This is a genomic window from Microbacterium sp., from assembly GCF_026393345.1.
GTDB lineage: Bacteria > Actinomycetota > Actinomycetes > Actinomycetales > Microbacteriaceae > Microbacterium.
Genome location: NZ_JAPLAI010000066.1, coordinates 1 through 57,671 on the forward strand (window position 1 = coordinate 1; position 57,671 = coordinate 57,671).

Here is a 57,671-nt window from a genome sequence, read left to right on the forward strand (position 1 = left end):
GTCGCCCCGGGCGTGGACTCGTACAAGTCCACCGCTCGGCGACGGAACTCGTCCGTGTAGTTCTTCCTGGCCATCCTTGGATTCTCGCTCCCCCCAGCATCGTGCTGGAATCAGCGTGTCCAAGATCAAGGGTCAAGCCCCAAGAACGCGACCCTCTCCGCTGAGCAGTATCACCGCGGGGACACCCTAACCTGTCGCGTGAAATGCGTAGCTGCTCATGCGTTCACATAGTTGCAAGTACCCGTGCGATGGTTCTGCCGTCACAATGGGGTCACGCCTGTCGTTTCCTCCAATGCCGCGGCGAGGTATCTCGCCGAAGCACCGACGCCCTTGTCCGCGACGTGCGCGGGCGTGCCAGCTGCAACCACGGTCCCGCCGGCGTCGCCCGCGCCGGGGCCAAGATCGATCACGTGATCGGCTACTGCGATAACGCGCATGTCCAGCTCCACGGCGACGACCGTGTTGCCCGCATCGACCAGCGTTTGCAGATGCGCGACCAGACGATCCGTGTCGGCGCAGTGGAGCCCGGACGTCGGCTCGTCCAATACGTACAGCGTGTCTCCGCGTTGCGCACGCTGCAACTCGGTCGCGAGCTTGACACGCTGCGCTTCACCCCCGGAGAGCTCGGTTGCCGGTTGACCCAGCCGGAGGTAATCGAGTCCGACATCCGACAAAGCGGTCAGCGACCGCGTGATCTCCTCATCGCCCGCGAAGAAGCGGTTCGCCTCCTCGACGCTCATGGACAACACGTCCGCTATCGTGCGCCCCCTCCACGTGATCTCGAGCGTTGATGCCTTGTATCGGCTGCCGTGGCAGTCGGGGCATTCGGTGTATACGGAAGGCAGGAAGAGGAGCTCGACCATCACCGATCCCTCGCCCTCGCAGGTCGGGCAGCGACCGCCGGCGACGTTGAAGGAGAATCGGCCGGGCTTGTACCCGCGGGAACGAGCTTCCGGGGTGTCTGCAAATCGACGACGTACGTGATCGAACAGCCCGGTATAGGTGGCGACGTTGGACCGCGGGGTCCGACCGATGGGCCGCTGGTCGATGACGACCAGCCGCTGCACACCGGTGACGGGCCCGGCGACGCGCCCATCGAGACGTTCCGGCGCATCCGAGAGGAGTGACTCGTCGCTGACCGGCTCGTCATCGGCTCGGACACCCCGGCCAAGGCGATCGCCAAGCAGCGATGGAAGCGCCTGACTGACCAGACTCGACTTGCCGGACCCGGACACGCCCGTAACGGTGGTGAAGACCCCCAAGGGGATATCGACCGTGAGGTCGTGCAGGTTGTTCCGCGTCACGTTCTCCAGGCGCAGCCAACTGCGTGCCTCACGGGGTGTGCGAAGAGGGAGACCGCGGCCACCGAAGAGGTATCCGCGTGTCACGGACTCCTCAATATCGGCGAGCCCGTCGGGCGGGCCGCTGTAGAGCACGCGGCCGCCGTGTTCACCGGCGCCGGGGCCGATGTCGACCAGCCAGTCCGCATGCCGCATCACAGCCACGGAGTGTTCGACGATGAACAGGCTGTTCCCTCGCCCCTTGAGTCCATCCAGGATCTCGAGGAGCGCCGCCACGTCCTGCGGATGCAGCCCCGCCGATGGTTCGTCGAGGACGTAGACCACCCCGAAAAGATCAGAGCTGAGTTGCGTCGCGAGCCGGAGTCGCTGTAGCTCGCCGCCCGACAGCGTTGGCGTCGTCCGGCTCAATGACAAGTAACCCAGTCCCAGATCGACCAGTGGACGAAGCCGCTGCAGCACCCCTGACGCGAGCTGGACCGCAGCAGCACGCTTCTCTGGCGCTCGGCTTGCGGTGGGTCGCACATCGGGCGAGGGGGCAAGCGGAGCCTTGCCAGCAGCGACCTGCCCTTCCCCCGCGGTACGCGGAGAGGCAGCATCGGAAGAGGCGGCCTCGTGGTCCTCCAAGCGTGCGACGACTCCGGACAGGATCGTGGCAAGTTCCCGGAGCGGCAGTTGGGAGAATTCGGCGATGTCGAATCCTTCGAACGTGACAGACAGCGCCTCGGGCTTCAGCCGCTTGCCATCGCAGACCGGGCAGATCGCAGCGGTGAGGAACTGCGCGACGCGTCGCTTCATAGAGGCGCTCTTCGTGTTCGCGAACGTGTCCAGAATGTACCGGCGAGCCCCGACAAATGTGCCCGAGTAGCTCGGCTCCACGCCTGCTTCGATCGCAGCTTTGGACTCAGAGAGCGTGAGCCGGGAGTGGACCGGAACGAAGGGGGTCTCATCGGTATACAGGATCCAGTCCCGGTCCTTCTTCGGCAGGTCCCGCCACGGCACATCGACGTCGTAACCGAGAGCAACCAGCACGTCGCGCAGCTGATGGCCGTGCCACGCGGTCGGCCAGGAAGCGATGGCGCGTTCGCGGATGGTGAGCGATGGGTCCGGGACCATCTGCTGCTCGTTCACCGCGTATACGCGGCCGATGCCGTGGCATTCTGAGCAGGCCCCTTGGACCGTGTTCGCGGAGAAATCCTCCGCATACAACATCGGCTGCCCCTCCGGGTAGTCCCCGGCCCTCGAGTACAGCATTCGTATCAAGCTCGACAACGTGGTGATGCTGCCCACGGTCGATCGGGCATTCCCTCCACCGCGCTGCTGCTGCAGGGCGACCGCAGGCGGCATCCCCGTGATCGAGTCGACATCGGGCACTCCCGCCTGATCGATCAGGCGGCGGGCGTACGGTGCGACCGATTCCAAATAGCGTCGCTGTGACTCGGCGTACAGCGTCCCGAACGCCAGCGAGGACTTTCCCGATCCGGACACACCGGTGAAGACGACCGTTGCATCGCGCGGCACCGTGAGGTCGACATCCTGCAGATTGTGTTCTCGGGCGCCGAGAACGCGAACGTCGGGCTGCACGGAGAGCTTCGGCGTCACGAACGCAGCGGATTCAACCATGGTCGAACGTTAGCAACGTACGGAAAGGTCGGACGGCCTGCGGAAAGGGTTACACACCAAAAACGGCGCGGTGTGCGGCAGTGGTGGCTCGCAGTGCGACACCGGCATCGAAGCAGATGGGAATGCTGAAGATCTTGGTGACTTTTCACGAACCACGACGCTCCAGAAGTCGGCGTCGTCCGCTCCGTCAACCTCGACTGCAACACGAGACTGCGAGGTGACAGCCATGAACTTCGAGTCCACCGCTGACCGGATATACATGCTCTCGTCGACAGCGAAGTGATTCACCGGTCGAATGTCGGGGAATCCATCCACACCGACAAAGCCGATTCGGCAGAGCTGTGAGGTTCGCAGCAGCTCCCAGCACTCGGCCTCGTCGAGCTCCTCTGGTTGAGAGCCGTGTTCACGGCTTTCAGTTTTTGCAGTCATCACGAACCTTCCTGAGGGGAGCGGCGCCGAGTCGGCGATGCTCTTATCGTGACGGTCCCACCGGCTAAGGTCCACTCAGGATTGCAAGGGGGTCACTGTAGTCCCGTGCTCCGACTGAGGATACGACTTCGCCTGCAGGAGATTGGAGACAGGAAATGTCTAACGGGGACGTGCAGACCTACGAGCGAGTGGGCGCCTGGCATAACAGGCTCGTAGGGTTTGCCGAGGTCGAGGGCAGTCATCCAATGAAGGCGGACGCGGTCGCGGAAGGTCGCGCTCTTGCTCGAGCGTTGCAGGTCGGCCATCACATCGGCGTTCAAGAGGATGGACCGGCGAACTGAGATCGTGCAGATCTCGCACAGGCAGGAATCAGGTATCGCTGCGTAGCGCCGCGTGGCACGCAAACGGCGGTCTTCTGTAAGCGGAGGACAGTTGACGGGAGGGGCTGCCCCAAAAGGTCGTCACAATCAGCAAACGGCAGGGGATTCCGGCGGGCCGCGCGACGGGTGTCTCGTGTCGTAAGGGGTACGTGACGCCTGTTGCGATTCGGCTGGTGCTATGCACCAAGTGACGTCGACGAGACGTCTCGTGTGCCTAGAGGGCGGACATGACGCGGGAATCGACGGCGATACTTGACTCTGACACTGTGGAAGGCGGAGTACCGCGCCGACGCGGCCGCCTACGCAGCGGGGGACTTCGACGTCGACGAGCTGGGACGCCGCACACGGGCCCGCTGGGGCCTTCTGGACGCAGATCGCCGCCGGCGCCGGATTCGACCTCGACTGGAGCCGTGTCACCGGGGCGGAGAACGCCCAGGCGTCACGTACCGCGATGGAACGACAGGACTTCACCGAACTGCGCGGGATCTTTGACCGCATCGTGCAGCCCGCCGCGGGAGGCCGGCTCACCCCGGAACGGATGGAGCAGCTGCGCGTGTTCGCCAATCTGAGCAGCAGCGTCGCGCCGGGACGCTCTGCACCGTCGACGTCGACGGGCCGCCCGCGCCGGCCGACGACACCCGGCCGAGAAGCGGAACAGGGGAGGGACCTATGACCGTCGTCGGATATGCCCGAGTGTCCAAGCGTGAGCAGAACCCGAAGGCCCAGGAGGCCGAGCTGCACGCGGCAGGAGCGGAGCGTGTGTTCGTCGACCACGGCGACTCCAGTCGGGTCAAGGATCGCCCGCAGTGGGTGGCGTGCATGGACTACCTCCGTGCCGGCGATGTGCTGTTGGTGCGTCGCCTCGATCGGCTCGGCGGGACCGAGCGCATCCTGATCGAGACGCTGCACGAGCTGGAGGACAAGGGCGTCGATATCAAGAGCCTCACCGAACCGGTGATCGACACCACGACCCCGATGGGGCGTGCCCTGTTCGGCATCGTGGCCGTGTTCGCGCAGCTGCGCGTCGACACGATCCGGGAGAACACCCGGCTCGGTCTGGAGTACGCACGCGCCCAGGGCCGCGTCGGCGGCCGCCCCACGGTGATGAGTGCCGAGCGCGTCGAGGTCGCGCGGCAGATGCGCGCTCAGACCCCGCCGGCGACGTGGGAGACGATCGCCAAGACCCTGCACGTCAGCTCCGCCTCCGTCCGCCGCGCGCTGGCCCAGACCGAGAAGGTGAGCAGGTAGCCATGTGTGGGCGCTTCGCGATGAACAAGGAACCGAGCATTGTTTGGAGCAGCCGCGACATCCCTCTCGATGTCCCGGTTGAGGTAGCCGGGTGGCTCCTCAATCAATCGACGCACTCCGCCACGAGCAGCTCGTTGACCCCTCGGAGCAGATCGTTAGTGATGGGGAAGATCGTACGAAACGCCTTGCGCGTGACACTAGCCTGGCGGCAGAGGTCATTGATGAACTCATCGGTGATCCGATCCGTGTGAGGAAGCAGCGCGCGCGCCAGACGAAGGATCCGTTCCCTCGCTGCGACGCGCGAGCAGCGATGCTCCGAGCTGCGATCGGGTTACGGCGGGGCGATGCGAGGTCCCGTCGATGCGCCGAGATCGGGGCCGGTCAGCGTCGTTTCTCCGATGTTGACTTCGGACATATCGGCCTCATCTTCCCGGCATAGTCGTACCGGCAGCCGTACCGGCGCGTTCACCCCGGCCCGGACCTCGAGTTCTGCTGCGACGGCCTCCGTCAATCCGCCCGAGCCGGTCACGCACGAGATTCGTCCGCACTCCGGAGGCCCGCAGACGCGTTCCCTGAATCTAACAGCGGATGGTGGACGTCTGGTGCCGGTCAGGCGTCGACAGGACTATGGGGGGCCGGGACGTAGCGCCTCATACTGATCGTGGAGGATGTCGGTGAGGGCTCGCGCGCGTGCGGAGAGTTCGACATCGGCCGCCCACGCGACCACGACCGGCACGAGACGAGGTGGCGGGTCAATGTCTTTCTCGATGACCCGCAGTCCCTCGTAGCTCTGCTTGTTGGCGGGACTTTGAACGAGGATCGCGTAGGCCGAATCGGAGCGCGCCACGATGGAGCGCGTCAATTCGAAGGCGTGAGTGGTGTGGCGGACATTTGGTGTGAGTCCGCGCTCGAGGAACATCGACATGGCGTAGCGCGAGCTCGGCGTCTGATCGAACAAGACGAGAGGCTCTGGCGCGAGCTCCTCGAGTGCCACGGTGTGGCCCGGCCGGACGGCCAGAGGGTGTTTCTGCCCGAACAGTGCGTAACCTCGTGCCTTGTAGAGAACGAAGCTGTTGGTGTCGTCCAAGCCGCCGAGGTCGTACATGAGGGCGACGTCGATCGAGCCGGATCGGAGTGCGTGTTCTAGCTCGTCCTGGGCGCCAACGACGAAATCGATCGTGACGCGCGGATGTCGTTGCTCGTACTCCTCTAAAAGCCGCGGGAGCAGAGATGGCGCAAGCGTCACGAAGCAGCCCACGACCAACGGCCCCACCAGGTCTCGGCCGTCACCGTGCACAGCCCATCCCAGTTCGGACACATCGGAAACAAGACGTTTTGCCCGGGTCAGCACGAGCCGTCCCGCCGACGTCAGCGTGATCCCCTGAGCTCGGCGTCGGATGCAGAGTTCCGCGCCGAGGGCACGCTCGAGTTCCGTGATCGAGGCCGAGATTGCCGATGGCGAGAACTGAAGTCGGTTCGCCGCCCCGGAGATCGTTCCGATTTCCGCTGCGGCGATGAAGTGCAACAGCTGGCGAAAAGTCAACTCACCGCGAGCAACGCCGGCGCCGACCGAATCTCCCGTGGTCACGCCTGTAGTCTTCCACACTCAGATAGTGCTTCTTCATCGAATTGTTCTGTTTGACCGATGTATCGCGGCCACGCATGATGAGGGTGTTCCCCGCGCCGGAGTGCATCACACCCGCAGATGTCCGCCGAGGTGATATCCGGGCTCGTCGCCGCTCAGAGGAGAGCCGGCGGTTAGAACGCATCGCAAAGACCAGGAGAGGCACTTCCCATGAACTTCCTTACTGCTCGACGTCGAGCCACGGTGGCGCTTGCGTCGGTTGGCATCGCCGCTGTCGTCCTTTCCGGCTGCAGCCGCGGCGAAACCCCGGGAGGAGATGGCGAGTCCGAAGCCGCCACCGCCTCGCCAGGCATCACCGATACAACGATCACATTCGGCATAACGTCGCCCCTCACCGGTAACGCGGCAGGAGTGGGTAACTGTGCTGTGGACGGGGCCGTCGCGTACTTCGAAGCCAAGAACGCCGACGGAGGAATCACGTTCGGCGACGGCAAGACGAGAACTGTCGAGCTGAAGACCTACGACGACGGATACGACCCCCAGCGGGCGTTGGCAAACTTCCAGCAGATGGTCGCCGACGATGTCTTCGGCGCTGCGTTCAGCCTCGGAACCCCCACGAATCGCGCCTGGCGGGAAGCGGCCATCGCTGAGGAAGTTCCCCAGGTATTGGTCCAGACCGGCGATCCGATCTTCAGCGACCGTGAGCAAAGCCCCTGGCAACTCGGGCTGCTCCCCAGCTACCAGCTGGAGGGTGAGGCGTTCGGCAAACTTCTCGCGTCATCAGGCGAGGACCACCGCGTGGCGATTCTCTACCAGAACGATGACTTCGGTGAAGGCTACGTGGAAGGTTTCAAGACCGCCGTCGAAGGTGCCGACAACGTGGAAATCGTCAAGGAGGTCGGCTACGAGGCGACCGCTACCGATGTTTCCGCGCAGATTACCGACCTGGCCTCCACTGACGCGGACATCTTCTTCAACGCGATGTCCTCCCTCGCGCCTCTGGTGATCGGGTCTTTGCAGCAGGCGGTTCAAGTGGGTTGGACGCCGAGCTGGTTCCTGCCCTCCACATCGGCCAGTCCCGCCGCGTTCTTGACGCCCTCCGGCGTGGCCGACGCGTTTCCGGCGATCTACTCCACCGCGTCCTCTCAGAACGCTGGCGCTCCGGACTTCCAGGAAAGCGAAGAAGGCAAAGCCTTCCTCGCCGCCCTCGGCGAGTACACCAAGCAGGAGGGAGTGCCGGGCTTCCCCCAGTGCGTCTGGAGCTGGATCGGCGCGTCCGTACTGGAAGAAGCCTTTGTGACGATGGAGGAGCCGACGCGAGACAGCTTCATGGAAGCACTGCGCTCCATCGACGGATTCGAAGCACCGTTCCTCCTTGCCGGCGGAACGATCAACACCACTGAAGACGGGGTGCCGGCCATGAGCGGCCTGGTCGTTCAACAGTTCAACGGCACAGGATTCACCCCCGTCGAATCCCTCGAGTAACCACCGGATCTCGAACCTGCCCGGCGGTCCAGCGAGCCGCCGGGCAAGGCGAGTTCACTCCGCCCTCGACGCCGCAACGGTTCGGCCCAGCCCGGGCTACTGTCACCTTCCGACGACTGGCGCCGGCCGTCATCCCCCTAAGTCCCCTGCTCAGCACCAAAAACAGGAGTCAGTGATGTCTTCCAAAGAAATCGACGACGCTCAGGTGCGACGCGAGAAGTCAGCGTGGTGGCGCGCCGTACTCGGCGAATATCCGACCGGTGTCTGCCTGGTCACCGCACGCGCAAGCGGCGGGGAACCAGCCGGCATCGTGGTCGGCAGCTTCGTCGCCGTCAGCGAAGAGCCACCGCTCATCGGATTCTTCGGCAGCATCCACTCCAGCACCCTCCCAACGATCGTGAGCAGCGGAAAGTTCAGTGTCAGCGTCTTAGCCGTCGAGCACGAGGCCGTATGCCGGGCGTTCGCGCAGAAGATACCGGACCGGTGGAACACGGGATCCTTCATCGACTCGCCGACGGGTTCGCCGCGGCTGGCAGACGCAGCGGTGTGGTTCGACGCCACGATCGAGACCGCCGACACGCACGGGGATCACGTATTCGTAACTGGTCGAGTAACCGAGTTCGGCACTGGCTCAGCCGGAGCTGAGATGCCTCTACTGTTCCGCAGAGCCGGCTACGGCTCATTCGCGGCGCCGAGCGAAACATACGACGCGCGCGCGTTCGTCGAACGGCTGCGGTGGGCTTCGATGGCCGAACGCGAACTTGAGGAACTGGCGAACGAATTGGACGTCGAGGTCACCATCAACACGCAGCTCGGCGATTCCGTCGTCACGCTCGCATCAGTTGCCCCGCACACTCCGTTCGGTTCGTACGACAACGTCGGCGCCTCCCACCCGTGGGCGGCACCGATCGCGTCCGTGTTCGCCGCATGGGCTTCAGCTCCCAGGCAACACGCATGGGAAGAGGCGTCTCGACACCTGACCGGCTCGGTAGACCGTGCACTCATCGAACGCCAACTCAGCGGCGTTCGTGAGCGTGGCTACGCCATCGCCGGCGACCGGGTCATGACCGAACGCTTCATGCGCCTCGTCCGCGGATCACCTACCGACCGCGATTCGTACGCACGGATGTGGGCCGACATCGCCACCATGCGCAGATGGCTGGACTCCGATCAAGGATTCTCCTGGAGAGAGGTCGCTGTCGTCCAGGTTCCAGTGTTCGACACGACTGGCGACGTCGTTTTGGCGCTCTACGCGATCGGCCTGCCCCGCCTCGCAGATCAGATGGCGTACGAGCGCCTCGTTCAACGAATCCGCACGACCGCCGACCGTATGTCCCAACGCATCATCCAGGCGCAACTCGCAAGACGAGGGTCCGCTTCGGACGGCTCACACGAGCCCCAAGCGGCCGGCCCACAGCTCTACGACCGAACGCACCAGTTCTCCCAGTGGGGATGGGGGTCCCTCGAGTGAACGGTCAGGTGGATCCCCAGAAGCGCACTCGGCTGCCGGCAACGGCCTCGCCGCTTTCCGCCAGCCTTCCCTCCACATATCCCGGCCTATTTCGCAAAGTCGGGCACCAAAGCCACGAAGAAAGAAGCAAGAGATGACCGTCATCGACACGACCTTCCACTCCCTCGGCATCGACCGACTGGAAAATCCCGCCTCACCGCCGGACCCGAACTTGACCTCCGAAGACGTTCTGGCAGCAGCGCACGACCTCGTGCCACTCCTGCGGGAACACGCCGCGGACACCGATGCCAACCGCCGTATCCCCGGAGTTGTATACCGCGCAGTGCAGGACGCAGGGCTCCTGCACATTCTCAAACCCAAGAAGTACGGCGGTTTGGAACTCAGTGAGCACGACCACGCGATGGTCACAATGACGCTCGCCCAGGGATGCGCCTCCACCGCCTGGGTCTTCTCCATCCTCAGCTCGGACAATATGGCCATCCTCGCCTACCCCGAGAAGGTGCAAGAAGAGATCTGGGGCACCGACACCTACCGCACGCTCGCGGGCAACACCAACCTCAACATGAAGGCCACAGCAGAGCGAGTCGACGGTGGGTACATCCTCACCGGCGCCTGGGGCTTCTGCAGCGGTTCCGACTTTTCCGAATGGCTCATCTTCAACGCCCCGGTCGGCGAAGAAAAGGAGGGCTACATGTTCCTCGTCCCGCGAGACGAAGCACTCACCGTGGACGACTGGACACCCACCGGACTTCGCGGAACAGGGAGCCGGACCAAATCAGTCGACCGCGTCTTCGTGCCCGAACACCGTGCTCAACCGACCAAAGACACTGTGTTCAAATTGCAAGAGCGACGGAAACTGCATCCGACCTTCGACGCAATGTACGCGCCCTGGCCCTCCCACGGTCGATTTCCGTTCTCCTCGGTCGCAGTCGGAGCCGCGCTCGGCGCAGTTCAACACTTCGCCGATACCGGTGCCTCGAACACGCGAGTCGCAAACGCGCTGGGCGGCGAGGTTCGCCTCATCGACCAGGACTACGTTGCCACAGAATTCACCGACGCAGCCGGTGAAGCCGACATGGCTCGCCTCATCGTGCAATCGCGCAGCCGCCTCTCCGCCGAACGCTCCGCTCGACACGACATTCCCACCGAACACGAGATCGCGTCAGAGCAGCGTGACAACGCCTTGGCCGTCAGGACAGCGCTGCGATCGGTCAACCGCATCCACGCCCTGACGGGCGCTAAGGCTGGCTTCCCCAGCCATCCGGTATCCCGCGCGAAGAGAGATGCGGAAATGGCACACTCACACGTCACCCTCAATTGGCGCCAAGCTGCGGTTCGCTACCTCGCATCCGCGGTAGGCGACTGAAGTGCAATCTTGAGAGAGCGAGACACAACGCCGTATTCGAGGACTCGCCGCTCGCAATCGGGAAGCCAGATGGGCGAATCTATTGCAACGATGATGCGTTAGTTGCAACATAGGGTGATGCAACGCGAATCCGGGAGTCCACCATCACCGATCATCCTTGCGGCGAATGTGGTGGCGCTTGACGAAGAACGGTTCGTGTTCGATGCGATGGTGGCGCGCTGGGGTGACCAGCAGACCAGTCGTGGGCTGCAACCAACGACTATCGAGCGGCGGCAACAATTCATCCGCCGGTTTCAGCTGTTCTGTGAGGACTATCCGTGGCGGTGGGCACCGGGAGACTTGGAAGACTTCACGACCCGCGCGCGGTCTGGTGCCGCTCCATTGACCCGCGCCACACTTCGCAGCTATCAGTTGACGATCCGGCTGTTCTGCGACTTCATCAGCGACATCCGCTACGGCTGGCCGGCAGAGTGCGCGAACAGGTTCGGGGCAGTCCCTCAGCAGATCTGCCATGACTGGAACACCATCGCGCACCTCCTCGACTTCGAAGCGCGTCCCGGCCGGCGGGCGCTGACGACAGATGAGTTGCAACGGTTCTTCGACGCCGCCGACGACCGCGTGGACACCATCGTCCGGACGCGGCGGAAGGGCGCACTCAACGCGCTCAGGGACTCGCAGATCTTCAAGACGATCTATGCGTTCGGGTTGCGTCGCGCGGAGGTAGCCGGGCTCGACATTGCTGACCTACGGTCGAATCCGACGGCACCGCGCTTCGGCAGTTTCGGCGCGCTTTACGTGCGGCACGGGAAGGCAGCCCGGGGGACCGGTCCGAAACGACGCACCGTCCTGACCGTCCCGGAAATCGAGTGGGTCGTCGATGGGCTGAGGCAATGGGTCGACCTCGCTCGTCCTCGGCTTGTCAGCGACTGGCACACCGACGTGCTCTGGCCCACAGAGCGGCACACGAGGGTCAGTACCCGCTACCTCAACATGCGTTTCGCGGACTTGCGCGACCAGGTCGGTCTCCCTCACGAGCTGACACCGCACGCGCTCCGGCACACATACGTGACGAACCTCATCGAATGGGGCTACAGCGAGAAGTTCGTCCAAGATCAAGTCGGCCACGCCTACGCGTCCACCACCGCGATCTACACCTCAGTCGGCGACGACTTCAAGAACCGCGCCCTCGCCCGCGCGCTCTCACAAATCTACGGAGACAAAGATGGCAACTGATCAGAACAGCCCCGTGGTCTGGAACCTCCGCACTCTCATGGCGGACGCCGGCATGTTCCAAACCACCGACCTCATCCAGCCGCTTCGAGACCACGGCGTGCAGCTCTCCCGGGAGCAAGTCTTCCGCTTGGTCACCCGCACCCCAGAGCGGCTGAACATCGCGGTGCTCGCCGCGCTTTGCAAGATCTTCGACTGCGGGCCTAGCGAACTCATCACCGTCAGGCCCCAGCGCGTCACCCCCGCGGCGCACCCGGCCGGGCAGGGACGTGGTGACATCTCCATCGGGGATCTCCGTCCCGTCCGCGCACGCTTACACCGCCCCGACTAGCCGGCAGCTGACCATGCCCGCAACCGTGCACACTTGCGCTCGCTGCGAGAAAGCCGCACCGGGCCGCTACTTCCTCCTCGGCGGACAGATCTGCAACACCTGCTACAGCTCGCTCCGCCGCAACCCCGCGACGTGCCCGTCCTGCTCCGAGACCCGGGTTCTCGCATACATCAACGACCGCGGAGATGTCAGCTGCGCGGAATGCGCCGGCCAAACCCGCCGATTTGCCTGCAGCACCTGCGGAAGCGAACGATTCCTCACCGGCACACATTGCGGGCACTGCCGCCTGAACCAACGCCTCCAGGAACTCCTCGGCAACGACGGTTCCATCCCGCCGCCGCTCGCCAACTTGCGCGGCTACCTCACAACCGCGCCGATGGATCCACGGTCCATCGTCCGCTGGCTACGGCGCGAGGAGATCGACCGAACGCTGCGTCAAATGGGCACGGGGAATCTGCCCATCGCACACGCCACAATCGACCAGCTTCCGCCAGGACCAAGGGCCCGCTACTTCCGCCGTCTACTGATCGAGGCCGAAACGCTCCCGCCGATCCCCGTGCTCCTCCACGAGCTCAACATCTTCGTCGACACCAATGCCGCGCAGCTGCCCCGCGAGCACGCGCCCATCCTTCGCCGATTCCACCGATGGGTGGTTCTCCCGCAGCTCCACCAGCGCTACCGCGACAACGGCAACGACATCACGATAGGCGTCTTCACCAACCAACGCAGCGCCACTCTGGCCAGAGCACGATTCCTCAGCTGGATCAGCGAGCAAGGCACGACCCTGGCGGACCTCGACCAGTCGACTCTCGACTACTACCTGGCGCACGTCAATGCGCGCGTCCCCATCAATCAGCTCGTCGGGTGGGCCACCCGATCACGGCTTGCAGATGAGCTAGACACCCACCCCCAACCAATCGGCCTCGCGCCCTCGACATACAGCGAGAACGAGCTTTGGGAACACACTCATCGACTCCTGGAAGCCTACACCGTCGAACTTGCCGTTCGCATCATCGGACTCTTCGCCCTCATCTACGCGCAACCGCTCGGCCACTCCGTGCGCCTCACGCGAAATGACGTGAACGTCCACGGTCACAGCCTCACGGTTGCTTTCGGATCGACCCCCGTGGAACTCGCCGAGCCCGTCGCCGAGCTACTGCGGCAGCACCTCGGCGCCCCCGCCCGACGCGGATTCGCAACCGGCACCTCGAGATGGCTGTTCGAGGGAATCATGCCTGGCGAACACCTCAGCCCCGCTTACGCGCGACTCCGCCTCTCCCAGAACGGCATCCGAGTTCGTCACGCGCGAACAACGCGACTGGACCTGCTCTCCGCGCAGCAGCAGCGTCGATTGTCGCGGACACGCTCGGCGTCACCCTCCACACCGCGGAACAACGACGGGCTCGCAGCGGAGGAATCTGGTCGAGCTACCCTGCGCTGCGTGACTGACGAATACTTCCCCTGTCGATAATTCCGTCCACCGACAAGACGAACGAACTGATCGAGCAGTTCGTCGCTGAGGGCGGCCGCGCACAGGACCTCCGCCGCGGTGGCCATAGCGGCCCGAGCCGCGGTCATGTTACGGGCGGTCGGCTTATTCGACGTCGTGAGGTTGAAGCTCGCCGCGCGCACGTCAGACTCGACGATCGCGGCCGCCTTCGCCGCGTCGATCGGACGGTACAGCAGCGTGATCCGCTTGCGGGCGACGTCGCGGTGCGGTGCCAGCAGCCGCGACAGGACGCTGGAGGGCACGTTTCCGCGAGGCGCGCCGCTCATCATCCACGTCACCGACAGAGCCGAGTCGTGCCGGTAGGTGTCCCACCCGGCCTGATGCGCGGTTGGACCCACTTCCGGCCAGTACAGCTCCGGCGGCTCGCCGGCGGCATTCGCCTCGTCGATCAGCCGCGCAGCCGCGCAGCCGCGCAGCCGCCGGGTCGTAGGCGATGCGGATGACCTCGCACAGCGGCGGCACACGGTCCGCGGATGCGGCGAGATGCCGCCGCAGTACCCGCGGGATCGCGGGCCCGGTCAGCGGAGCAGTTCCTCCAGTACGCGGATGACGCCATGCTCGGCGTTCGACGGGGCACGGTAGCGGGCGCGCGCCGCGACCTCGGGATGGGCGTTTGCCATCGCGAACGAGTACCCGGCCGCATCCATCATCTCGAGGTCGTTGAGGTAGTCACCGAAGGCGGCGATCTGGTCGGCGGTGACGCCGAGCGTGTTCTGCAACCGCCGGAGGGCGACACCCTTGTTGACGCCGGGGTTCATGATGTCGACCCAGTGCTCGCCGGACACCACGACCTGGTGGGTGCGGGCGAGGTCGTCGAGCGCCGTCCGCACGCCCCGCTCCGCCTGGTCGAAATCGAAGATCGCGACCTTGATGATGTCGTCGTCGACCTCGTCGAGGTCGGCGACTTCCCTTAGTTCGGCGTAGTAGCGATCGGCCTCACGCCGGAACGCCTCATCGGTGCGCTCGATGTAGGCCGAACGCTTGCCGCAGAGGACGATACCGACATCGTGCGGCACCGTCCGCACCGTCGCGACGACCTCACGGACGACGTCGCGGTCCATGCGCTCGGAGCTCAGCTCAACGTCGTGCCGGACGACGAACGTGCCGTTCTCGGCGATGAAGACCATGTCGTCGCCGTGGGAGCCGAACTCACGACGCAGGGTGGCGTACTGGCGCCCGCTCGCCGGGGCGAACGCGATCCCCCGCCGGGTCATCTCCGCCAGCAGCGGCCAGAGGCCTTCCGGGACGCGGCCGCTCTCGTCGAGCAGAGTGCCGTCCATGTCAACGGCGACGAGGCGGATGTCGGGACGGGGATCTGAGAACGGCATCCCTCCATCCTCCCCGATCGCGCGGGGGCGAGTGGGCACTCGTGGCGACCCCGGCGCCTGTGAACCCGCCAGAAGCGCCCGCTCGCGTGTTCCGCGACGCCTCAGGCCGGTGCGGCCTGCACCGCCGGCGGGGGCGCGGCCGACGCATACGAGGCGGTGAGGCGGCGGTACGAGCGGGATGCGAACGCGAGCAGCACGAGCACGAATAGGAGGAAACTCGCCAGCACGAACACGAGCGCGATCCCCCGCGCCTCGCCTTCACCGAGGAGCCAGCCGAAGGCGGCTCGTCCCGCATCCGTTTCCATGTAGGGGATGAGCCAGAACTGGGCGATGGGGCCGATGAGGAAGGCGGAGATCGGGGATGCGGCCGCCTCGATGCTCGCGGCGAACCCGAACACGCGCCCCTGCCGCTCGTACGGCACGACGCGCTGCACGATGGTCTGCTCCGCCGCCTCGGCGATCGGCATGAGCGTCATGAAGATGAGGATGCCGAGGGCGTAGAGCCACCACCATTCCCGCACCGCGAAGCCGAACCCCAGGATCGCGACGCCGACGTTGACCAGGAGCAGGGTGCGGACGGGGCGTGGCCCGAGGCCGAACTTCGCGACGAGACCACCGCCGATGATGAAGCCGATGCTCGTCACGCCGAGCACGATGCCCCACACCTCGACCGAGAACAGGGTCAGACCGTACGGATCCATGAGGGCCATGAACACCCCGCCGATGAGGTTGTTGAAGGTGGTGAAGAGGATGAGCGGCATGAGTCCCGGTACGGAGCGGATCGCCGGGATGATGCCGCGGAACTCGATCCGGCGGGGCCCCGCGGCCGGGTCGTGCACGACACCGCGCTCGGGGATGGGCACGAAGAGCAGGTGCACCAGCGCGATCGCCGTCGCCACGATCGCGATGAGCACGGTCGGACCCATACCGAGCAGACCGATCGACAGACCGGAGAACACGCTCGTCACCATGAACGCGACGCCCTGCACGGTGCCGACGAGGCCGTTGGCGCGGTCCCGACGGTCGGCCGGCACGAGCAGCGTGACAGTGGTCGACAGGGCGATGTTGCGGAGGTTCTCCACCACGCCCCCGACGAGGATCACTCCGGCGAAGACCCAGAACCATGGTCCGCCCCAGTCGATGAGCACCGTCTCCGGGAACGCCAGATAGAGTGCGCCGGCCAGCAGGTACGCGGTGAGGGTGATGACGCTCGAGAGCATCATCACGGCCTTCTTCTTCATGTGGTCGACGATCGCGCCGAACAGGATGCCGAAGACGGCCACCAGCAGCATGTAGCTGCCGCCGATGATCGCGGTCGCCAGCACCGAGCGGGTCTCGAGGTAGGCCCAGAACGTCAGCGCGAACCACAGGTACGACGTCGTGACGTTGGCGACGAGCGTGTTCAGCAGCACCTGGTGGAAGCTGCGCACCGTGGCGGGGCCGGGCGGGTCTTGGCCGGGCGCGCCCGCGGCGACGGCCGGTGGGACGACGGAGGGATCGGTCACGGTGCGCTCCCGGGGGATGGTGGCGATGACATTCATCATGGCTCGCCCGTCCGACATCGTCGAGGCCCTGCCCGCGCGCACGCAGGATTCGGGATATCCCGAACGGAAGCGTCGGGCTGGCTCGGCTGCCCCCGGGACGCCCGCCGCCCTACCGTGGAGGCATGACCACAGCCGCACCCCTGCCCCGCGCGGACAGTCCCGACCGCACCGAGAGCGCCGAGCGCTCCGCCGGCGCCGACACGCCTCGCGCCCGCCGGTTCACCCCCGGCCCGATCTTCGGCGCGATCGCCCAGCTCGCGGCCCTCGGCATCGTGGGCCCGGTCATCGCCACCGTCCTGTTCGGGCTGCTGGGAGCGGGCCTCGGCCTGGTGCCCGCGCTCGGCGTCGGTCTCGTGCTCCTGGTCGCGTTCGTCTACGCCCTGTTCGGACTCGCCTGGCTGGAGTACGCCCGCGTCGACGGTCTCTACGGCCTGGGTCTGCCTCCGCTCGCACCCCGCCGGCGCACCCGTCCGGGCTTCAGCGGCTTCCTCCTCGTCATCTGGCACCAGTTCATCGACGGCACGATGTGGCGGGCCATCGCGAGCGTCGCGATCTCCACCGTGCTGGGGCTCGTCGTGCTGCCGCTCGTGACCGCGGTCGCCTCGGGCGTGGTGCTCGCTTTCGCTCCGCTGTACGCCCACAGCGGCCTCGCCCGGCTCGCCGTCATCGGCGGCGTCGACATCCCTGTCGTCTGGACGCCGCTGGTCGGCGTGCTCGTCGCGGTCCTCGGACTCGCCGCCCTCGGCGGTATCGCCCTTCTCCACGGCATCATCGCCCGGTCGATCCTCGTCCCCTCCCGGGAGGCGATGTTCGCCGCCCGGGTGCAGGTCTCCGACCAGCGGCGGGAGGGCGCGATGCGCGCCTCCGAGGTCGAGCGCACCCGCATCGAGCGCGATCTCCACGATGGGGTCCAGCCGCGCCTCGTGTCGGTCGGGATGACCCTGGGCCTGGCCCAGCAGAAGATCGACGACGATCCCGGGGCCGCGAAGGCGCTGATCGAGGAGGCGCACACCTCCACCAAGGCGGCGATCACGGAGCTGCGTCAGCTCGCCCGCGGCATCCATGCCTCTGTCCTCGACGACCGCGGTCTCGATGCTGCCCTGTCGGCACTGGCGGCGCGTTCGCACGTGCCGGTGCACTTGGATGTGCGCCTCGAGGGACGCTGCGCGAAGACGGCGGAAGCCGCCGTCTACTTCGTGATCGCGGAATCTCTCACGAACGCCGCGAAGCACTCCCGCGCCTCGGAATGCCGCGTGATCGTGCGGGTCAGGGACGGCGGGACGCTGTGGGCCCGCGTCGAGGACAACGGCATCGGCGGTGCGCGGGTGCTCCCCGGCGGCGGCCTCGACGGCATCTCCAACCGGGTGCTCGCCGCCGGCGGCACCGTGCGCCTGGACAGCCCCGTCGGTGGCCCGACCTCGCTGGAGGTGAGCGTCCCGTGCGCATCCTGATCTGTGAGGACTCGGTCCTCCTGCGCGCGGGCCTCGTGCGCCTCCTCGATGACGCCGGCCACGACGTGGTCGCCGCCCTCCCGGATGCCTCGGAGCTCGACGAGACCGTGGCGCGCACCAACCCGGAGCTGTGCATCCTCGATGTGCGCCTCCCCCCGACCTACACGAACGAGGGCATCCTCGCGGCCTTGCGCCTCCGGGCCGCATCCCCCTCCCTCCCCGTGCTCGTGCTCTCGCAGTACGTCGAGGAGCGGTACGCCAGCGACCTCATCACCGGCGGCGGCGGCGCGCTCGGCTACCTGCTCAAGGACCGCGTGGCCGATGTCACCGAGTTCGTCGAGACGGTCGACCGGATCGGCCGGGGCGCCACGATCCTCGACCCCGAGGTGGTGGCGCAGCTGCTGAACCGGCGCACCCGCGACAGCCGGATGCAGCGCCTCACCGATCGCGAAGCCACCGTGCTCGCCCTGATCGCCGAGGGCAAGTCGAATCAGGCGATCGCCGCCACCCTGTTCCTCTCCGAGGCCTCGGTGGAAAAGCACATCACCGCCATCTTCCAGAAGCTCGAGCTCGAGCCGGACGAGTCGGGTAACCGCCGCGTGCTGGCCGCCCTCGCCCATGTCGAGCACGGTGGCCCCACCGCCACCGGTGAGACCCGCATCCATCCCGGAGACCTCTCATGACCACCACGTCCGTCCTCCCGCCCGCCCCGGAGGCCCCGGCGACACCGCCCGCGCCGCGCCACCCCGGTTCCCGCGTCGTCGCGATCCTCACCATCGTCCTCGGTTCGGCGGTCATCCTGGCGACGATCATCGGCGCCGTCTTCGCCACCCTCTCGGTCTCGCTGCGGCATGCCGAGACGCAGAGCATCGATGTCGCCGGGGTGACCGAGATCGACGTCGAGGCATCGGCCACCGACCTGACCGTCGTGTTCGACGACGTCGACGAGGCAACCCTGCGGGTCATCGATGCCGGAGGCGGCGGCTGGGTCTTCGACGTCGACGGCGACACGCTCCGCGTCGAGGCACCGCGTCACGTGTTCGGCTGGTTCCTCGGCGGCAACGGCCGTGCGACCCTCACCCTCCCCGCCTCGCTCGAGGGCACGGATGCGTCGTTCGCGCTCGGCGCGGGAAGCCTCGAGGCAGACGGCCGGTTCGGCGACCTGGACATCGACCTCGCCGCGGGCGAGGTGACGGTGACCGGTGAAGCGCGCTCGCTCGACGTGTCCGTCAACGCCGGCAGCGCCGACCTCGCGCTCGCCGACGTCGGCGAAGCGGAGTTCACGGTCGGCGCCGGCGACACCACCGCCCGCCTCACCGGGACCGCACCGCGGGAGGTGAGCATCGACGTCAGTGCGGGCTCACTCGATCTCACCGTGCCGGACGAGACCTACGCGCTCGCGTCGAATGTCAGCGCGGGCGGCCTGGACACCCACGCGCTCCAGACCGACGGGTCGTCTCCCCGGAGCATCGCCGTCGAGCTGTCCGCCGGCGACGTCACCCTCCGCGGCTCCGACTGACCGAATCCGTCGCGCGAGTGGGCACTCGTGGTCGCCTCCCACCCCGGGAGGGCCGCCACGAGTGCCTCCTCGCGCGTCAGGCCAACGGATGCGGCTCAGGCGGGGCGGAGGGAAGCCACGAAGTCGAGCTTGTCGAGCACCGGCGCGGGGATGACGAAGGGGTACAGGTCGTTCTTGCCCATCGACCGCTCCACCATGTTCAGCGCCGTCGACAACGGCAGCCACACCTGGGTGACGAGGTCACGGAACCGCCGGAACCCGTCGAGGTCCACCGGTTCGTGCAAACCGTACTCCCCGGCCGTCTCGACGGCGTCGCAGATGTGCAGGTAGTGCGCCCAGGTCTCGGCGAAGTCCTCGTACGGGTGCATGGTCGCGTATGTGGAGATGTACGAGTCCTGCCAGCCGGCCGGGGCTCCCTCGGCGTAGTGCCGGTCGATCGCGGCCTGATAGTCGGCGCGTTCGTCGCCGAACAGGGCACGGGCCGGCTCTATCCGGTCGGTGTCCTCGACCAGCCGCCACTCCATGTAGTGCCCGACCTCGTGCCGGAAGTGCCCGAGCATGGTGCGGTACGGCTCGTCGAGCTGCGTCCGCATCCGCTCGCGATACGCGTCGTCGCTCTCGGCGAGGTCGATCGTGATGACACCGGCGTCGTGGCCGATGACGACGTCCTCGGCCACGCTCGACAGCAGATCGAACGCGAGACCGTACTCCGGGTCCTCGCGCTTGTCCACGATGCGGAAGCCGAGCCGGTCGAGTTCCGCGACGAGGTGTCGTTTCGCCCGTTCCGCGACGATGTACTGGGTCAGCCCGGTCGCGTCCGCATCGTTCGGGCGGGTGCGGGTGAGGTCACAGCTGGCGCACTGCCCGCCATCGACGGCGGCGAGCCACGTGCAACCGGACAGGTTGAGATTCCGGCACACCGTCCACGACCGCCCGGTGGCGTCGACGTAGCGTCCGGCGGAATCCACCGGAACGATCGCGGCCTCCTCGCGCGAGTAGCCGAGGAAAGTCCCGCAGGACAGGCAGACGGAGTTCTCGAAGTAGAGCGCGTTCCCGCAGACGCGGCATCGGTAGGCCTTCACGCTCCGTAGCCTGGCACACCCGCCGCGCCCGTGATGCGGGGTTGCACCCGCGAACGCCCCGCGTCAGCGGGCGTAGGACTCCAGCGGCGCGACGTCGACCGAGACGGTCAGCGTCGACCGCTTCGCCTCGGTGAAGATGACGCCCTTGACCGGCGGCACATCACCGTAGTCGCGACCCCAGGCGACCGTGACGTGACGGTCGGCGATCCACTGGTCGTTCGTCGGGTCGAAGGCGAGCCACTGGTCGGATGCGGGAAGCCACACCGCGACCCACGCGTGCGAGGCGTCGGCTCCGACGATGCGCTCCTTGCCGGGCGGCGGCTGCGTCGCGAGGTACCCGCTGATGTAGCGGGCCGCGACGCCGTGACCGCGCAGGCACGCGAGGGCGAGGTGGGCGAAGTCCTGGCAGACGCCGGCGCGGGCCGCGAGCACATCGGGGACCGTGCTCGTCACGGTGGTGGCGGTGCTGTCGTACTGGAAGTCCGTCTTGATGCGGTGCATCAGGTCGGTCACGGCCTCGCCGATGGGGCGGCCGGGCACCAGGGATGCGGCGGCATACGCGGTCGCCTCGGGCACCTGCAGCACCTTGGGCGAGGCGAGGGCGAACTCGGTGGCCGCCCACGCGCCCGGGGTGTCGGGGTGCACGAGCGGTCGGGCGCGTTCCCAGGGTTCGGCGAGCGCGTCCGCGTCGTAGACCGGTGGGGTGACGTCCACCTCGGTCGCGGCGTCGATCGTCAGGCGCTGGTGCGGCTCGGTGACGTGGAAGTACGTGGTGGCGTTGCCGAAGGCGTCGGTGTGGCGGCCGCTGTCGCCGGGCGCCGGATCGATCGTGAGCGTGTGGTCGCTCGCCCGCTGCCACGGCAGCGTCCGCGGCGACAGGTGGGCGATGCCGAAGCTGCTGCCGACCTCGGTGTCGTACGTGTACTCGGTGCGGTGGGTGACGCGGTACCTCACGACGCGGCCTCTTCCTCGAGCAGCGTCAACGACTGCGCGGGTGGGCCGCTCTCGACGTGCACCTGCAGGATGGCGTCCGAGAGGCGCTGACCCTGCTCGATGAGATCGTCGAGGAAGGCGGCGAGCGCGGGCCGCACCCCGTCGGCCTCCACCGTCAGGTCGGCGACGCTGACGTCGCGGAGCATCTCGAGGAGGTCTTCGACGAGCCGCTCCGGCCGGGTCGACCCGGTCGACGACGGCAGGGCGTCGAGGTGAGCAGTCACCCGCTCGAGCGCGAACGCGACGGACCGCGGGTTCGCGGCATCCGTCAGCAGCAGTTCCAGCGCTCCCGCCATGCGCGCGTCCCCGCGGTGGCGGCGGCGATGGGTGACCGAGCTCTCCGCGGCCATGAGGGTCGCCTCGAGGACGGCCCGTTCGGCGTCGGCGCCGCGCGCGGAGGTCACGGTCCCCTGCAGGAGGAGCGCCACCTGCAGGGCCCGCTCGAGATAGCGGCCGAGCTCGATCATGTGCCAGCCGGAGTCCTGGATCATGTTCGCCGTCACCCCCTGCAGCGAGAGCACCCCGGTGAGCATGCGTCCGGCCGCATCCGGGATCCCCTGCGGATGCCGCGCGAGCCGCAGAGCAGCGGCCGACCGCTCCACCGCCCCGAAGACCCGCCAGGTGTCGTTGGACAGCTGGTCGCGAACACCCTCCAGCGCATCGCGGAGCCGCTCGAACGAGTGCGCGGCGGAGCCGGCCCGGTCCGCATCCAGCAGCAGCGACCGCAGCTCGTCCGCCGACCGGGTGTGCCGGCGCCCGCACAGCAGGGTCGTCGCGCGGTGGAGGGCGCCGAGCGCGCGCCCGCCGGAGGTGGTGGAGGCGTCCTCCAACTGCTCGGCGTACGCCTGGGTCGTGATGACGAGGCGCAGCAGGTCTTCGGCGCGCTCCGCGTACCGGCCGGCCCAGAACATGTCCTCGAGCGCGCGGGGGCCGATGGCCGGAGTGCTGCGGGAGAGGGCGGGGGTGGCGAGGTCCGCTAGCCCCTGGTCCCGATCGTCCGGGGCACCCTTGAGCACCCACACGTCCTTCGTGACCGGCGCGAGGCCGCCGGCGTCGGCGAGGGTCGCGAGCCCTCCGATGAGCGGACGGTAGACCGAGCCGTCGTAAACCGTGAACGTGCGCAGGGTGACCTGGCGCGGGACCGTCCCCTTTCCGCCCGCCCAGGCCGGTGCCTGCGACAGCGGCAGCAGTTCGCGACCGACGTAGCGGTAGGGCTCCGCGAGGATGCGGCCGCGCACCTCATCGGCCGGGAGGGCGGCGAGCGCGGCGGTCCGGCCGTCGATCCGACGGATGCTGAGGTCGTCGCCGCCGATCGCGTCGAGGATGCGCTCCAGACCTTCGGGCTCACCACCCCACCAGGTGGGCACCGACGGCAGCCGCAGCTGTTCACCGAGGAGTCGTTCGCAGAGCGCGGGAAGGAAGGGCAGGAGCGCGGGGTTCTCCAGCACGCCGGCGCCGAGTCCGTTGACGACGGTGACGGTACCGCGGCGCACTGCCTCGACCAGGCCAGGGAGCCCGAGCTGCGAACCGGCGCGGAGTTCGAGCGGGTCGCACCACTCCGCGTCGACGCGGCGGAGGATCACATCGACCCGCTCCACCGGCGCGCGACGCGGGAACCCGGACGGCTTCATCCACACCGTGCCCTCGCGCAGCACGAGGTCGCCGCCCTGCACGAGCGGGAAGCCGAGGACGTTCGCGAGGAAGGCCTGGTCGTACGCGGTCTCGGAATGGGTGCCCGGGGAGAGCACGACGACCCGCGGGTCGCTCACCCCGGCGGGCGCCGCCTGCAGCAGCGAAGCACGCACGGCCGCGAAGTACGGCTCCATCCGGTGCAGGCCCGCCTCCTGGTACAGGTCGGGCAGCACCCGCGAGATGACCCGCCGGTTCTCCATCGCGAAGCCGAGCCCGGACGGCGCCTGCACCCGGTCGGCGAGCACCCGCCACTCGCCCGCGGCGTCCCGGCCGAGGTCGGCGCCGGAGAGCACGAGCTTGTGCGTGGCGGCGGAGCCGGCGCGCACCAGCGGACGCACGAACCCGCTGTGCCCGAACACGGCAGCCGCCGGCACGATGCCGTCGGCGAGCACCCGCTGCTGGTCGTAGAGGTCCTCGAGCAGGGCGCTCAGCAGTTCGGCGCGCTGCGCGAGACCGACATCGAGCCGCGACCAGGTGGCGGCATCGAGCACCAGCGGCACCGGGTCGAGCCCCCACGGCACGCTGCCCGCATCCGGATGCTCGTACGTGACGCCGTCGTCGGAAAGCAGCGTCGCGATCTCGACGTCGATCCGGCGCAGTTCGTCGGTGGTGAGGTCGTAGGCGGAGGCTGCCATCGACTTCCACGATGGGCGGAGGGCACCGTCGGCGTCGACGACCTCGTCGTACCGCGGCGCGGCGATACCGGGCAGCGGCAGGGTCGGGGACGCCAGCGATGCGGCGTACTCTCGCAGCACTCTCACGCGGACACGACTCCCTCGTCGTCACCGGGGCACGTGGTCGATGTCAGCGGCACGGAACCACTCTGTCACGGTGACGGCACCGCGAAGGGATCCGCACTGTCGATCCGACCCCAGCCATGCGACGATCGACGGATGACCGTCGACGCCGCACGCCTGCGCGACCTGGCGCTGCTGCGTCGGGTGCGCGACCGGATCGACCGCGATCACGCCCAGCCGCTGAACGTGGAAGACCTCGCCGCCGGGGTGCACATGTCGGCCGGCCACCTGAGCCGCCGGTTCAAGCTGGTGTTCGGGGAATCGCCGTACTCGTACCTCATGACCCGTCGGGTGGAGCGGGCAATGACGCTGCTGCGCGCGACCGACGCCAGCGTCACCGACATCTGCCACGCGGTCGGATGCGGGTCGCTCGGCACCTTCTCCACCCGGTTCACCGAGCTGGTCGGCGTGCCCCCGAGCGTGTACCGCGAGCGCGGCGCGCACCCCTCCACCGACATGCTGCCGTGCATCGTGCGACAGGTGTCGAGACCGGTCAGGAATCGAGAAGCGGCCGCCGCCGGGCGTGACTAGCGTGAGCGGCATGGACATCACCATTCACTCGAGCCTTCTTCCGCAGACAGATCCCGACGCATCGCTGGCGTTCTACCGCGACGTCCTCGGCTTCGAGGTGCGTCTGGACGTCGGCTACGGCGATCTGCGCTGGATCACCGTCGGCCCCGCCGGCCAGAACACCGCCATCGTGCTGTACCCGCCGAGCGCGTCTCCCGGGCTGACGGATGCGGAGAAGGACACCGTGGCGGAGATCATCGCGAAGGGGAGCCTATTCGGGGTGAACCTCGCGGTCGACGACCTCGACGCCCTGTTCGCGACGCTCGTCGACGCCGGCGCCGAGATCGTGCAGGAACCGATCGACCAGGACTACGGCCTGCGGGACTGCGCGATCCGCGACCCCGCCGGCAACCTCATTCGCATCCAGCAGCGCTGACAGGAAGGAACGGACATGACCGCCACCACGGATTCCGGCGCATTCACCGCCGAAGAGAAAGCCGCCATGAAGGAGGCCGCCGCCGAGGCCCGGAAGGCGAAGGCCCGCGCGGGCAAGGCCGACAAGGCAGCGGCCGACGCCGCCGACGTCGCGGAGAAGATTGCCGCGATGCCCGAACCCGACCGCTCCCTCGCTCAGCACGTGCACGACACGGTGATGGCGGCCGACCCGAGCCTCGCCCCGCGTACCTGGTACGGCATGCCCGCGTACGCAAAGGACGGCAAGACGCTGGTGTTCTTCCAGGATGCGGCGAAGTTCAAGGCGCGCTACGCCACGCTCGGGTTCCAGGACGTGGCGACGCTCGACGACGGCGCGATGTGGCCCACCTCGTTCGCACTGACAGAATGGAACGACACCGTCGCACAGACCATCACCGACCTCGTCCGCAAGGCCGTCGGCTAGCGCGCTCCGCGACGCGTGGCACCATCGTTCCGGGGGCCTGTCGGCTGCACCACAGCAGACGACGCATCCGGAACATGAGAAAGAAATAACAAACACATAACGCGCGGATCTATCCCTTCGTTACCCCGCCGTTATACAGTTCAGGAACGGTAGTTGTTTTGCTGTGGCAGCTACCGACATGTGATTGCAGGACACTCTTGGTGCAGGGTAAAGGGCCGGTCGGAAGCCTCTCCGACCGGCCCTCACTGCGTCCGGTCCTCGCCGCCTCTGTGTGCGCCGGGCATGTCCCCCTATCCGCAGAACATGTCCCACTTTGTGTCGTTATGGGGGCGCCAGAGCGGCAGAAATGGGGACATGGTGCGGGGTGACAGCGGATGCGGTGGTCGTCGCCGCCGCGGTCAGCGGGCGTAGACCGGCTCCCCGTCGACCCACACCGCACGGATGTCGTCGGCCCGCGATTGCAGCACGATCGCCGTCGCCGGATCCCGACGCGGTTCCCAGTGCGACCCGGCGGTGTCAAGGAGCACCAGGTCGGCGCGCTTCCCCAGCTCGATCGATCCGATCCGCCCGGCCATGCCCAGTGCACGCGCACCCTCGATCGTGGCGTGGGCGAACAAGTCGGCGGCCGTCGCCCGCACCGGACCGGAACCGGCGGCACGGTCGAACATCACCGCGTGCCGCATCTCGCCCACCATGTCCGCGGTCGTGTTCAGGGTGGCGTTGTCGAGACCCAGCCCCACCGCCACACCCGCCGCGACGAGTTCCCCGAGCGGGCTCCGTCCTCCCCCGCCGAACATGGTCGAGCTCGCACAGTGCCCCGCGCCCACCCCGGAGGCGGCCAGGATGCGGCGGTCGGCCGCATCCGTGTGCGTGAGGTGGGCGGCGACCGTTCCCGCTCGCAGCATTCCGAGCCGCGCAAGGCGCGCCACGGCGCGCTCGCCCGTGACATCCACCGCTCCCGGCTCGGAGGCGCAGAGGTGCGTGGTGATCCCGGTGCCGGCGCGGTCAGCGAGCTCCGCAAGCCCGCGCAGCAGGGCATCGGTCGCCATCTCCGGCAGCTCCGTGCTCGTCCAGACCTCGACCCGTCCGCGAGCCAGGGTCAGCGACTGGGCCGCGAAGGCGAGTGCCGCAGCCGTCGGAGCGATGAGAGCGTCGGCGCGGAACGGGGCGGGCGCCGCGGCGAGCATCGGCTCCCACGCGTCCGGCAGCCGGTCCGACACCATCGGTGCGACGATCCACCGCAGCCCGCTCGCCACGGCGACGTCCACGGTCGCGGCGAGGCAGGCCCGGGCGCGCGGGCTACCGGCATCGCCGACGCCCCAGCAGTCGAGCACGGTGGTCACGCCGGCCCGCGCGAGATCGGCGGCGGTCAGCGACGCCGCGCGCGCCGCATCCCCCGCCTGATACCCGAGGACCCCGCCGTAGTACGTGCCGAAAAGCCAGCCGAAGAACTCCTGTGCGTCGCCGTGACCGGCGCGCCCGAGGGCGTCCATGGAGTGCTGGTGCACGCTGACGTATCCGGGATGCAGAATGCCGCCGTGTGCGTCGACGCGCTCCGCCGCATCCGGTGCAAGCCCCTCGCCGATGCCGGTGATCACCCCGGCAGTGACGGCCACCCACCCGTGGATGACCGCACGACCGGCATCCATCGTCATGATGACCGCGTCATCGATGACGAGGTCGGGGGTCATGTGGTGGGGAAGAGGGGGATGCGGCCGAGCGCGACGAGCCGGTCCTGGTAGGGCTCCAGTACGTCTGGCCATCCCTCGCCCTCGGCAAGGAACGTGCCGACGCCGACGATCTCGGCGCCGGCGGATTCGAGCAGGGCGAGCGCCGCGGCGACGGAGGACCCGGTGGAGATGACGTCGTCGACGAAGAGCACGCGCTTGCCTGACACGGCAGGAAGCCGCGCGCGGTCGAGGAGGAGCGCCGAGCCCTGGGTGCTCGTGATGGCGTGCACGGGCGCCTCGAGCGCGTCGCCCAGGTGCACCTTCCGTGACTTCTGCAGGATGAGGTAGTCGTCCAGCCCGAGGGCTCGACTGACCGCGATTGCGATCGGGATGCCGAGCGTCGCGGGCGCCACGACGACATCGATCTCCGCGTCGGCGAAGTGCGCGGCGAGCTCCGCGCCGGCCGTGTCGACGAAACGGATCCCGTGGTCGATGACGATCATGAGGGCGATCGACAGGTCGTCCGAGACGGCGACGATCGGCAGGGTGATCTGCTGACTGCCGACCTGGGCGACGTAGACGGCTTCGGTGCTCATGTCCGCGACCTTACGGTTCCCGCATGACGCGCGGGTTACTGTTCGATGCCACGCACTTTGTCGCGGTGTCGGAGTTCGTTCGGCCGCAATTCGGCGGTTCCCGGAACGAGGCGCAACTGCTCGCTTGCCACGCAACGTGTCAGCAGTAGACCGACCCGCAGCCCTCCGGACTACCTCACTATGCGATCGGAGCGTGAACAAGGATGAGATCACCGAAGCTGTCGTGGCACTCGACGCCCCTAGCGTCCGGGAGATCGACTGGGTTTTCAGTGACCCTGACGAAGAGGAGTACGCGGACGAATTCGACGACGACGAAGAGGTAGACCCCTCGTGCGGAAGCGTGTGGAGGGTTCTTCCAGTTCCATTCCACGAGCCTCGCGACCCTCGGCATCCTGCTCACCGAGGGCGCCCGCGGCGACGGCGCGATCCTGCGCAACGTGTGGGGTGAGCGCTTCATGGAGCGCTACGCCCTCACCATCAGAGACCTGGCGACGCGCGACATCGTCAGCCGGTGCATGCAGCAAGAAGTCGCAGAGGGTCGCGGAGCTGGCCCGCACCGCGACTACGTTCTGCTGGCCTGCACGCACCTCGGCGCGGAGGTGCTCGAGACGAAGCTTCCCGACATCACCGAGTTCGCCCGCACCTATCTCGGCGTGGATCCTGTCGTCGAGCCGGTGCCGGTCATGCCGACAGCGCACTAAGGGATGGTGTCAGTCGTAGACAGCGCGGCCCTACAGTACGGTTACAAGGCGATCAAGGCCTGCGTTCACTCTGGCGGCAACTTGCAGGGCTCGCGTCCGTCGCATTTAACCGCGAATTGCACGTCAGGCTTTTATCTACTGATCCCGCATGTGCTCGGACCGATTAGCGCGGTGTGCCTTCGTCACTGCGATGAGGAGCGCGCCAGCAATGGTGATTGCTAGTGCGACACCGCCGAGGTCCGAAAACCCCGCGAATCCTGTGGAAGCGAGTTGATCGCAGTTAGGTGGGCATGTGGACTCGGTGATGAGCACGTTGATCTGAATCTGGTTGTCCGGCGCATGATCAGAACCATCGGTGTCACCGGTTATGAGGTCCGCATCGGATGAGTCCAGCGTCAGGGGAAGGCTCTGGGCCCAGTCGTTGGTGAACGAGATCATGCGCCCCCTTCGTCGTGAAGCGCAGCTCGTCGGCCTTCTTCGCGTGCGAGCGATACCAGCTTTGCCGTCTTACGGCGGGACTGGGTTCGACCCCAGACCAGTCCGAGAATAAGGAGAAGCACACCGCCGCACACCATTAGTTGGGGCCAAGGAATCGCCCAGATCAGGATCGGTTCGACGGTGGGGTCCATGCTTAGCGCTGACCCGTCGAGTGCGACGACCGCCGGGGTCAGTTCGATCTCACCGGTAATCAGAAACAACGGCCACGCCTGCTCGACCGTGACCGTCAGCGTCCGTGATTCACCAGGGAGTAACTCTTGCTCCGGTTCTGATTCCCCAGGAAAAGACGTGCTTCGGGCAGCAGCGTCGACGGTACCGTGCAAGAGCAGGCGGGCGTTGCCGGAATTGCGTGCCTCGAAGGTAACGCTGGCTTGGCCCGGGCTAAAGGGATTCCAGGACAACGAATACTGGGCATCGAGAACAGCTAGCTCCACCGCAGGGTCGATCATGCCGGTGACTCGGGTCATCACACGAAAGCCGACTCTGCTTTCCATCCCTATCCGGGCGCCGTCCTCGTCCAGGATCTCGCTACGAATAGAAACAGCGACACCAGCCGCATGGTCGCCAGGTTCTGCATTTTCGGGAACGCGGACCACGAACGGGACTATTGCGGTCGCCGCCGGTTCGACCGTGACGGTGTCCTGGACGGTGATCCATGTTCCAGCCCCCGTGGAGGGCTCCCCTGGGGGCAACATGTCGAAGCGGCCGGCATCGGTGAAGTACCCGTCAGCCGCATCGATCTTGAAAGCCACCGCCTCGTCGCTGAAGTTCTTCACCGCAATGTAGTCGGTGGTTTGATCCCCTGGGTCGAGGGCGAGCTCGACCCAGGATCGTCCGTCTGGCCCGGACTGGTTTGCAGGTCGCACTGACCACGTAATGTCGGACGTATCCTCGGCGAACGCCGCGGGTGCCGGCTGCAGCACTAGTACGACGAGCAGAACAAGCACACCGATTGCTGCGCTGATCGTGGACGTTCGTCCGTTCAGGGCCTGTGAAGACAATGGAACTACTCCAACGAGGGACCTGGAGCCGGCGTCGGCCGGCCCCAGGTCCGATCGTTTACTCAAACAGCGACAGGGTCAAGGTCGAGGCGTAACCACCGGGTGCCACGGTCGACGGGACCTTCAGCAGCAGATCCGCCGTCGCGTTCCACGACCCGATCGCCTCCTCCGAGGTCGATGCCATCGCGAGCAGCTCCTGCCCGACCAGGCCAACATTGTTCGGCGGGGAATCCAGCACCGTATCCACAGTGTCACCCGGAGCGACCACACCGGTGCCTTCCGGATCCTCCACCTCAGGGCTCCAACCCAAATGCCCCGCACTGATGGGGTCCTGACCGGAGTCGCCGACGAAATCAGTCGCCGTCCCGATCACATACCAGTACGCCCCGTCAGGAATCTCCTCCGCCGTCCGAGTATCCGTCACCGTCACCGTGGGCAGTTCACCGTGGAACTCCCGCACCCCAGGGTCCGCGGACGCGCTCTCCGCGAGGGACACAGAGTCCCCGCCGACCGTCATCGCCAGCACCCCGGGCTCAGTGATCTCCTCGATCGTCACATTCACATCAACATCATCCGGATCACCCACGATGTCTTCTGCGAACGCGGCGCCGGCCACGCCCGTCAGCAGAATCCCGCCAAGCACTGACGGCAGCCGTTGACGGCGAGTCTGTCTAGAGGGAGTTAGCGGGAGGGTGCGGCGGTGCTGCGTCGAACGATTAGCTCCGTGGGAACAAGATCACCGCGTTCCCGGGGCTGGTCCTCGATCGCGGCGACAAGCGCCTGCAGCGCCGCCACACCGACCTGGTCGAAATGCTGACGGATGGTTGTGAGGGCCGGCCAAAAGCTCGCGGACTCGGGCGTGTCGTCGAACCCAACCACGCTAATGTCCTCGGGGATACGCAGGCCCGCTTCGTGAATGGCGTGCATCACGCCCAGCGCCATCTGATCGTTCGCCGCAAAGACGGCCGTCACTTCTTCACGCAGCGCGAGCTCGCGGCCCGCCGCCCTGCCGGAGTTCGCGGACCAATCGCCGACCAGCGCCTCGGGCGCCGCAGCGCCGCGGCTGTGCAGCGTCGCTTTCCAGGACTCACGTCGCCGCTGTGCAGAAAAGGACTCGTCAGGGCCGGCGACGTGCCACACCGTTCGGTGTCCCATGTCAAGTAAATGCTCCGTGGCCAGACGAGCACCTTGCGCCTGGTCGGTGTCCACGACCGGCTGATCGTACTGGGCGTTGGAGTCGACGACGACGACCGGCAGCCCCTGCGGAAGCTCGATGTCTGACTCGTTCAACTGGTGCGCTTCGATCAGAATCACGATTCCGTCGACAGCCTGCTCGCTCAATCGCGCAAACGCCCCGGAGACTCTCGACTGGCTGGCCGCGCCGAGCGGGATCAATGTCAGCGCGTATCCAACCCGAGCCGCCTCCCCCGCGATCGCCTCCAGAGTGCGCATGTTGCCGTACGAGGACAACGAGAACATGATCACGCCGATATTTCGATACCGGCCAGACTTCAGAGCGCGAGCAGCGCCGTTCGGACGATACCCCAGACGGTGCATCGCCTCGACGACTTTCTCGCGAGTCTGCGGCCGGACAACGTTCTTGCCCGTGGCCACTCGGGAAACTGTCTGCGCAGACACGCCAGCCTCGCGGGCCACGTCCATGATGGACGGCTCACGCCGTGGGGCGACCTCTACAGTTTGGTTCAGCATCATCGCTCCACATTCTTGGATGTTTGCGTTGACATCATACGCGAGACCCTGCGTTTTTCACCGTTTCACCCGCGGTTTTGGCTCGTTGCCCCCCCCCCCCCGATCCCACGTCGCCCGTTGCCCGCCAAGTCTTTGGTGATCGTCATCACCTTGATTGCGGGGCGGGATTGCCACAGAATGTTTGCGTTGACATCGTTTGACGTCCGTCATATGTTTGCGTAAACAGCCCCGGGGTTTCTGACCCGGGAACACGAAAAGGTACCCCGTCAATGACGACCACAATCGCACCCGTGCCGCCCTTGGCGACCCGCGCCCGGCCGCGCCGAGAACGGCGAGACTGGCGAGGATGGACCTTCGTAGGCCCCTTCCTCGTGGTCTTCGCCCTGGTTTTCATCGCACCCGTTCTTTACGCGCTCTACTTGAGCCTGTTCCGCAACCAGCTGGTAGGCGGTAACGCGTTCGTTGGGCTCGAGAATTACCTTCGCGTTTTCGGTGACGCACAGTTCTGGGAGGGGTTCTGGCACGTCTCGCTGTTCCTCGTCATCCAGGTGCCGATCATGCTGGGCCTGGCTCTGCTGGCGGCACTGGCGATCGACAGCGCTCGCCTGCATGGCTCGGGCTTCTTTCGCATCGTCATCTTCTTGCCCTACGCCGTACCCGGCGTTGTCGCGGTACTGATGTGGGGGTTCATTTACGGCGGCAACTTCGGGCTTGCGGGCAACATCAACGATGCCGTGGGATTCGAGCTGATCACCCCGTTCGCCCGCGACTGGATCCTCGCCTCCATCGGAAACATCGTGACTTGGGAGTTCGTCGGCTACAACATGCTGATCTTCTACTCCGCCCTGCGCACGATTCCCGTCGACCTATATGAGGCGGCGGAGATCGACGGCGCTGGCCAATTCCGGATCATCACCGCGATCAAGATCCCCTCCCTACGCGGCGCGATCGTGATCGCGACGATCTTCTCCATCATCGGCAGCTTCCAGCTGTTCAACGAACCAAACATCCTCAAGCCGCTCGCTCCGAATGTGATCACCACCTTCTTCACCCCCAATATGTATGCCTACAACTTGTCCTTCGCCGGGCAGCAGTACAACTATTCAGCGACCGTGGCCATTGTGATGGGTGTGATCACTGCGGTGATCGCCTACGTGGTGCAGCTGCGCGGATCGCGGGCGGAGACACGATGACCGCCCCCACCCTCGTTCGCAACAAGCCCACCCGCCCGCGGCGGTCAGTCACCCTCACGGTGGTCATGACCCTGTTTCTCATCTACACCCTCGTGCCACTGTGGTGGCTTGTCGTCAACTCGACCAAGACACAGGCCGGGCTGTTCGACAGTTTTGGACTGTGGTTCGCCGACGACTTCGTCTTCTTCCAGAACCTTGCCGAAACCGTGACCTACCGCGACGGCATCTTTGTCCGCTGGCTCGGCAACACCCTGCTGTATGTGGTCATCGGCGCCGGCGGCGCGACAGCCCTCGCAACTCTCGCCGGATATGGAATGGCGAAATATAAGTTCCCCGGCCGTCGCGCTGTCTTCGCGATCGTTCTGGGCGCGATCGCCATCCCCGGAACGGCACTGGCGGTGCCGACGTTCCTGATGTTCAGCGAGCTCGGCCTGACCAACACGCCCTGGGCGATCATCATCCCGTCGCTGATCAGTCCGTTCGGGATGTATCTCGTGTGGATTTACGCGATCGATGCCGTCCCGACAGAGTTGCTGGAAGCCGCCCGGATGGATGGCGCCGGCGAGATCCGCACCTTCTTCACCATTTCCCTGCGCCTGCTCACACCCGGCATCGTCACCGTCGCACTCTTCGCCGTGGTCGCGACCTGGAACAACTACTTCCTGCCTCTGATCATGCTGAGCAATCCCGAGTGGTATCCGCTCACCGTTGGCCTGAACCAATGGAACGCACAAGCGACCGGGGTTTCCGCGCAGCCGATCTACAACCTGGTGATCATGGGCTCGCTGCTCACGATCGTCCCCATTGTCGTCGCCTTCCTCTTCCTGCAGCGGTACTGGCAGTCGGGGCTGAGCGCCGGAAGCGTCAAGCAGTGACGAGAGGAACCGCATGACGCGCACCGAACCCTCTCAACCGGCACTCGTCCGGACATTCCGAGTACAACGAAGTGAAAGGAAACACAGCATGAACTACCCGACTAGCCGCGCCGCATTCACCAGGCGCGCACTCACGGTCCTCGCGACCGGGGCAGTCATCGGCGTAACACTGGCCGCCTGCTCCGGCGGTGGGGGCGGCGGCGACACCGCAGCCCCGGGGTCAGACACCGATGTCGAGGCCGCGCTCGAGGCTGGTGGCTCGCTCACCTACTGGTCCTGGACCCCGCAGGCTACGAACTGGTCAACGCCGGCACCGGCAACGACCAGTACACCAAACTGCAGAACGCCATCACCGCAGGCTCCGGCGCCCCGGATGTCGTGCAAATCGAGTACGGCGCACTCCCGCAGTACGCACTCTCGGAGTCGCTGCTGGATCTCACCCCGTACGGGTTCGCGGACCTCGAGGACGACTACACCGCCTCCACCTGGGGTCAGGTCGTCTTCGACGACAAGATCTACGGCCTCCCGCAGGATTCCGGACCCACCGCCCTGTTCTACAACGCGACTATCTTCGACCAGTACGGCATCGAGGTCCCCACCACGTGGGACGAATACCTTGCCGCGGCGCAGAAGCTGCACGCCGCCGACCCGACGAAATACATCACCAGCGACACCGGTGATGCCGGCTTCACGATGACCTCGATCTGGCAGGCCGGTGGCCTACCGTTCAAGACCGAAGGCACCAACGTGACCGTAAACCTGCAGGACGAGGGCACGAAGCGCTGGGCGGACTTCTGGAGTCAGCTGACCCAGAACGACCTCGTCTCCCCCGTTCCCGGGTGGAGCGATGACTGGTACCGCGGACTGGCCGACGGTGGAGTTGCATCGCTGGTCATCGGCGCGTGGATGCCCGGAGTGCTGGAAGGCTCCGTGCCTGACGCCGCCGGTGACTGGCGCGTCGCCCCCGTCCCCACCTGGGATGGTACGCCTGCCTCCTCGGAAAACGGTGGCGGCGGGCAGTCGGTGACCGCTCAGACTGAGAACCCTGCACTGGCGGCAGGATTCCTGAAGTGGCTGAACAACAGCGACGAAAGCCTGAAGATCTTCACGGACGAGGGCGGGTTCCCGTCCACGAACGCGCAGCTGACTGACCCGGAGTTCCTCTCCTACGAGTCGGACTACTTCGGTGGCCAGAAGATCAACGAGGTGCTCGGCGCGGCTGCTGCGGATGTCGTCCCAGGCTGGTCGTACCTGCCCTTCCAGGTGTATGCCAACAGCATCTTCGGTGACACCGCCGGGCAGGCATGGGCGAACAAGACCAACCTGAACGAGGGTCTGATCGCCTGGCAGGACGCCATCATCGAATACGGCAACCAGCAGGGCTTCACGGTTAGCCAATAGTCCCCCGGAAGACAGCGGCGTGGCCAGCCATACCCGGCGGCTGGCCACGCCGCCTCACCATCCCTATGACCATGAATTCCCACACCCTGTCCGCCATTCGCACCCGCCGAAGGGGACGGGCCGTCGCGGGGCGGCGCGGCGAATCTGGAAGGGATACCGTGCGACTGAACGACTTCCGCATCCGCGATCCCTACGTCTTGGCTGACGCGACCTCGGGTTCTTATTTCCTCTACGGCACCACCGACCCCGACCCCTGGTCCGGCCAGGGGGTCGGCTTTGACGCCTACCGCAGCACCAACCTCGAGGACTGGTCCGGACCCATAGCCGTGTTCCGGCCCCCCGCGGACTTCTGGGGCACAACCCAGTTCTGGGCACCGGAAGTGCACGCCCACTCCGGTCGCTACTTCATGTTCGCTACCTTCGCAGGAGAAGAGCGATCACGCGGCACACAAGTACTCGTAGCTGAGCGGCCTGAAGGCCCATTTCTGCCGTGGAGCGATGGCCCAGTCACACCCGAGGATTGGGAGAGCTTAGACGGCACGCTGCACATTGACCCGCACGGAAGACCGTGGCTGGTGTTCTGTCACGAGTGGGTACAGATCGGTGATGGGTCGATCGCGGCGCTGCGACTGACCAGCGACTTAAGGAAGGCCGCGACCACACCCGTCGTTCTGTTCCACGCCTCGGAAGCGCCGTGGACGCGCCCCGTGCCCGGCACCGGAAGTTACGTTACCGATGGGCCATTCTTGACCCGCGACCGCATCACCGGCGAACTTGTGATGCTGTGGTCAAGCCTCAGCGATACTGGCTACACCCTTGGCGCAGCACGCTCCAGCACCGGCATCCTCGGCCCCTGGCAGCATCACGACCAGCCGGTCTGGTCGCAGGACGGCGGCCACGGCATGCTCTTCACCACATTCGATGGCCGGCAGATGCTGGCCCTGCACCAACCCAACGACTCCCCCTGGGAACGCGCCACGCTACTTCGGCCACGCGGACGCGGCACGACGCTGAGCCCAGCCGCCCCAGTTCTCGCCGAGACGTGATTTCGCCCACCGGCAACCCCTACCCCCACCTCACCCCACCTTGACAACGATGGAGCCGCACACCTTGCCCACCTTCCAGATCGGCGACCAGGATTTCCTGCTCGACGGCCAGCCGCACCGCATCCTCTCCGGCGCGTTGCATTACTTCCGTGTACACCCAGAGCAGTGGGCAGACCGGATTCACAAGGCACGCCTGATGGGACTGAACACGATCGAAACCTACGTGGCCTGGAACGCGCACGCGCCCAGCCAGGGCGAGTGGAATATCACGGGTGGTCTCGATCTCGGCCGCTTCCTGGACTTAGTTGCTGCGGAGGGAATGCACGCCATCGTGCGACCCGGACCCTACATCTGCGCGGAATGGGACAACGGCGGGCTCCCCGCCTGGCTTTTCCGAGACGAGCAGGTCGGTGTGCGGCGCCTCGAACCGCTCTATGTAGCCGCTGTCACCGACTACCTTCAGCGGGTCTATGAGATTATCGCTCCGCGTCAGATTGAGGACGGCGGCCCGGTGATCCTGGTCCAGATCGAGAACGAGTACGGCGCCTACGGCGCCGACAAGCAATACCTCAGCGAACTGGTCCGCGTCACCCGTGAAGCCGGCATCACTGTGCCGCTCACCACCGTCGACCAGCCCGTCGATCAGATGCTGATCGACGGCAGTATTCCCGGTGTGCACAAGACCGCCTCGTTCGGTTCCCGCGCCACTGAACGGCTGGCTACCCTTCGTAAGCATCAGCCCACGGGGCCTCTGATGTGCATGGAGTTCTGGAACGGCTGGTTCGATGACTGGGGCACCCACCACCACACCACCGACCCCGAACTGACCGCCCGCGACCTGGACGCCATCCTCTCTGTCGGCGGATCGGTGAACTTTTACATGTTCCACGGCGGCACCAACTTCGGGCTCACCAACGGCGCCAATGACAAAGGCCGCTATGCCGCCATCACGACCTCCTACGACTACGACGCTCCGCTGGATGAAGCGGGAAACCCCACTGAGAAGTACTTCGCCTTCCGGGATGTCATCGCTCGCTACGCCCCCATCCCCGACGAGGTTCCCTCCGCTCCGCGCCGAGTCGGCGGGTTCAGCACCCCGCTCTCGCACCGTTCGAATCTTCTGCCGCTCGCCAGCTCCCTGGGCGTCGCGAGCCGTCACGATGCTCTCCCCACCTTCGACGACCTGGCGCACGACCGTGGCATCGCCATTTTCACCACAACTCTGCACGGAAATGGCCCAGGAGTGCTCAGCTTCGACGAGGTGCGCGACCGTGCGTGGATCTTCCTCGATGGGGCACCGGTCGGTGTGCTCGCCCGCGACGCGCATGAGCAGGCCATCGTCCTGCCACGCAGCACCGGCGAGCTCGTGATTATCGTAGAAGACCAGGGACGGGTGAACTACGGCCCCCGGATCGGCGAACACAAAGGTCTCATCGGCGGAGGCCGGCTCGACAACGAACTGATCATCGGATGGGCTGCCATCCCCCTCGACCTCGACCGTGTCCCGGCCATCGAAGTCGACCATGATGACCTGGCCGTCGGCCCGGTCATCGCCCGCGGAACGTTCGAGTTGATCAGGCCGTGCGACCTGTTCTTGGACACCCGTGACTGGGGGAAGGGCTTTGCCTGGATCAACGGTTTCGCCCTCGGCCGGTACTGGCGACGCGGCCCGCAACGCACCCTATATGTCCCCGAACCCGTTCTACGCTCCGGACAGAACGAGCTTGTCATCCTCGAACTTGAAGTGCTCACCCAGCAGGAAGCCGTCTTCGCGGCGACACCGCTACTCGGACACGAGGATTTCTAGTGACCTGGCTGGTCACCGGAGGTGCCGGTTACATCGGCGCTCATGTCGTACGGGCATTGATCAACGCCGGCATGAGCGCTGTCATCGTTGACGATCTGTCCAGCGGGCTACTGCCTTTCGTCCCCGACGGAGTGCCGCTCGTCCGCACAACGATCCTCCACACCGACACCTTGACCCAAGTGATGAAGGATCATCACATCACCGGTGTCATCCACGTCGCCGGTTTCAAATATGCCGGAGTCTCCGTGCGGCGGCCGCTGCACACGTACCAGCAAAACGTGGCCGGGACAATAAGCGTCCTCGAGGCCATGCTCCGCTGCGGGATCGACCAGGTCGTGTTCTCCTCCAGCGCCGCCGTCTACGGAACACCGGACATCGAGCAAGTCACCGAGAACACCCCGAAGGACCCGCAATCCCCTTATGGCGAGTCCAAGCTGATCGGCGAGTGGCTGCTTCACGACCAAGGCATCGCCACCGGCTTGCGGCACACCTCCCTGCGCTACTTCAACGTGGTCGGTTCCGGCGACCCGGCGGTGCACGACACCAGCCCGCACAACCTCTTCCCACTCGTCTTCGATGCTCTCGTCTCCGGCCGAACCCCGCAGATCAACGGCGACAACTACCCGACCCCCGACGGCACGAACGTCCGCGACTATGTTCACGTGTCGGACATCGCGGCCGCGCATGTCGCCGCCGCCCGCCGTCTCGAGGCGGCAGAGTCGATCGAACCGGCCTACAACCTCGGTAGTGGCGACGGGCTCTCCGTCGCCGAGATCATGACCGCCATCGCGACGGTCACCGGCATCCCGTTCACACCAATGATCGGACCCCGACGCCCCGGCGACCCGCCCCGCATCGTTGCGAGCGGCGAGTTGGCCGCCCGCGACCTCGACTGGCGGATGCGACACTCTGTGGAGGAGATGGTACGGAGCGCATGGGAGGCGCGGATTCGCGCAGAGAAGGAGACACCGCAATGACCACCGGCGGGATCGCCAAGCGAGTCACAGCCCTGGCCGACGGGCGAGAGCTGATCTACTTCGACGACGCCGACACCACCCTCGGCCCCGAGCGGACGCACGACGCCAGAACACTCGACCCTCGACCGCCGGCGGCGACCATGCGGCAAGACGTGCTCACAGGCGACTGGGTCTCGATCGCCGCAGCCCGGCAGAATCGGGTCTTCCTTCCTCCGGTCGACCAGGACCCGCTCGCACCGCAGACACCCGGCAACCCATCCGAGATCCCGGCACGATACGACGTGGCCGTGTTCGAGAACCGCTCCCCGTCCTTCGGACCCGACCTCGCGGGCGTGCCGAACAGCCCGCGCGGTCTCGACGACCTGGCCGAGCTGGGCCTGGGGCGCACCCGCACCTCCATCGGCCGCTGCGAGGTGGTCTGCTTCAGCCCCGAGCACGAGGGATCGTTCGGCACCCAGACCCCCAGCCGGGCACGCACCGTGATCGAGGCATGGGCCGACCGGACCGAAGCGCTCTCCGCACTTCCGGGGGTGCAGCAGGTGATCCCGTTCGAAAACCGCGGCGAGGCGATCGGGGTCACCCTCCATCACCCGCACGGCCAGATCTACGCCTACCCCTACATCACTCCCAAGACACAGCAGACCCTCGAGACCATCCATCGGACCACCCCCGACCTGTTCCAGCGCATCCTCGACTTCGAGCGCACCGGGGACCGGGTCGTTCTCAGCGGGGAACATTGGACCGCGTTCGTGCCATTCGCGGCACGCTGGCCGATCGAGGTACACCTGCTGCCACACCGCCAGACTCCCGACTTCGCGGGAACCACCACCGCCGAACGAGACGAGCTCGCCGGCCTCTACCTGCGGCTGCTGCGCGGCATCGACGCCCTCTACGACTCGCATACCCCCTACATCGCCGCGTGGCACCAAGCCCCGGTGCACCGGGGCCGCGACACCTTCCGGCTCCACCTCCAACTCACCTCACCGCGCCGCGCGGCGGACAAGCTCAAGTATCTCGCCGGCTCCGAATCGGCGATGGGTGCCTGGATCGCCGACGTCACCCCCGAGAGCACCGCGAAGAACATCAGGAAGGCCATGGAACGCGCATGACCGATGCCACTCGTGAGCTTCGCGGACGCTTCACCCACGTCACCGGAAGGGAGCCAGACGGTGTGTGGTCGGCACCCGGACGGGTCAATCTGATCGGCGAACACACGGACTACAACCAGGGCTTCGTGCTGCCCTTCGCGATCGACCGACGGACCACGGTCGCTGCCGGGCTGCGCACCGACGGAGTCATCCGGGTTGCCAGCACGTTCGACGACACCCCCGCCGAGTGGCGCCTGACCGAGATCGATGCGGCCCGCATCGACGGGCAACTCACCGGCTGGAGCGCCTATCCGCTCGGCGTCGCCTGGGCCCTCGGCCGCAACGGCGCCGAGCTCGCCAGTGTGCCCGGCGTCGACCTCGTCATCGACTCGACCGTGCCGGTCGGCGCAGGCCTGTCGTCATCGGCGGCGATCGAGAGCGCCGTCGCCGTAGCCCTCAACGAGCTCTGGGGCCTGAACCTGCCACGACCGACCCTCGCCCAAGTGGGGCAGCTGGCGGAGAACGACGTCGTCGGCGCCCCCACCGGAATCATGGACCAGTCCGCGTCCCTCCTCGGAGAAGCAGACTCTGCCGTCTTCCTAGACTGCCGGTCCCTTGAAACGGCAGTGGTCCCACTCGGGCTCGCCGGGGCCGGACTCAGCATCCTCGTCATCGACGCCCGGGTCTCCCACTCGCACGCCACCGGCGGATACGCCGACCGTCGCGCATCCTGCGAGGCCGGCGCGGTCGCGATGGGTGTGACGTCCTTGCGCGACCTGGACGTCACAGACCTGGACCGCGCTCACGACATGCTCGACGACGTCACCTTCCGTCGCGTGCGCCACGTAATCACCGAGAACCAGCGCGTCCTCGACACGGTCCGAGTGCTCCGCAAGGACGGGCCCACCGCCATCGGACCGCTGCTCGACGCCTCCCACCGATCCATGCGCGACGACTTCGAGATTTCCACTCCCGAGCTCGATCTCGCCGTCGACACTGCACGAGCGCACGGAGCCATCGGCGCGCGCATGACCGGCGGAGGATTCGGCGGAGCCGCAATCGCGCTCATTCCCAACGCACTCCTGCTAGAGGTCGAACTGGCGGTTCAGGATGCCTTCGCAAAACGGAGATTCAGCGGTCCGATGGCATTCACAGTGACGCCATCGCGCGCAGCCACTCGTGACGATATCGACCCGATTGAACATGCTGCAGCAACCGCATAAGCACGACGCGATAGTCACTCGCGGAGCCCACCTGGATCCTCCCCTGTTCGTTGTCGATTTCGCAGGTAACTAGTTCGCGGGAGCCGGACAGAAGGAAGGGAACACACAACACAACACATGGCGCTACTGACAGTCAGGTAGCACTACTGACAAGATGCGAGTCCGAGGACGCCGGTCTCCCAGGTGATGCCGGTCAGTCCCCCACCTCCGAGCACCAACGCGCGCGAGGCGTTATCCGTCATGAATCCGCCTGCGCCTGCGCCCGCGCCTGCATTCGCACCCGCAGGATCGCTCGCATCCCTTGAGCCAGGGCGCGGAGGTCATCGGTGTCGAGGAGCATGAGGGGGGCGGTTCCCACCTGGCTCTGTGCGCCGAGCAGGTCGCGAATGGTCTTGCGACCCGCCGTCGTGGCGTGCAACCGGCGAACGCGCTGGTCGCGAGGATCGACGGCGCGCTCCACCATGCCGTGGGTCTCGAGGCGATCGACGATGCCCGAGACGGTAGCGAGGGACACACCCAACGATTTCGCGACCGCCTGGCCGGTTCCGCCCTCGTCTTCTGCGACAAGGATCATTAGCACGCGCAGTTGTTGGATCGTCAGATCCATGTTCATGAGGGGCTCTAGAAAACCGCGCATCGACTGCGTCTCGAGCGCTTCCTGCATTTCGGCGATCTCACGCGTCAGTGCGGCGCGCTTGTCCAGGTCTTCTGACATCAATGCCAACCGTACTCGTCTCCAGGAAGCGTTTAGGCAGAAAGTTAGCTGAATGCTAAGCTTCACCTCGAGCTAAGTAATAGCGGAGACGATCTCGAGGAGTGGTCCACAGCATGTTCCGACTGGCGAAGTTCAGCCTGGCCAATCGATCGCTGGTCGCGCTGATGACGCTGATCATCGCCGCGTTCGGCCTCTTCTCGATGACGCAGCTCAAGCAGGAGCTCATCCCGTCGATCGAAGTGCCGCAGTCGCAGATCGTGACTGTGATCCCGGGCGCGAGTCCCGAAGTCGTCGACGAGCAGGTGAGCGTGCCGATCTCGAGGGCGCTGAACGATCTCCCGAATGTCGAGTCGGTCATCGCCACCAGCTCCAGCAGCGTCTCGACGATCTCGGTGTCGTACGCATACGGCACCGACCCCACGGAGTTCCGTCGGTCCCTGGATGACGCGATCTCCGGGGTCTCGCTGCCCGAGAATGCGGACCCCACAGTGCTGAGCCTGTCGACCTCGGCGCTGCCCATCATGTTCCTGACGGCCGGCTCCGAGACACTCGAACCGTCGGAGCTGACACGGCAGGTCGAGGATGTCGTGGTTCCCGCGCTCGATGGAATCGAGGGCGTCGGATCTGCGACCGTATCGGGCGCGGAGACCCAGCGCATCGTCATCTCGCCTGACCCGGCTGAGCTCGCAGCGCACGGAATCTCGCCCGCTGCGATCGGCCAAGCTCTCGAGGCGAACGGAATGACCCTGCCGCTGGGCAGCATCCGCGAGGACGGCACCCTCCTTCCGGTCCAGGGTGGCGAATCGGTGACTTCACTCGCCACGCTCGGTGAGATCCCGCTCGCCTCCACGACGCAACCCGGCACAGTCGTGACGATCGATGACGTCGCGGACGTTGAGCTCGTCGCTGAAGAGCAGACCTCCATCACGCGTGCCAACGGCGCAGAAGCGCTTTCGATTCTCATCACGGGCGCGCAGGACGCCGACGTCGTGTCGGTGTCGCACGCGGTCGAAGACGCTCTGACCGACCTGCGCGAGGAACTGCCTGCCATCGACCTGACGGTGATGTTCAACCAGGCTCCGTTCATCGAGGAATCCATCCAGCACCTCGCGATCGAGGGCCTTCTCGGGCTGCTCTTCGCGATCGTCGTGATACTGATCTTCCTGCTCTCGCTGCGTTCGACCTTGGTCACGGCGATCTCGATCCCGCTCTCGGTGCTCGTGACCTTCATCGGTTTGAATCTTGGCGGCTATTCGCTGAACATGCTCACGCTCGGAGCGCTGACGATCGCGATCGGACGCGTTGTGGACGACTCGATCGTCGTGATCGAGAACATCAAACGGCATCTCTCCTACGGTGAGTCCAAGGTGAACGCCATCCTCGACGGCGTACGAGAGGTCGCCGGCGCCATCACGTCATCGACCCTCACGACCGTCGCGGTGTTCCTCCCGATCGCCCTCGTGGGTGGGTTGGTCGGCGAGCTTTTCGCCCCGTTCGCCCTCACAGTGACGATCGCGATGCTCTCGTCTCTTCTCGTCGCGCTGACGATCGTTCCCGTGTTGTCGTACTGGTTCCTGCGCCAGCCCGAGGTTGTCGCGGCACCCGAGGTCGTGCGTGTGGCTGCCGAGGAGAAGGAGCGCAAGGGCTGGCTGCAGCGTGTCTACGCACCGGTGCTGCGGAGCACGCAGAACCATCCGGTGATCACTCTGATAGCGTCGGTACTGCTGCTCGTGATCACCCTGGGTATGGTCCCGCTGCTCAAGGTCGACTTCCTCGGGTCGACTGGACAGAGCACGCTGTCGATGACACAGACGTTCCCCGACGGCACCGATCTGGAGACGATCGTCGCGGGTGCGCGTGAGGTCGAAGACGCCCTCGACGAAATCGACGGAGTCGAAGACGTCATGGTGACCGCCGGCTCCGGAGGCGGCCTCGCCGGGCTCGGTGGAGGCGGAGCCACAGCGAATTACATCATCAACACCCTTGACGGCGCCGATCAGGCCGCCATCAAGGCCGATGTACAGGACGCCGTCGAAGGCGTCGGCGGCGACAGCGAGATCGCCTTCGCAGACCCGGCGGCCGCAGGCGGCCTCGGCGGCACCGTCGACGTTCGTGTCACCGCGGCCGACGAGGAAGAACTCGCCGCGGCGGCGGATGATGTTCTGCGAGCGCTCGCCGACACGCCGAACACGACCGAGGTCACGAGCGACGCGGCGCCGGCCCAGCCCATCGTGCAGGTGACGGTTGACCGTGTCACCGCGCTCGAGCAGGGCCTCACCGAGGTGCAGGTGCTCGGGATCGTCGCAGCGACACTCTCCCCGCAGGCGATCGGCGCCGTCACACTCGACGGCGAGGACGTCAGCATCTACGTCGACAACGGCGTGGCGCCGGCGACCGTCGACGAATTGAGCGCGATGCTGCTGCCGACTGCGACGGGATTCATCCCGCTGGAATCGGTGGCGACCGTCGAAGAGGTCGACGTCGCATCGCAGATCCGCCGCGACGCCGGCGAGCGCGTCGCCACGGTGTCGCTGACTCCAGCCGAGGGCGAGCTCGGCGCCGTGACGACATCCGTGGAGGCGACCCTGACGGATCTGGATCTGCCTGACGGCGTCACCGCGGAGATCGGCGGGCTCGCCGAGACCCAGACCGAGACATTCATGCAATTGGGCATTGCGATGCTCGTCGCGATCGCCATCGTCTTCCTTCTGCTCGTGGCGACATTCCGCTCACTGCTCCAGCCTCTCTTGCTGCTCGTATCGATCCCGTTCGCCGCGACAGGCGCGATCGGCCTTCTTCTGATCACGGGCCGCCCGCTGGGCATCTCGGCGCTCATCGGCATGCTCATGCTGATCGGCATCGTCGTGACCAACGCGATCGTGCTCATCGATCTCGTGAATCAATACCGCAAGCGCGGCCAGTCCGTGGAAGACGCGGTCTTCAATGGGTCGAGGCAGCGTTTGCGTCCGATCCTCATGACGGCGCTCGCCACGATCTTCGCGCTCACCCCTATGGCCTTCGGTGTCACCGGGTCAAGCGGATTCATCTCGCAGGACCTCGCGATTGTTGTGATCGGCGGGCTCATCTCGTCGACGCTGCTCACGCTGATCCTGGTGCCCGTGCTCTACAAGCTCTTCGAGGGCCGGCGCGCGAAGCGGCTATCTGGCGCCGAGGCGATCGGAGGGCCAGCATTGACACGCGCGAATCCATCCGTGCAAGAAACCACGACAGAGGAACCCACATGACCACTGCATCCTCACCGGCCGCGCAGGACTCGAGCGGGCCCTCCACGCGAAGCGTGTTGCTCGTCTTCGCGGGGCTGATGGTCGCGATGCTGCTCGCATCGCTGGATCAGACGATCTTCAGCACGGCGCTGCCGACGATCGTCGGCGAGCTCGACGGCGTGGAGCACATGCTGTGGGTGACCACGGCATACATCCTCGCCTCGACCATCGTCATGCCCGTGTACGGCAAGCTCGGCGACCTCGTCGGGCGCAAGTGGCTGTTCGTCGCCGCGATCTCGATCTTCCTCGTCGGCAGCGTCATGGGCGGGCTGGCCGACTCCATGACCACCCTGATCGCCGGGCGCGCCGTGCAGGGTCTCGGCGGCGGCGGCCTGATGATCCTCGCGATGGCGATCATCGCCGACGTCGTGCCCGCTCGTCAGCGCGGCCGCTACAACGGCATCATGGGCGCGGTCTTCGCCGTCTCGAGCGTTGCCGGGCCCCTGCTGGGCGGGTACTTCACCGATGGACCGGGCTGGCGCTGGGCGTTCTGGATGAACATCCCGCTCGGCGTCCTCGCCATCGTCTCGGCGATCTTCTTCCTCAAGCTTCCCAAGCGCGAGTATGCCAAGCCGCGGATCGACTTCGCCGGCATGATCGTGTTGGCCCTCGCGGCCACCAGCCTGGTGCTGTTCACCACCTGGGGCGGTAGCACCTACGACTGGAACTCCCCGATCATCATCGGACTGGTCGTCGGCACGGCCGTGTTCGCCACCCTCTTCGTGTTCATCGAGAGCCGTGCGGTCGAGCCGGTCATCCCGCTCGGCCTATTCAGGAACCGCAACTTCAATCTCACGACCGGCGCTGGCCTCATCACCGGTGTCGCCATGTTCGGTGCGCTGGCATACATGCCCACGTACCTGCAGATGGTCACCGGAGTGGGCGCCGCCCAGGCCGGCCTTCTGATGATCCCGATGATGGGCGCGCTGCTCATCTCATCGATCGGCTCGGGACAGATCGTCTCCCACACCGGAAAGTACAAGCTGATCCCGATCATCGGCATGTTCGTCACAGCGCTGGGACTATTCCTTCTGTCGACCCTGACCGCATCGACCGCGATCTGGATAATGTGCGCTTACCTCGCCGTGATGGGTCTCGGGCTCGGCATGTCGATGCAGATCCTCGTCCTGGTCGTGCAGAACTCGTTCCCTCAGTCGATCGTCGGCACCGCAACGAGTTCGAACAACTTCTTCCGACAGATCGGCTCATCGCTCGGCGCGGCGATCGTCGGCAGCCTGTTCGTCGCGCGACTGACCGACATCCTGGCGGCCGAGTTGCCCGCGGGTGGCACCGGCGACACGGGCCTCAACTCGCTCACGCCGGCGATCGTAGCAGCCCTTCCCGACGAGATCCGCACCGTCATCATCAACGCGTACAACGACGCCCTCACGCCGGTCTTCCTGCTCATGGTGCCCCTCGTACTCGTGGCTGCGGTGCTGCTCATGTTCGTCGTCGAGAAGCCCCTCGCGACGCACCTCGAGGGTGTCGAGGGGGAGCCGTCGCTCAACGAGCAGATCCTCGACGAGTCGCTCGCGACCGGAGCCAACCCGACCGCGGAGCCGGTGCTCGCCGTTCGGACAGGAACGGTCCAGGTCGTCGACAATCGGAGCGCGCAGGGGGTCGGTAATCCGTAGACCGCCGCCGGACTGTAAGTCCATGTCACTCACCGCAGCAATCACGCTAGACGCTATGGGTATTGAGCTGAGGCCTCCTGTCGCATAGACCGTGGATTACGGGCTGGGTGTGCCGGCTCGTAGTGCCACATATGTGAAGGAGGCCTCAGTGTCTATTGAGCGTACGAGTGTTGGGCTGGGTGTGCACGCGCGCACCACAGTTGGAGCGGCGATCGACGAGCAGACGGGAGAGCTCGTGCAGCGTCGCATGGGCGCCGGCAACGCCAAGCAGATCGTCCTCCTCGGCAGCGCTAACGCTAAAAAGAAGGGGTCCGACGGCACCTCGTTCCTTGCCCACGAGGTGAAGGTGATGGCGGAGTTCGACCTGCCCATCGTGGTCGCCAACCTCGACGGCGACCGCACCATCGACCGCAACTTCATTCCGGACCCGCTGCTGGCGGCGGACTACTACACCCTGTCAGTGTCGTTCCAGCCCTCGATCATCAAGTATGCGCTCGACAACTAGGCGCCCGGGTTTGCGTCCAGCGACGCCAAGGGCCCGCACTACTACAAAGAGCACGTGTACACCCAGCTCGGCCTGTGATGGAGTCCGTACGTCGCGACATCCGTACCCGGCGTTTCTGGAAGATCCTCGCCACTCAGGCGTTCGCGCTCTTCGGCGCCCTCGCCGGTGTGGTGCTCACTCCGGAACGTAGAACTCTGATCCGCCGGCCCGGGGCGGCGCGCCGGTCTACTGACAAACTTTTGGCACCGGGGACAAGGTTTTGGCGCTACTGACAAAGTTCTTGGCAGCACTGACAAAGTTTCTGGCAATCGGACAGTTACGGCGACGACGCGTCGGAGCCTCTGCGCCCGCGCCACGGCGGAACCGATGCATCTGCTATGAATCACGAAAAGATAACGGCGAAGCCTTCCGCCCGTTACCTTTCCGTTATAGAGTGCTCAGCACGGTAGTTGTTTTGCTGTGGCAGCTACCGGCATGTGATTGCAGGAAATCTCTGGTGCAAGGGACAAGAGCCGGTCGGAAGCCTCCCCGCCCGGCTCTTCTTGGTTTCCGCACCCGAGACCCCTTGTATGGCGAAGTATCGCGGCGGAGTGGCGGGCGAGCGGGCCCGCGCTCTAGCGTCATGCTGTGCCACCCGAGCCGATCCCTGCCGCCGCGCCCGACCGCATCCCGCCGACGACCGTGCGGTGGCGCGCGTCGCTCCCCCCGCTGCCCGCCGCGCTGGGTGAGCATGCGGGCCTCGACATCGCGTTCCACCCGGATGCGGCCGACCCGCTCGCGGTGCCCGCCTTCGCGGACCTCGTCGCGCACCTCCGCGCCCAACAGATCGTGCGCGCCCTATCCGCACGCACGAACCGGGTCCTGGCCGGCACCCGCGTGTCGGTTCTCGGCGACGGCGTGCTCGCCGACGCGATCGCCGACGCCCTCACCCGGCTCGGCGCGCGCGTGACCCTCGCCACCGACTCTCCCGCCGCCGCACTCCGCGCCCGCATCCGCGGACGCGCCGTCGTCGGAAGGGATGCGGTCGCCGCTGCCCCCGCGGAACACCTGGTGGCCACGGGCGAGGGTCACACCCCCTTCGACCCCGCCGGCATCGCCGCGACCGCGATCGACGCGTCCTTCCTCGGCGGCGCCCTGGTCACCTCGGCCGCGGGAGAGCCGATACGCGCCGGGGTCGTACGGCATGGCGCGGGCTGGATCGTCGCGTCGCCGAGCCTGTGGCCGGAGGCCGACGCGACCGACCTCGAGCGCCGCGCGGCCGACGCGTTCCTCCTCCTCAGCCGGCTGTCAGCCGATACGGCTCCATCCCGTGACGCAGCCGATCCAGCCAGTGACGCAGCCGATCTCGACGCCCGCTTCGCCCGGGAGGTGCAGGTATGAGCCGGATCGCCGACCCGAGCCGCTGGCGGGAGGGCCACGACCGCATCGAGTGGGCACGCGGATTCATGCCTGCAACCGCGGCGCTGGCCGCAGAACTCACCGCATCCGGGATCGTCCGGGGCGTGCGCATCGCCCTGTCCGACGTCCTCGAGCCGAAGACCGCGAACGTCGCCCTCGCCCTCGCCGCGGCCGGGGCGGAGGTCGCCGTCTCGTGCGTGGGCCGGGACACCGACGACGCCGTGGCCGCCGCCCTCGTGCACGCCGGCATCCCGGTGTACGCGTTCGCCGCCGCGACCGATGCGGAGGACCGCGACAACGTGCTGGCGCTTCTCGACCACCGCCCCGAGGTGATCATCGACGATGGCTCGTACACGATCCGCCTCGCCCACACCGCACGCCCCGATGTCCTCACCGCCATGGCCGGCGCGACCGAGCAGACCACCAGCGGCGTCCGGCCGCTGCGCGAGATGGAGCGGCAGGGGGCGCTCCGCATCCCCGTCGTCGCAGCGAACGACGCCCGCACCAAATCACTGTTCGACAACACGCACGGCACCGGGCAGGCTGTCGTGTTCGCGATCGCCGATCTGCTGGGTGAGCCGCTCCTCGGCCGCCACGTCGTGGTGGCCGGGTTCGGTCGGGTGGGCACCGGCATCGCCCGTCATGCCGCGGCGCTCGGTGCCCGGGTGACCGTCACCGACGTCGATCCGGTGGCGGCGCTCCAGGCGGTCTTCGCCGGGTATGCGGTGGCACCGCTGTCGGATGCCGTCCGCACCGCGGATCTGCTCATCTCCGCCACCGGCATCGCCGGCACGGTCACGGTGGAGCATCTCGCCCTGCTCCCCGAAGGAGCGGCGGTCGCTGTCGGCGGCGGCGTCGACCAGGAGATCGCGCTGACGGATGCGGTGGCCGCCGGGGCGACGGAGGTCTCCCGCGTCGGGAAGGTCTCGACCTGGCGGACCCCGACGGGCGGCACCGTCCGCATCCTCGACGACGGGTACTGCATCAACGTGAGCGCAGCCGAGGGGAACCCGATCGAGATCATGGACCTGTCCTTCGGTGTGCAGCTCGCGGCCGTCGACCACCTGCTGACGCATCGCGACACCCTGGAACCGCGGGTTCACCTGCTCCCGCGCGAGGCGGACGACCGGGTCGCGGCCCACGCGCTCGCCTCGTTCGGCGGCGCGACAGACGTACTGTCGGCGCAGCAGCTGTCGTTCCTCGGCTCGTGGCAGCCGCGCGACGGGGAGGACCACGCGTGACCGTGGAGCTGCACCGCGCACCGATCGTCCTCCCGGTCGATGCGCCCGCGATCGTCGACGGCGCGGTTGCGGTGCGCGCCGGCCGCATCCTCGCCGTCGGGCCGCACGACGAACTCGCGGCGGCGCACCCGGATGCCGCGCGGCACGAATGGGACGGTGCGCTCGTCCCTGGGCTCGTCAACGCCCACACCCACCTGCAGTACACCTCGATGGCCGAGGTGGGCCAGGCCGAGCACAGCGGCTTCGAGACGTGGATGCACGCGTTCCAGGAGCTATACGAGCAGGAGCACGATTGGCTGGGGTCGGCCTCCACCGGAGCGGCGCTGTCGCTTCGCGGCGGCGCGACCGCGGTGGCCGAGATCGTCACCGACCCGGACGCCGCCTCCGCCGTGCACGAGGCCGGGCTCCACGGCGTCGTCTACTGGGAGGTCATGGGCTGGACGGATGCGGCCTGGGCGCACGGTGGCCGCGACACCGTGCTCGAGCAGCTCCGCCGCATCCCCTCACCACCCGCCGCGGGACTCTCCCCGCACGCGGTCTACTCGCTGGACACCGGCGTGCTCCGCGATCTCGCCGGACTCGCCGCGGAACTCGGGGTTCGGCAGCACATCCATGCCGCCGAATCCGCGTGGGAGGACGCCTACGTCCGCACCGGCACGGGCGAACTGGCGGACACCTGGCGGCAGCTCGAGCGCACCGACTTCGCCCTGCTCCGGGGGAACGGCTCCGGACGGAGCGTCATCGGCTATCTCGACGACCTGGGATCGCTCTCCCCCGCCACCCATCTCGCGCACGGGATCTACGTGGATGCGGACGACCGCCGCATCCTGCGCGAGCGCGGCGTGGTGGTGGCGCTGTGCCCCCGCTCCAACGCGGTCATCGGGCTCGACCCGCCGCCGGTCGCCGACTATCTGCGCGAGGGCAACGTCATCGCGGTCGGCACCGACTCGCTGTCCTCGTCGCCGTCCCTGAGCCTGCTGGCGGACGTGGCCGAGCTGCACCGGCTCTCCCGCGCCCAGGGGTACCGGGCCGCCGATCTGCACGAGCGGCTCTTCGCCGCCGCGACCCGGGGCGGCGCTGTCGCCCTCGGGCTCGACGACGCGGGCACCCTCACCGCCGGGCGCCGCGCCGATCTCGCGGTGTTCCCGATCGCCGCGCGGACGCCCGTGGATGCGGTCGCCGAACTCGTGGAGTCGGGTCCCGCGGTCGCCACCGCGACGATCGTGGCCGGGCGCGTCCGCTGGCGCGCCTGATTCTCAGGCGCCCGCGGCGCGTCCGTTCGCCCAGCCCGTCGGGGCCACCCGGGTGGGGGCGTCGAGGGGGCGCCGGGCGTCGCCGTGCGCGAGCGCGTTCACGAAGCGGCGGCGGAACTCGGTGAGGTCGAACGACGTGACCGCACGGGTGATGGGCCCCGCCGGGGTGCCGAAGACGAGCGGCAGCCCGTCCGAGGTCAGTGCCACGCGGGTCGCGAGAGAGCCGGCCGTGGGCGTGAAGTCCACCGGTCCCTCGAGCCAGCCGGTGACGATCTCCGGGCGGTGGAGGATCACCGAGGCCAGCCCATCGTGGGCGGCCGAGATCCGGCGCCCCCACTTGTACTGGTAGAACTCGTTGTACGCATCCAGCACGTCGGCGGCGAACTGCGCCCACGGCGTCCCGATGCCGTCGAGCACGGTGTGCACCTGCTCGTCGAGCAGCGCGTGCGAGGTCACGTTGACCCCCACCATGACGACGTTGCCGTTGTTCCGGGCACCGAACACGCGCTCCGCCGCGACCCGGTCGTTGTCGGTGTTCGCGTCGGTGACCGCCGGATACCCCGCTTCCGGGTAGGGTCCGCCGCCGCCCATGATCACGACCGAGCGGAACTTCAGGAACAGGTCGGGGTCGAGCTCCAGCGCACGGGCGATGTTCGTCAGCGGACCGAGCGGATGCAGGTCCACCTGCCCCGGGTACGCATTCGCGATACGGACGAGGTAGTCCGCGGCGGGCTCGTCCTGCAGCGTGGGTTCGGGGCGGGTGAACCGGTCGCCGAGACCGTCGGTGCCGTGCACGAAGTCGGCGATGTGCGCCTCGCCCACGAGCGGCGCCGCCTCGCCGGGATACACCGGGATGTCCTCGCGTCCGGCCACCTGCAGCACGGTCGCGACGTTCCGCGCGGCCTGATCCACCGGGGTGTTGCCGTAGATGGTCGTGATCCCGAGGATCTCCACATCCGGCTGCGCCAGCAGGTAGAGCAGCGAATGGGCGTCGTCGAGGCCCGTGTCGGTGTCGACGACGACCCACTGCGCGGCGGGGTCGGGGACGGATGCGGGCGAGACCATGTGGTGCTCCTTCTCGGCGGATGTGCACTACCCACCCTGGCGGTGCGGCGCCAGCCTGACCGCCCCGTGTTACGGAAGGTTTCCATCTGTTTCCGGCCTTGTCACATTCGTTGCCTCTCGGGTAAGGGACCCGACACACTCGGAGCGATGGCTGCTGCCGTCCCTGCACCCGGCGCCCGGGCCTCCCGACCCGGCGAAGAAATGGACCCTCACATGGCAACTCCCGCGAAGCGCACCCTGCGCGTCGTCGTCCCCGCCCTCGGCGCCGTCGCGGCGCTGGCCCTCACCGCCTGTTCCGGCGGCGGCTCCGGTTCGTCCACCGCGGGCGGCTTCGAGGGGGTCGAGCTGACGGTGTGGAACAACATCGACTTCGACCCGTACCAGACGCTGCAGAAGGAGTACTTCGAGGAGTGCGCCGACGAGCTCGGTATCACCGTCGACGTGCAGACGATCACCGGTGAGTACACCTCGAGGCTGCTGCAGGCCTCGAGCTCGAAGTCCCTCCCCGACATCTCGCTGCTGAGCACCGACACCCAGGTGTCGCTTCTCGCCGAGCAGGGTGTGCTCGGCGATCTCGACGCCCTCGGGGTGAGCACAGACGGCATCGCGGAGAACGTCGCCGACCTCGGCCGCTTCGACGGCACGCTGTACGCCCTGCCGACACAGGTCGAGAACTACGTGCTGTTCTACGACACCGCCGCCTTCGCCGCCGCCGGCATCGACGCTCCCCCGACCACTTTCGACGAGCTCGTCGCGGATGCGGCCGCGATCGCCGCCACCGGCGAGTACGGCATTGCGCTACCGGGCGTCTCCGGCGACGGCTCGACCGCCGCGTACTTCCTGCCGTTCCTCCTCAGCGCGGGCGGCGACCCGGCCGACCCCACCAGCGACGGCGCCGTGGCGGCCGTGGAGCTGTACCAGCAGCTGGTCGCCGAGGGTGGCCTCTCCAAGGAGTTCGTGAACTGGGGCTGGGACGTCACCGACCAGTGGCTCGGCCAGAAGGCTGCGATTCAGGTCTCCGGCCCGTGGAACCTCGTCGACACCAGCATCCCGTTCGAATACGGCACCGCACCCATCCCGACGCTGACCGCCGACGAGGAGAGCAAGGTCGGCCTGCTCGGCTACGGCTACGGCGTCTCGGCCGCGGCAGACACCGCCCACCAGCAGGCGGCCGCCGCACTGATCGAGTGCCGCGCCTCCGAAGAGAACCAGCTCGACACCGCGGTGCAGGGCGGCTACATCCCCGCACTGACCAGCGCACAGGAGGCGTTCGTCGCCGAGGTCCCCGCGGCCGCATCCTTCGTCGACGCGGTGCCGAACGGCTACAACGCCGCGGAGCTCGGCACCGAGTGGAACTCGCTGCAGCAGGTCTACATCGACGCGATCCAGGACGCGGCGGTCAACGGCACCAGCGCTGCCGATGCCCTCGAGAAGGCCGCACAGGCCCAGTAATGACCTCGCCCACCGTGGCGACCGACCGGCCGGGGGGAACCACCCCCGGCCGGTTTCGGCTGTCGCTGGCCCGGCGCCGGAACGCGGAACTCTGGCTGTTCCTGATCCCGGCGATCGCGTTCTTCGCCCTGTTCTTCCTCTTCCCGCTCGGCTACGGCGTGTTCATGAGCACGACCGACTTCACCACCGGAACGTTCTTCACCGGTGAGGCGCCGTTCGTCGGGGTCGACAACTTCGTCACGATCTTCCAGTCCCCGCTGCTCGGCACCGCGATCGTCAACACCCTTGTCATCACGGTGATCTCCGTGTCCGCCGAACTCGTGCTGGGCCTCGCGCTCGCGCTGCTGTTCACCCGCATCTTCCCCGGCAGTCGCTGGCTGCCGCTGCTGATCCTCATCCCGTGGCTGTTGCCCTCCGTCGTCGTCGCCACCATCTGGAAGTGGGTGCTCTCCGGCGACGGTGCGTTCAATGCGGTGCTCGCCACCCTCGGGCTTCCCACCAACGCGTGGCTTGCCGACCCCCACACCGCCCTCGCCTTCGTCATCGTCGTCGCGGTGTGGGGCAGCCTGCCCTACTGGTCGACGATCCTCGGCGCCGCCCTCAAGCAGGTTCCGGAGGAGCAGCTCGAGGCCGCACAGCTGGACGGCGCCGGACCCTGGCAACGCCTCATCCACATCGTCATCCCGAACATCTGGCCGGTCATCTCCGTGCTCGTCGTCATGAGCGTCGTGTACTCGCTGCTCATCGTCGACCTCGTCCTCGTCCTCACCTCGGGCGGCCCGGCCAACTCCACGGTCACCCTCGGGCTGCTGTCGTACCGGGCCGCGTTCGACGTGTTCGAGTTCGGTCAGGCAGGGGCGTACGGGATGCTGCTGCTCGTGCTGAGCCTCGCCTTCGCGGCGCTGTACACCTGGCTGTCCACCCGTCGAGAGAAGGCGGAGCGATGAGTGCCGGGCGACGCCCCCGCGGCTGGGGCTGGACGCTGCTGACGGTGGCGATCCTGGTGGTCTACCTCTTCCCCATCTACCTCATGCTGTCGGCGTCGTTCCAGCCGGACGCATCGTCGGCGACCGTGCAGTGGGTGCCCACATCCCCGAGCCTCGACGGGTATGACGACGTGTTCGCCAGCGGCGGGCTCGAGCGGCTCCGGGTGAGCCTCATCGTCTCGCTCGGTTCGGTGCTGCTGACGCTCGTCGTCGCGACGCCCGCCGCATACGCGCTGAGCCGGCTGCGGTCGAAGGCGGTGTCGCTGTCGCTCGTACTGCTGCTGCTCGCGCAGATGATCCCGAGCATCGTGCTGGCGAACTCGTTCTACGCCATGTTCAACACCTGGGGGATCCTCAACACGTACCTCGGGCTGATCCTCGCGAACGCGACCGCCGGCATCCCGTTCGCCGTGATCCTCATGCGCTCGTTCATGCTGCGGCTGGACCACGAGGTGGTGGAGGCGTCCACGATCGACGGGCTCGGTCCGCTCGGGAGCTTCCTGCGGATCGTGGTGCCGCTGTCCCGGAACGCGATCATCACCTCGGCGGTGTTCACGTTCCTGTTCGCGTGGGGCGACCTGCTGTTCGGCCTGACGCTCGTCACCCAGGGCGACATGTACCCGGTGACGGTGTTCATCTACTCGCTGACCAACTCGCAGTTCAACACGTGGGCCTCGGTGATGGCTGCATCCCTCATCGCCAGCGTCCCCGCGCTGATCGTGATCTTCGCCGCGCAGCGGTATGTGAAAGCCGGGATCGCCGCGGGCGGCTCTCGCTGACCCTCTCGCGCGGGGGGACAGTCGCGGCGGGTGCACGAGGCACCGACGTCGCCATGAGCGCCCCCTCGGGCGGACGGGTCAACGGCGGAGCAGCGACAGCCGGCTCACAGCGCGGGCGACGTCGCGGGGCGGGTGCGCCGCCTCCCGCATCCGCTCGGGGGACCCGGATGCGGTCACGTGAAGCGTCGCGCCGCGGTCGTGCAGAATGTCGACGAGCACGGCGAACCGGGCGAGCGGTTCCCGCCGGACGAGCGCCGGGTCGGGCATCCCGAGGATGGTGATTCGGCGGAACCGGTCGGCGAGCCAGAGGTACTGCTGCGCCGCGAGCGGGCGCTCGCAGAGCTCTACGAAGCTGAACTCGGCGGCGTCCCCGTCGACGGCGGCGGCGCGGAGCGCCACCCCGTCGGGGTCGAGCGCGACACCCGCCGTCTCCGGTATCGCGTCGGCGTCAGCGGTCACCGTCCAGGTGCCCGCGGCGAACCCGGTCGCCGCGGCCACCTCCCGCCGGTAGTCGACGCCCTCGGCGAGGGGCACCACGGTCAGCTCGGATTCGATCAGCGCGATCGCGGGCAGGAACCGATGGTGGTGCAGCGGGTCGGGCAGGAGTTCCCCCGGCGCGTAATTCGAGGTGGCGATGAGCAGCACGTCGTGCTCGCGCAGCCAGCGCAGCACCGCCGTGAGGTAGACCGCGTCCGCGACGTCGTGCACGTGGAACTCATCGAACAGGACCACCCGCGCCGACCCGACGGCGGCGGCGATCGCCGCGGTCAGCGAGGCCCCGGTGCCGAAGATCTGCCGTTGCAGCTCGCGGAAGAAGCCGTGGAAGTGGACGCGGAACGTCGGCACGTCCGCGAGCGCCGCCAGGTAGTGCTCGGCCAGCACGGTCTTACCCCGGCCGACCGGCCCCCAGACGTAGTAGCCGCGCGCCGCAGGTGCCGCGAGCCGGGCGACGGCGGCCTGTTGCGCCGCATCCAGCACGAGACCGCTCCCTCGGATGCGGCGGAGGAACGCGGGCCCGGCCGCCACGCTGAGCGGGTGCCACGGTGACGGCACCGCATCCGTCTCCGGGTCGAGGGCAGGCGCGGAACTCACCCGTCGACCCTACGTCTGCCACTGGCCCCCGCGCCGCCGTCACGAAGTTCGCAGAATCGCACGAAGTTCGCAGGATTCCGGCCGAATCCTGCGAGGTTTGCGCGATTCTGCGAGGTACGCGCGACCGGCGCGGCAGCGCCACGCGTGTGCGGCGACCTCACGCGGCCCGCCGCAGACGCCACGACTCCACGCCGATGCCGATGAGGCCGACGGCCCACAGCAGGTAGAGCGACGCGAACGCCCACCGCAGTTCGTCGAGGCGGTACGCGGCGGGGACCGCGCCCTGCAGGTCGAGCACCAAGCCCACGAGGTACACCGCGATGAGCGCGGCGATGAAGCCGCCCATGTTGACGATCCCGGTGGCGGTCGAGAGCCGTCGCACCGGGTTGTGCCGGCGAGTGATGTCGAACGCGATCATGGATGCGGCGCCGCCGCTGGAGAGCGACACCATCCACACGATGAGCAGCCACAGCGGTGCCGGACCCGGGGTGAGCAGCACCGCACCGAGCACGACGGCCTGCGCGATCACCGACCCGACGGCGACGGTCACCCGGCGCTGCGGGTACGACCCCGACAGCACGCCCATGAGCGGGGCGAAGACGACGCCGCCGAGGACGAAGACGGTGAACATGACGCTGGCCTCGTCGCTCGACATACCCTCGCCGTGGGTGAGGAACGGCACACCCCACAGCAGCGCGAACGTCGTGCCGG

Annotated in this window: 49 protein-coding genes and 2 pseudogenes (1 of these 51 running past the window's edge); 31 read left to right on the top strand and 20 right to left on the bottom strand. The window is 67.0% G+C overall.

Annotated features, from left to right (window positions below):
- Positions 1 to 260 precede the first annotated feature (260 nt).
- Complete coding sequence (locus tag NT132_RS12720; protein WP_297789571.1) at positions 261 to 2,921, bottom strand: excinuclease ABC subunit UvrA; 2,661 nt, start codon at positions 2,919 to 2,921, stop codon at positions 261 to 263.
- 9 nt (positions 2,922 to 2,930) lie between these two features.
- Positions 2,931 to 3,350 (bottom strand): pyridoxamine 5'-phosphate oxidase family protein, encoded by a 420-nt coding sequence (locus tag NT132_RS12725; protein WP_297789804.1) that lies wholly within the window; start codon positions 3,348 to 3,350, stop codon positions 2,931 to 2,933.
- Between the two features lie 1,049 nt (positions 3,351 to 4,399).
- Between NT132_RS12725 and NT132_RS12730 the strand changes: the two genes are divergently transcribed.
- Positions 4,400 to 4,978 (top strand): recombinase family protein, encoded by a 579-nt coding sequence (locus tag NT132_RS12730; protein ID WP_182490323.1) that lies wholly within the window; start codon positions 4,400 to 4,402, stop codon positions 4,976 to 4,978.
- A 331-nt stretch (positions 4,979 to 5,309) separates the two neighbouring features.
- On the opposite strand, the gene NT132_RS12735 is transcribed toward NT132_RS12730, so the two are convergent.
- Positions 5,310 to 5,507 carry a hypothetical protein gene (locus NT132_RS12735; protein WP_297789582.1) on the bottom strand — a complete coding sequence of 66 codons (198 nt, stop codon included), beginning with the start codon at positions 5,505 to 5,507 and terminating at the stop codon, positions 5,310 to 5,312.
- A gap of 96 nt (positions 5,508 to 5,603) precedes the next feature.
- Positions 5,604 to 6,566 carry a LysR family transcriptional regulator gene (locus NT132_RS12740; RefSeq protein ID WP_297789585.1) on the bottom strand — a complete coding sequence of 321 codons (963 nt, stop codon included), beginning with the start codon at positions 6,564 to 6,566 and terminating at the stop codon, positions 5,604 to 5,606.
- Positions 6,567 to 6,773: 207 nt separating this feature from the next.
- On the opposite strand from NT132_RS12740, the gene NT132_RS12745 reads away from it, so the two are divergent.
- The 6 genes from NT132_RS12745 (at position 6,774) to NT132_RS12770 (ending at position 13,917) form a co-directional block, all read left to right on the top strand.
- Complete coding sequence (locus tag NT132_RS12745; RefSeq protein WP_297789587.1) at positions 6,774 to 8,048, top strand: ABC transporter substrate-binding protein; 1,275 nt, start codon at positions 6,774 to 6,776, stop codon at positions 8,046 to 8,048.
- A gap of 205 nt (positions 8,049 to 8,253) precedes the next feature.
- Positions 8,254 to 9,519 carry a flavin reductase gene (locus tag NT132_RS12750; RefSeq protein ID WP_297789590.1) on the top strand — a complete coding sequence of 422 codons (1,266 nt, stop codon included), beginning with the start codon at positions 8,254 to 8,256 and terminating at the stop codon, positions 9,517 to 9,519.
- A gap of 133 nt (positions 9,520 to 9,652) precedes the next feature.
- Positions 9,653 to 10,885, top strand: coding sequence for an acyl-CoA dehydrogenase family protein (locus tag NT132_RS12755; RefSeq protein WP_297789593.1), 1,233 nt, complete (start codon positions 9,653 to 9,655; stop codon positions 10,883 to 10,885).
- A gap of 117 nt (positions 10,886 to 11,002) precedes the next feature.
- Entirely contained in the window at positions 11,003 to 12,118 is a 1,116-nt protein-coding gene (locus tag NT132_RS12760) for a tyrosine-type recombinase/integrase (protein ID WP_297789596.1), read from the top strand.
- Positions 12,108 to 12,446, top strand: a complete 339-nt coding sequence (locus NT132_RS12765) for a helix-turn-helix transcriptional regulator (protein WP_297789598.1) — start codon at positions 12,108 to 12,110, stop codon at positions 12,444 to 12,446. The genes NT132_RS12760 and NT132_RS12765 overlap by 11 nt, the downstream gene beginning before the upstream one ends.
- Before the next feature lie 13 nt (positions 12,447 to 12,459).
- Positions 12,460 to 13,917 (top strand): hypothetical protein, encoded by a 1,458-nt coding sequence (locus NT132_RS12770; protein WP_297789806.1) that lies wholly within the window; start codon positions 12,460 to 12,462, stop codon positions 13,915 to 13,917.
- A 125-nt stretch (positions 13,918 to 14,042) separates the two neighbouring features.
- Here NT132_RS12770 and NT132_RS12775 read toward each other — a convergent pair.
- The 3 genes and pseudogenes from NT132_RS12775 to NT132_RS12785 all read right to left on the bottom strand — a co-directional run.
- A pseudogene (locus NT132_RS12775) lies at positions 14,043 to 14,420 on the bottom strand (SCO6880 family protein); the annotation flags it as partial.
- A 54-nt stretch (positions 14,421 to 14,474) separates the two neighbouring features.
- Positions 14,475 to 15,284 carry a Cof-type HAD-IIB family hydrolase gene (locus NT132_RS12780; protein WP_297789601.1) on the bottom strand — a complete coding sequence of 270 codons (810 nt, stop codon included), beginning with the start codon at positions 15,282 to 15,284 and terminating at the stop codon, positions 14,475 to 14,477.
- Between the two features lie 101 nt (positions 15,285 to 15,385).
- Positions 15,386 to 16,828, bottom strand: coding sequence for an MFS transporter (locus NT132_RS12785; RefSeq protein ID WP_297789605.1), 1,443 nt, complete (start codon positions 16,826 to 16,828; stop codon positions 15,386 to 15,388).
- Positions 16,829 to 16,950: 122 nt separating this feature from the next.
- Here NT132_RS12785 and NT132_RS12790 point away from each other — a divergent pair, with 122 nt between their 5' ends.
- From NT132_RS12790 to NT132_RS12800, 3 genes are read left to right on the top strand one after another with little or no spacing between them, the layout of a single operon-like run.
- Positions 16,951 to 18,279 (top strand): histidine kinase, encoded by a 1,329-nt coding sequence (locus tag NT132_RS12790; protein ID WP_297789608.1) that lies wholly within the window; start codon positions 16,951 to 16,953, stop codon positions 18,277 to 18,279.
- On the top strand, positions 18,267 to 18,962 hold the full coding sequence (locus NT132_RS12795; RefSeq protein WP_297789610.1) for a response regulator transcription factor: 696 nt from the start codon (positions 18,267 to 18,269) through the stop codon (positions 18,960 to 18,962). The genes NT132_RS12790 and NT132_RS12795 overlap by 13 nt, the downstream gene beginning before the upstream one ends.
- Positions 18,959 to 19,798, top strand: a complete 840-nt coding sequence (locus tag NT132_RS12800) for a DUF4097 family beta strand repeat-containing protein (protein WP_297789613.1) — start codon at positions 18,959 to 18,961, stop codon at positions 19,796 to 19,798. Before NT132_RS12795 ends, NT132_RS12800 begins: the two co-directional genes overlap by 4 nt.
- A 95-nt stretch (positions 19,799 to 19,893) precedes the next feature.
- Here NT132_RS12800 and NT132_RS12805 read toward each other — a convergent pair whose 3' ends face one another.
- From NT132_RS12805 to NT132_RS12815, 3 genes are all read right to left on the bottom strand, one after another.
- Positions 19,894 to 20,880, bottom strand: a complete 987-nt coding sequence (locus NT132_RS12805; protein WP_297789615.1) for a putative zinc-binding metallopeptidase — start codon at positions 20,878 to 20,880, stop codon at positions 19,894 to 19,896.
- 63 nt (positions 20,881 to 20,943) lie between these two features.
- Entirely contained in the window at positions 20,944 to 21,834 is an 891-nt protein-coding gene (locus NT132_RS12810) for a transglutaminase family protein (protein ID WP_297789617.1), read from the bottom strand.
- Positions 21,831 to 24,326: a circularly permuted type 2 ATP-grasp protein gene (locus tag NT132_RS12815; protein WP_297789619.1), complete on the bottom strand. Its 2,496-nt coding sequence runs from the start codon at positions 24,324 to 24,326 to the stop codon at positions 21,831 to 21,833. The genes NT132_RS12810 and NT132_RS12815 overlap by 4 nt, the downstream gene beginning before the upstream one ends.
- Before the next feature lie 132 nt (positions 24,327 to 24,458).
- On the opposite strand from NT132_RS12815, the gene NT132_RS12820 reads away from it, so the two are divergent.
- Genes NT132_RS12820 through NT132_RS12830 form a run of 3 tightly spaced genes read left to right on the top strand, consistent with a single transcriptional unit; the run spans position 24,459 to position 25,770 of the window.
- Complete coding sequence (locus tag NT132_RS12820; RefSeq protein WP_297789621.1) at positions 24,459 to 24,893, top strand: helix-turn-helix transcriptional regulator; 435 nt, start codon at positions 24,459 to 24,461, stop codon at positions 24,891 to 24,893.
- A 10-nt stretch (positions 24,894 to 24,903) separates the two neighbouring features.
- Positions 24,904 to 25,308 carry a VOC family protein gene (locus NT132_RS12825; protein ID WP_297789623.1) on the top strand — a complete coding sequence of 135 codons (405 nt, stop codon included), beginning with the start codon at positions 24,904 to 24,906 and terminating at the stop codon, positions 25,306 to 25,308.
- 15 nt (positions 25,309 to 25,323) lie between these two features.
- Entirely contained in the window at positions 25,324 to 25,770 is a 447-nt protein-coding gene (locus tag NT132_RS12830) for a hypothetical protein (protein WP_297789625.1), read from the top strand.
- A 398-nt stretch (positions 25,771 to 26,168) separates the two neighbouring features.
- Here the strand turns inward: NT132_RS12830 and NT132_RS12835 are convergent, their stop codons facing one another.
- A complete protein-coding gene (locus NT132_RS12835; protein WP_297789627.1) occupies positions 26,169 to 27,461 on the bottom strand; it encodes an amidohydrolase family protein in 1,293 nt (430 codons plus the stop codon).
- On the bottom strand, positions 27,458 to 28,036 hold the full coding sequence (locus NT132_RS12840; protein WP_297789630.1) for a phosphoribosyltransferase family protein: 579 nt from the start codon (positions 28,034 to 28,036) through the stop codon (positions 27,458 to 27,460). Before NT132_RS12840 ends, NT132_RS12835 begins: the two co-directional genes overlap by 4 nt.
- 350 nt (positions 28,037 to 28,386) lie before the next feature.
- Here NT132_RS12840 and NT132_RS12845 point away from each other — a divergent pair.
- A pseudogene (locus tag NT132_RS12845) lies at positions 28,387 to 28,734 on the top strand (FAD-binding protein); the annotation flags it as partial.
- A gap of 138 nt (positions 28,735 to 28,872) precedes the next feature.
- Here the strand turns inward: NT132_RS12845 and NT132_RS12850 are convergent.
- The 4 genes from NT132_RS12850 to NT132_RS12865 form a co-directional block, all read right to left on the bottom strand.
- Positions 28,873 to 29,175, bottom strand: coding sequence for a hypothetical protein (locus NT132_RS12850; protein ID WP_297789633.1), 303 nt, complete (start codon positions 29,173 to 29,175; stop codon positions 28,873 to 28,875).
- Positions 29,172 to 30,182 (bottom strand): DUF916 domain-containing protein, encoded by a 1,011-nt coding sequence (locus NT132_RS12855; protein ID WP_297789636.1) that lies wholly within the window; start codon positions 30,180 to 30,182, stop codon positions 29,172 to 29,174. The genes NT132_RS12850 and NT132_RS12855 overlap by 4 nt, the downstream gene beginning before the upstream one ends.
- Positions 30,183 to 30,294: 112 nt before the next feature.
- Positions 30,295 to 30,852, bottom strand: a complete 558-nt coding sequence (locus NT132_RS12860; protein ID WP_297789639.1) for a hypothetical protein — start codon at positions 30,850 to 30,852, stop codon at positions 30,295 to 30,297.
- Between the two features lie 65 nt (positions 30,853 to 30,917).
- Positions 30,918 to 31,949 (bottom strand): LacI family DNA-binding transcriptional regulator, encoded by a 1,032-nt coding sequence (locus NT132_RS12865; RefSeq protein ID WP_297789642.1) that lies wholly within the window; start codon positions 31,947 to 31,949, stop codon positions 30,918 to 30,920.
- 266 nt (positions 31,950 to 32,215) lie between these two features.
- Between NT132_RS12865 and NT132_RS12870 the strand changes: the two genes are divergently transcribed.
- From NT132_RS12870 to galK, 8 genes are all read left to right on the top strand, one after another.
- Positions 32,216 to 33,139, top strand: a complete 924-nt coding sequence (locus NT132_RS12870) for a carbohydrate ABC transporter permease (RefSeq protein WP_297789645.1) — start codon at positions 32,216 to 32,218, stop codon at positions 33,137 to 33,139.
- The gene (locus NT132_RS12875) at positions 33,136 to 34,014 is read left to right on the top strand and encodes a carbohydrate ABC transporter permease (RefSeq protein ID WP_297789648.1); all 879 of its coding nucleotides are present in this window, start codon (positions 33,136 to 33,138) and stop codon (positions 34,012 to 34,014) included. Before NT132_RS12870 ends, NT132_RS12875 begins: the two co-directional genes overlap by 4 nt.
- A gap of 348 nt (positions 34,015 to 34,362) precedes the next feature.
- Positions 34,363 to 35,415, top strand: coding sequence for an extracellular solute-binding protein (locus NT132_RS12880; protein WP_366940413.1), 1,053 nt, complete (start codon positions 34,363 to 34,365; stop codon positions 35,413 to 35,415).
- 71 nt (positions 35,416 to 35,486) lie between these two features.
- Entirely contained in the window at positions 35,487 to 36,461 is a 975-nt protein-coding gene (locus tag NT132_RS12885; protein WP_297789650.1) for a glycoside hydrolase family 43 protein, read from the top strand.
- A gap of 49 nt (positions 36,462 to 36,510) precedes the next feature.
- Positions 36,511 to 38,268, top strand: a complete 1,758-nt coding sequence (locus tag NT132_RS12890) for a beta-galactosidase family protein (RefSeq protein WP_297789653.1) — start codon at positions 36,511 to 36,513, stop codon at positions 38,266 to 38,268.
- Positions 38,268 to 39,245 carry a UDP-glucose 4-epimerase GalE gene (gene galE, locus NT132_RS12895; RefSeq protein ID WP_297789657.1) on the top strand — a complete coding sequence of 326 codons (978 nt, stop codon included), beginning with the start codon at positions 38,268 to 38,270 and terminating at the stop codon, positions 39,243 to 39,245. Before NT132_RS12890 ends, galE begins: the two co-directional genes overlap by 1 nt.
- On the top strand, positions 39,242 to 40,354 hold the full coding sequence (gene galT / locus NT132_RS12900) for a galactose-1-phosphate uridylyltransferase (protein WP_297789659.1): 1,113 nt from the start codon (positions 39,242 to 39,244) through the stop codon (positions 40,352 to 40,354). Before galE ends, galT begins: the two co-directional genes overlap by 4 nt.
- Complete coding sequence (gene galK / locus NT132_RS12905; RefSeq protein WP_297789662.1) at positions 40,351 to 41,556, top strand: galactokinase; 1,206 nt, start codon at positions 40,351 to 40,353, stop codon at positions 41,554 to 41,556. Before galT ends, galK begins: the two co-directional genes overlap by 4 nt.
- 238 nt (positions 41,557 to 41,794) lie before the next feature.
- On the opposite strand, the gene NT132_RS12910 is transcribed toward galK, so the two are convergent.
- Positions 41,795 to 42,271, bottom strand: a complete 477-nt coding sequence (locus NT132_RS12910; RefSeq protein WP_297789665.1) for a MarR family transcriptional regulator — start codon at positions 42,269 to 42,271, stop codon at positions 41,795 to 41,797.
- A gap of 113 nt (positions 42,272 to 42,384) precedes the next feature.
- Here NT132_RS12910 and NT132_RS12915 point away from each other — a divergent pair, with 113 nt between their 5' ends.
- The 6 genes from NT132_RS12915 (at position 42,385) to NT132_RS12940 (ending at position 51,586) form a co-directional block, all read left to right on the top strand.
- Positions 42,385 to 45,516, top strand: coding sequence for an efflux RND transporter permease subunit (locus NT132_RS12915; RefSeq protein ID WP_297789668.1), 3,132 nt, complete (start codon positions 42,385 to 42,387; stop codon positions 45,514 to 45,516).
- On the top strand, positions 45,513 to 47,189 hold the full coding sequence (locus NT132_RS12920; protein WP_297789670.1) for an MDR family MFS transporter: 1,677 nt from the start codon (positions 45,513 to 45,515) through the stop codon (positions 47,187 to 47,189). The genes NT132_RS12915 and NT132_RS12920 overlap by 4 nt, the downstream gene beginning before the upstream one ends.
- A 148-nt stretch (positions 47,190 to 47,337) precedes the next feature.
- Positions 47,338 to 47,694, top strand: coding sequence for a hypothetical protein (locus tag NT132_RS12925; protein ID WP_297789673.1), 357 nt, complete (start codon positions 47,338 to 47,340; stop codon positions 47,692 to 47,694).
- A gap of 627 nt (positions 47,695 to 48,321) precedes the next feature.
- Entirely contained in the window at positions 48,322 to 49,074 is a 753-nt protein-coding gene (locus NT132_RS12930; protein ID WP_297789676.1) for a hypothetical protein, read from the top strand.
- On the top strand, positions 49,071 to 50,333 hold the full coding sequence (locus tag NT132_RS12935; protein WP_297789679.1) for an adenosylhomocysteinase: 1,263 nt from the start codon (positions 49,071 to 49,073) through the stop codon (positions 50,331 to 50,333). Before NT132_RS12930 ends, NT132_RS12935 begins: the two co-directional genes overlap by 4 nt.
- Positions 50,330 to 51,586 (top strand): amidohydrolase family protein, encoded by a 1,257-nt coding sequence (locus NT132_RS12940; RefSeq protein WP_297789682.1) that lies wholly within the window; start codon positions 50,330 to 50,332, stop codon positions 51,584 to 51,586. The genes NT132_RS12935 and NT132_RS12940 overlap by 4 nt, the downstream gene beginning before the upstream one ends.
- Positions 51,587 to 51,589: 3 nt before the next feature.
- Here NT132_RS12940 and NT132_RS12945 read toward each other — a convergent pair whose 3' ends face one another.
- Entirely contained in the window at positions 51,590 to 52,651 is a 1,062-nt protein-coding gene (locus tag NT132_RS12945) for a nucleoside hydrolase (RefSeq protein WP_297789686.1), read from the bottom strand.
- 213 nt (positions 52,652 to 52,864) lie between these two features.
- On the opposite strand from NT132_RS12945, the gene NT132_RS12950 reads away from it, so the two are divergent.
- From NT132_RS12950 to NT132_RS12960, 3 genes are read left to right on the top strand one after another with little or no spacing between them, the layout of a single operon-like run.
- Positions 52,865 to 54,103, top strand: a complete 1,239-nt coding sequence (locus NT132_RS12950; RefSeq protein WP_297789689.1) for an extracellular solute-binding protein — start codon at positions 52,865 to 52,867, stop codon at positions 54,101 to 54,103.
- Positions 54,103 to 55,050, top strand: a complete 948-nt coding sequence (locus tag NT132_RS12955; RefSeq protein WP_297789693.1) for a carbohydrate ABC transporter permease — start codon at positions 54,103 to 54,105, stop codon at positions 55,048 to 55,050. The genes NT132_RS12950 and NT132_RS12955 overlap by 1 nt, the downstream gene beginning before the upstream one ends.
- Positions 55,047 to 55,868 (top strand): carbohydrate ABC transporter permease, encoded by an 822-nt coding sequence (locus NT132_RS12960; RefSeq protein WP_297789696.1) that lies wholly within the window; start codon positions 55,047 to 55,049, stop codon positions 55,866 to 55,868. The genes NT132_RS12955 and NT132_RS12960 overlap by 4 nt, the downstream gene beginning before the upstream one ends.
- Positions 55,869 to 55,946: 78 nt before the next feature.
- Here the strand turns inward: NT132_RS12960 and zapE are convergent, their stop codons facing one another.
- On the bottom strand, positions 55,947 to 56,960 hold the full coding sequence (zapE, locus tag NT132_RS12965) for a cell division protein ZapE (protein WP_297789699.1): 1,014 nt from the start codon (positions 56,958 to 56,960) through the stop codon (positions 55,947 to 55,949).
- Between the two features lie 157 nt (positions 56,961 to 57,117).
- Positions 57,118 to 57,671: the end of a nitrate/nitrite transporter gene (locus tag NT132_RS12970; RefSeq protein WP_297789702.1), read on the bottom strand. Its footprint extends 727 nt past the window's final position; only the last 554 of its 1,281 coding nucleotides appear in the window; its start codon lies beyond the right edge, outside the window; the stop codon is at positions 57,118 to 57,120.

Coding starts and splice junctions, on each gene's coding strand:
- NT132_RS12720 (WP_297789571.1), bottom strand. CDS start 2,921: ATGGTTGAATCCGCTGCGTTCGTGACGCCGAAGCTCTCCGTGCAGCCC.
- NT132_RS12725 (WP_297789804.1), bottom strand. CDS start 3,350: ATGACTGCAAAAACTGAAAGCCGTGAACACGGCTCTCAACCAGAGGAG.
- NT132_RS12730 (WP_182490323.1), top strand. CDS start 4,400: ATGACCGTCGTCGGATATGCCCGAGTGTCCAAGCGTGAGCAGAACCCG.
- NT132_RS12745 (WP_297789587.1), top strand. CDS start 6,774: ATGAACTTCCTTACTGCTCGACGTCGAGCCACGGTGGCGCTTGCGTCG.
- NT132_RS12755 (WP_297789593.1), top strand. CDS start 9,653: ATGACCGTCATCGACACGACCTTCCACTCCCTCGGCATCGACCGACTG.
- NT132_RS12760 (WP_297789596.1), top strand. CDS start 11,003: ATGCAACGCGAATCCGGGAGTCCACCATCACCGATCATCCTTGCGGCG.
- NT132_RS12765 (WP_297789598.1), top strand. CDS start 12,108: ATGGCAACTGATCAGAACAGCCCCGTGGTCTGGAACCTCCGCACTCTC.
- NT132_RS12770 (WP_297789806.1), top strand. CDS start 12,460: ATGCCCGCAACCGTGCACACTTGCGCTCGCTGCGAGAAAGCCGCACCG.
- NT132_RS12780 (WP_297789601.1), bottom strand. CDS start 15,284: ATGCCGTTCTCAGATCCCCGTCCCGACATCCGCCTCGTCGCCGTTGAC.
- NT132_RS12785 (WP_297789605.1), bottom strand. CDS start 16,828: ATGATGAATGTCATCGCCACCATCCCCCGGGAGCGCACCGTGACCGAT.
- NT132_RS12790 (WP_297789608.1), top strand. CDS start 16,951: ATGACCACAGCCGCACCCCTGCCCCGCGCGGACAGTCCCGACCGCACC.
- NT132_RS12800 (WP_297789613.1), top strand. CDS start 18,959: ATGACCACCACGTCCGTCCTCCCGCCCGCCCCGGAGGCCCCGGCGACA.
- NT132_RS12820 (WP_297789621.1), top strand. CDS start 24,459: ATGACCGTCGACGCCGCACGCCTGCGCGACCTGGCGCTGCTGCGTCGG.
- NT132_RS12825 (WP_297789623.1), top strand. CDS start 24,904: ATGGACATCACCATTCACTCGAGCCTTCTTCCGCAGACAGATCCCGAC.
- NT132_RS12830 (WP_297789625.1), top strand. CDS start 25,324: ATGACCGCCACCACGGATTCCGGCGCATTCACCGCCGAAGAGAAAGCC.
- NT132_RS12835 (WP_297789627.1), bottom strand. CDS start 27,461: ATGACCCCCGACCTCGTCATCGATGACGCGGTCATCATGACGATGGAT.
- NT132_RS12840 (WP_297789630.1), bottom strand. CDS start 28,036: ATGAGCACCGAAGCCGTCTACGTCGCCCAGGTCGGCAGTCAGCAGATC.
- NT132_RS12850 (WP_297789633.1), bottom strand. CDS start 29,175: ATGATCTCGTTCACCAACGACTGGGCCCAGAGCCTTCCCCTGACGCTG.
- NT132_RS12865 (WP_297789642.1), bottom strand. CDS start 31,949: ATGATGCTGAACCAAACTGTAGAGGTCGCCCCACGGCGTGAGCCGTCC.
- NT132_RS12870 (WP_297789645.1), top strand. CDS start 32,216: ATGACGACCACAATCGCACCCGTGCCGCCCTTGGCGACCCGCGCCCGG.
- NT132_RS12875 (WP_297789648.1), top strand. CDS start 33,136: ATGACCGCCCCCACCCTCGTTCGCAACAAGCCCACCCGCCCGCGGCGG.
- NT132_RS12885 (WP_297789650.1), top strand. CDS start 35,487: ATGAATTCCCACACCCTGTCCGCCATTCGCACCCGCCGAAGGGGACGG.
- NT132_RS12890 (WP_297789653.1), top strand. CDS start 36,511: ATGGAGCCGCACACCTTGCCCACCTTCCAGATCGGCGACCAGGATTTC.
- galT (WP_297789659.1), top strand. CDS start 39,242: ATGACCACCGGCGGGATCGCCAAGCGAGTCACAGCCCTGGCCGACGGG.
- galK (WP_297789662.1), top strand. CDS start 40,351: ATGACCGATGCCACTCGTGAGCTTCGCGGACGCTTCACCCACGTCACC.
- NT132_RS12910 (WP_297789665.1), bottom strand. CDS start 42,271: ATGTCAGAAGACCTGGACAAGCGCGCCGCACTGACGCGTGAGATCGCC.
- NT132_RS12915 (WP_297789668.1), top strand. CDS start 42,385: ATGTTCCGACTGGCGAAGTTCAGCCTGGCCAATCGATCGCTGGTCGCG.
- NT132_RS12920 (WP_297789670.1), top strand. CDS start 45,513: ATGACCACTGCATCCTCACCGGCCGCGCAGGACTCGAGCGGGCCCTCC.
- NT132_RS12935 (WP_297789679.1), top strand. CDS start 49,071: ATGAGCCGGATCGCCGACCCGAGCCGCTGGCGGGAGGGCCACGACCGC.
- NT132_RS12945 (WP_297789686.1), bottom strand. CDS start 52,651: ATGGTCTCGCCCGCATCCGTCCCCGACCCCGCCGCGCAGTGGGTCGTC.
- NT132_RS12950 (WP_297789689.1), top strand. CDS start 52,865: ATGGCAACTCCCGCGAAGCGCACCCTGCGCGTCGTCGTCCCCGCCCTC.
- NT132_RS12955 (WP_297789693.1), top strand. CDS start 54,103: ATGACCTCGCCCACCGTGGCGACCGACCGGCCGGGGGGAACCACCCCC.
- NT132_RS12960 (WP_297789696.1), top strand. CDS start 55,047: ATGAGTGCCGGGCGACGCCCCCGCGGCTGGGGCTGGACGCTGCTGACG.